Source organism: Parvibaculum sp. (assembly GCF_039680535.1).
GTDB lineage: Bacteria > Pseudomonadota > Alphaproteobacteria > Parvibaculales > Parvibaculaceae > Parvibaculum.
The window spans coordinates 1-57448 of record NZ_JBDKSS010000022.1; the positions used below are offsets into that span (position 1 = coordinate 1).

The window sequence follows — 57448 nt, forward strand, 5'->3', positions numbered from 1 at the left end:
CGCGCAGCCGTCCCATGGTCGCCTTCCTGCTGGCCATGCTGATGTTCTCGTTGGCAGGCATTCCGCCGCTCGCCGGTTTCTTCGCGAAGTTCTATGTCTTCATGGCGGCGATCAAGGCGAACCTCAACCTGCTCTCGGTCATCGGCGTTCTGTCGAGCGTGGTCGGCGCGTACTACTACCTGCGCATCGTCAAGGTGATGTATTTCGACGAGCCTGCGCCGGCTCTCGAAGCGCCCCTGTCGCGCGAACTGAGCGTCGTGCTCGGCTTTTCGGGACTTTTCACGCTGCTGTTCTTCGTCTATCCCGCGCCGCTGATCGCAGGTGCGGAGGCCGCAGCCGCCGCGCTTTTGCCCTGATCCATGGCTCCCTCGCTTCCAGCCGGCGTCTCGCACCGCGCCTTCGCGGAAATCGACAGCACAAACGAGGAAGCGAAGCGGCTCGGCGAAGCCGGGGAGGCGGGGCCAATCTGGATAACCGCCGAACGGCAGACCGCGGGCCGCGGACGGCGCGGCCGTGAATGGGTGTCGCCCAGCGGCAATTTCATGGGGACGCTGCTTTTGCGGCCGCAGGCAAGCCCGCGCAAGGCGGCGGAGCTTTCCTTCGTTGCGGCGCTTGCCGTGCATGATGCCGTCGATGGGCTCTTGCCGCCGGCGCTGCGCGGCGGGCTCAAGCTCAAATGGCCGAACGATCTGCTCCATGACGGCAGGAAGCTCGCGGGCATCCTGCTCGAGTCCTCAGGCATTGCAGGCGGCGAACTCAGCTGGCTGGCCATAGGCATCGGCATCAATCTCGCCCGGTTCCCAGAGGGCGTCGAATATCCGGCCACGTCGCTTGCGGCACTGGGCGTTCCCGGCGTTACACTTGGCGATGCGCTGGAGCGGCTGGCAGGCGCCTTCGACCGGCGCATCCGGCAATGGCGCGACGTGCAGGGTTTCGCCGCCATTCGTGAGGCCTGGCTTGCCCGTGCAGCGGGGCTCGGCGGACCCATTACGGTGCGGCTGGCCGACGAGACTTTCGATGGTACTTTCGTCGGGCTTGCGCCGGACGGGGCATTGGAAGTGCGGACCGCTTCCGGCGAGATGCGGCAGATTTCCGCCGGGGATGTGTTCTTTCGTCCCGGCCCGCGCTAGTTTGCTGGCATGACTCCAAAATCGAGCGCGAACGCAACCGACGAACTCGTCTTCCTGCCGCTTGGCGGCTCGGGCGAGATCGGCATGAACCTCAATGTCTATGGCTATGGGCCGGAGGATGACCGTCAGTGGATCGTTGTCGATCTCGGCGTGACCTTCGGTGACGAACGCACACCGGGCATCGACCTCATCATGCCGGATCCGGCGTTTCTTGAGGACCGGCGCGACGAGATCATCGCCATCGTGCTCACACATGCGCATGAGGATCATATCGGTGCGGTGGCTCATCTCTGGCCGCGCCTGCGCTGCCCCGTCTATGCGACGCCCTTCACGGCTAACTTGGTCAAGGCGAAGCTGATCGAAGCGGGGCTGGAGCATGAGGTTCCGCTCAACATCGTGGCGCTTGGCAGCCGGTTTTCGCTGGGGCCCTTCGACATAGAGCTTGTCACGCTCACACATTCGATCCCGGAGCCGAACGCGCTCGCCATCCGCACGCCGCTCGGTCTCGTGCTGCATACGGGCGACTGGAAGATCGACCCGGAGCCGCTGGTCGGCGACGACATGGATGTGACGCGGCTCAAGGAGATCGGCGACGAGGGCGTGCGCGCCATCGTCTGCGACTCCACCAATGTCTTTTCGCCCGGCACCTCGGGGTCGGAAGCCGATGTCGCGAAGAGTCTCGTCGAGGTGATCCGCCAATGCGAGCAGCGTGTGGCCGTGACGACCTTTGCGTCGAACGTCGCGCGGCTCGAAAGCGTCGCCAAGGCGGCTGCGGCTTGCGACCGGCATGTGGTGCTGGTCGGCCGCGCCATGTACCGCATCGTCGGCGCGGCGCGGGATGCGGGCTATCTGGAAGGGTTGCCGCCTTTCCTGACCGAACACGACATCGGCTATCTGCCGCGCGACAAGGTTCTTCTGCTTTGCACGGGCAGTCAGGGCGAGCCGCGCGCGGCGCTGGCACGCATCGTCGAGGATACGCATCCGAACATCGCCATGTCGGAAGGCGATACGGTGATCTTTTCCTCGCGTATCATTCCGGGCAACGAGTCCTCGATCTTCGATCTGCAGAACCGTCTCGCGGAGCGCGGCATTCGCGTCATCACCGAGAAGGATCATTTCGTCCACGTCTCCGGTCATCCGTGCAGGGACGAACTCGCGCGCATGTACCAGTGGATCAGGCCGGAAGTGGCGGTGCCGGTGCATGGCGAGGCGCGGCATCTAGCAGAGCATGCGGTGCTCGCACGTGAACTGCAGGTGCCGGAGACCATCGTCGTCCGCAACGGGTTGATGGTGCGCCTCGCCCCGGGGCCTGCACAGATCATCGATGAAGCGCCTTCGGGCCGTCTTTATCTCGATGGCGATGTGCTGATCGAGGCCGACGAGGGTGCCGTGCAGGAGCGCCGCAAGCTCTCCTTCTCAGGCTCGGTGTTCGTCAGCATCGTGCTCGATAAGGATGGCAGGGTGCGCGGCGATCCTCGGGTCGTGCTCATGGGCCTGCCGGAAGAGGATTCGCGGGGCGTGAGCTTCGAGGACCGCGCGCTCGACGCCATCGACGAGGCGCTGGAGCGCCTGCCGCCAAAGCGCCGGGGCGACGACGATTCCGTAGCGGAACTCTTGCGCCGTGCCGTGCGCTCGGCGCTCCGGCGCGACTGGGGCAAGAAGGCCCAGGTCGCGGTGGTCGTGACAAGGGTTTGAGGCGGCTTGCCCGCCCGGATGAAGCCCATTAAACATGGGCAACCGAAATTGAAAGGCAGCGAGGCACAGATGCTCGGACAGCTCAATCACGTTGCGATCGCGGTTCCCAATGTGCGGGAAGCGGGCGAGATGTACCGGAAGAAGTTCGGCGCCAAGGTGTCGGACGCGGTGCCGCAGCCGGACCACGGCGTGACGACGGTTTTCGTCGATCTCGGCAATACCAAGCTCGAACTGCTGGAGCCGCTCGGTGAGAACTCGCCGATTGCCGGCTTTCTCGCCAAGAATCCCAAGGGCGGTATCCACCACGTCTGCATCGAGGTGGATGACATCAATGCCGCCTGCGAACAGGTGACCGCCGAGGGCATCACCATCACCGGAACGGGCAAGCCCCGCATCGGCGCCCATGGCAAGCCGGTGGTCTTCCTGCATCCGAAGGACCTCTACGGCACTCTCGTCGAACTCGAGCAGGCCTGAGCCTCTCCGGAAGGAACAGACGGATGACCTGGACAGCGGGCATAGCTATCTATCTCGTCGTGTGGTGGACCGTCCTGTTTATGACGCTGCCGTTCGGCGTACGCTCTCAGCATGAAGTGGAGGGGCCGGCCGATGGCACCGATCCCGGTGCGCCGGTGGCGCCCATGCTGGTGCGCAAGGCGCTGGTGACGACGGTGATTGCGGCTTTCGTCTGGCTGCTCATTGCCTATTTCTACATCTACCAGCCGATCAGTTTCGACAGCATTCCCTTCCTGCCGAAGCTGCATGACTGGTACGGCACCGGCCAGTCCCAACCCGCGAACTGATCGAGCTGCCTTGAAAACAGGCAGAGTCCTTTGCGCCGGGCCGAGATGCGGGCCGGGGCAGGCTCGCCATTTTCTCCCGTTCAGGATGCTGGGCTGGGCTTGGGCCGGGAAACGGCAAGCGGAAATTCGGGCAAAAAAAAGCAAGGTCCACTTTCGTGGCCTTGCTCAATAGTGTTCCCTCTTTTTATCGCGCCATCGAAGGACACATGGTCCCCGACGTCAGCGTTCCCTCCCTAAACTCGGGCCGCGCTTTCCGCGCTGTCCCTCTTTTGTGTCTAAAGATATAACGACACTGCGGTTGCCTGTCACGCAATTTTATCCTCTCCCGGCGCTAAAATGCGCAACTTCCAGAACAGCAAACGGCGTTGCGGGCAACGAATGCGTAGCGCCGATTCATTGCAGCGCGAGCTTGAGGGCGAAGGCTCCGGCTATCGCCAGGACGGCGCCATTGGCCTCGCGCCAGCGCCCGGACACCAGCTTGATCGCCACGTAGGAGATAAGGCCGAGGCCGATTCCGCTGGCGATCGAGAAGGTCAAGGGAATGGCAAGGGCCGTGACAACGGCGGGCACCGATTCCGTCAGGTCGTCCCAGGCGATTTCGGCGAGGCTCCGCGCCATCAGGCAGGCGACAAAAAGAAGGGCAGGGGCCGTCGCATAAAGAGGCACTGCATGGGCAAGCGGTGAAAGGAAAAGGCTGAGCAGAAAGAGGGTGGCAACCGCGACAGCGGTGAGGCCGGTTCGGCCGCCCGCGTCCACGCCCGCCGCGCTTTCGATATAGGCCGTGGTCGTCGAGGTTCCGAGCATGGCGCCGATGATGCCTGCCGCCGAGTCTGCGAGCATGGCCTTGCGCAGGCGCGGCAGATGTCCGCGCGCATCGAGCATGTTGGCGCGCGCCGCGACGCTGACGAGCGTGCCGGCGGTGTCGAGAAGATCGACCAGCAGAAAGACGAAGACGATGGTGACCAGCCCCACATTAAGCGCATTGCTCAGGTTCATCTGGAGGAATGTGGGCGCGAGCGAGGGCGGCGCGGATGCTATGCCCTCAAAGGGCTGGTAGCCGAGCAGCATCGCGGCCGCCGTGACGCCGAGGACTGAGATGATGATTGCGCCGGGCACGCGCCGGGCGGCAAGGCCGGTGAGGACGGCAAGGCCCGCCATGGCCATCAGCGCAGGCGCGGTGATCTTTCCGAGGGTGACGAAGGTGGCGGCGTCGGCCACGACGATGCCTGAATTCTTGAGGCCGATCAGCGCGAGGAAAAAGCCGATCCCTGCCGCAATGGCGCTCTTCTGCGAGCGGGGAATTGAATGAATGAGCCACTCGCGCAGCGGCGACAGGGATATGGCGACGAAGAGCACGCCCGAAATGAAGACGCAGCCGAGCGCAGTGCGCCAATCGCCGCCGAAGGCGGGCACGGCGACAAAGGCAAAATAGGCGTTGAGCCCCATGCCCGGCGCGAGCGCCACGGGGTAATTCGCGTAGAGGCCCATGATCAGTGTGCTGATCGAGGCGGCGAGGCAGGTCGCGGTGAAGACCGCGCCGAAATCCATCCCGGTGCCCGACAGGATCGCCGGATTGACGAAGATGATGTAGGCCATGGTGAGCCAGGTCGTCGCGCCGGCAATCAGTTCGGTGCGGATGTTGGTGCCTTTGTCCGACAGCCGGAAAAAGCGGTCGAGAAAGCCGCTCAGTCCGGCCTCTTCCTGTTCCTTGTGCATTTCGCGCCTCGCTCTTCGAAACTGGCGGCATTCTGGCCAAACCCGGGCAGCTGCGAAAGACATCTTTAAGGCGGATCGTCGACGATTGGCCGCATGAGCGCAGGGAAACATATCGCCGGGTGGCTGGTCCTCGCATTGGTCGGGGCGCCTGGCGCCGCTGAGGCCGAGGGCGGGTCGGTAGGCTTCACACCGGTCGAGGTCAGCGCCGAACTTTGCGCGCGGCTCGCGACTTATGTCCCGAACGGCGAGGCGGACTATAAGCCGGGTGTCGCGGCGGATGGGCGGGCGGTGGCGCCCGCCGATATCGATGTGCCGGTCGAGACACGCGAGCTATACAGTTTTCCCGTCAAGATCGCGCCCTTCGGGAACGGCGGAAAATATGCGGCCGACTCCACGCTTGAGGTTGCAACTGTCACATTCGATCCGAAGACCGGCATCGTCCTCGTCGATGGACAGCAGGTAACGGGCGCAGATCGCGCGCTTGCTGATGCATGCGCGCATCGCCTGGAAAAATCCGGCGACTGAACACTTCATTAACCATGTTTTTGCACTCCGCTTTCTTGACAGGTGCGGGGCCCCTCGCGACGTTTGGGTTGGGCATTGCGGGGGTCTCATGCGTTCGAAGTCGGTCAGGGCGGCCTTCGCTGCCGCCTGCCTGTTTGTATTCTGTATCGGGACGGCACCTGCGTCGGCGGGCGCCTCGACCTTGTGGCGGATCACCAAGGATCATTGGGACGCATCCGACGAAAAGGGCTATGAGGATTTCGTCGCCGCGCTCGGCGCGGAGGACTGCTGGACGGTTGATGCCTGCCTGAAGAGTCCGGCTAACCCCTATCGGCATACGGACCCCAAGGTCACATTCTTCGTCGATTGTGCCGACGTGCCCTATCTCCTGCGCGGCTATTACGCATGGAAGAACGGGCTTCCCTTCGCGTGGCAGAGCGCCATGCAATCTTCGGACGGGCCGCGCGGCGATATTCGATATTCCTCCGGCGGCAACAGGGTTGTGGGGCGTTCCGCCGTGCCCGCCACGGCCTCGGGCGTTCCCGCCATTCCGCTGCTTTTCGAGATCGCCAACACCGTATCGACGGCGATGTTCCGTCACGATGCGAGGTCGGACAGCCCGACGCTTTTCACCGATATGTATTCGCCGCGTCTCGACCGCGAGGCGATCAGGCCCGGCACCGTCGCCTATGACGTCAACGGCCATGTGGCGATGGTGTGGAAGGTGGAGCCGAGCGGGCGGATCATGATCTTCTCGTCCCATCCCGACAACACGCTCGACCGTACGTTCGTGGGGCGCGAGTTCCTGCGCACAGGGCCGGAGCTTGGTTCCATCTTTCAGAACTGGCGGCCGATCCGCCTTGACGGTGCGAAGCAGCTTGCAAGCGGAACCTATGTCGGCGGACACATCGTCGGTACGCCGAACGAAGAGATTCCGGAATTTTCACTTGAGCAATATGTCGGCAATCCGCCCGTCGATCCGAGCCTCTGGGCCGTCGCGAAATTCGTGAAGGACAATGAGGGCATGGATTTCTACACCTATCTCCGCGCCCGGCTCTCCATCGGCGACCTCGAATACAGGCCGGTGGAGGAAATGCATGTGATGATGCAGACGCTTTGCCAGGATCTTCGCGCGCGCGATCGGGCCATCGACATTTCCCGCACGGAGGGGCGGACGCAGGACATGCCGCAGCCCGACAGGCTGCCGCGCAACATTTACGGCACGGACGGCGTCTGGGAGCTTTATTCCACGCCCTCACGCGACGCACGCCTGAAGACGGCCTTCAAGGAGATGTACGACCAGACGCGCGAGTTCATCCAGATGAAGGAGATCGACGCGCCGCGTCTCCAATACAGGGGCGACGATCTCCCGAGGGATCTGCTGCGCGCCTTCGACGAGGAGAATGCGGCCTGTCCCATTACCTATCGCAAGACGGATGGGAGGTCGGTGCGGCTGACCATCGACGATGTGATCCACCGGCTCTTCAAGCTTTCCTTCGATCCCTATCATTGTGTCGAACGGCGCTGGGGGGCGACGGATCAGGCGGAACTTGCGTCCTGCCCGGACGGGGCCAAAAAGGCCCGCTGGTACGAGGCCGAACAGCGGCTGCGGAACCAGATCGACCGGACCTATGACGTCGAGATGGACGCGACCGTGGAGGAACTGGAGCAGGGGCCGTTCGGGCTCGAATCGGGCCGTGGGGTGGCGCAGGCGCCGGAGGTTGACGTCCGGGCCTTCCTCGCCGCGCATATGGAAAGCCGTTCCGCGCAGAGATAGCGGAAATGGGCGGCAAATGGCCTGCTTTTAAGGCTTTGCCGCGTTGCCAATCCGGCGCCTAGCCCCTAATACTGGTGCCCGTATCAGCCCCCAAGACGGCCCTTTGCGGCCACGGTCCCCCATGCGCCTTTCCCGATATTTTCTGCCCACGCTCAAGGAAAACCCCGCCGAGGCTCAAATCGTCTCGCATCGCCTCATGCTGCGCTCCGGCATGATCCGGCAGGAGGCCGCCGGCATCTATGCCTGGCTGCCGCTCGGCTTCCGCGTGCTGCAGAACATCGAGCAGATCGTGCGCGAGGAAATGGACCGCGCGGGCGCCATCGAGCTTCTGATGCCGACGCTTCAGCTCGCCGATCTCTGGCGCGAAAGCGGCCGCTACGATGCCTACGGACCCGAGATGCTGCGCATCAAGGACCGGCATGAGCGCGAGATGCTCTACGGCCCGACCAACGAGGAAATGATCACGGAAATCTTCCGTGCCTATGTGAAGTCCTATCGCAACCTGCCGGTGAACCTCTACCACACGCAGTGGAAGTTCCGCGACGAGCAGCGCCCCCGTTTCGGCGTCATGCGCGGGCGCGAATTCCTGATGAAGGACGCCTACTCGTTCGACATCGACGAGGTGGGCGCGCGGCTTTCCTACAACCGCATGTTCGTCGCCTATCTGCGCATCTTCGCGCGGCTCGGCCTCAAGGCAATCCCGATGCGCGCCGAGACGGGCCCCATCGGCGGCGATCTGAGCCATGAGTTCATCATCCTTGCGGAGACGGGCGAGTCCGGCGTCTTCATCGACAAGAATGTGCTCGATCTTCCGGTGCCTGCCGAGGATGTGGATTACAACGGCGATCTCACGCCGATCATCAAGCAGTGGACGGACCTCTACGCGGCGACCGAAGACGTCCACGATCAGGCGCGTTTCGAACGCGAAGTGCCCGAAGCGCGTCGCGTCAACACGCGCGGCATCGAAGTGGGGCAGATCTTCTACTTCGGCACGAAATATTCGCAGGCGATGAAAGCCGTGGTTTCCGGCCCCGACGGCGTCGAGCGTCCGGTGCATGGCGGTTCCTACGGCGTCGGCGTGTCGCGCCTTGTCGGCGGCATCATCGAGGCGAGCCATGACGACAATGGCATCATCTGGCCGGAGGGCGTTGCGCCTTTCAAGGTGGGCCTCGTCAACCTGAAGGTCGGCGATGCGGAAGCGGATGCTGCCTGCGAAGACCTTTATGCGAAGCTTGGCAAGGCCGGTGTCACGGTTCTCTATGACGACACGGACGAGCGTGCGGGCGCCAAGTTCTCGAACATGGACCTCATCGGTCTGCCCTGGCAGCTCGTGGTCGGTCCGCGCGGGCTCAAATCCGGCGTCGTCGAATTGAAGAACCGCGCGACTGGCGAGCGCGTCGAGCTATCGCCGGAAGCGGCGCTCAACAAGCTCACGAGCTGAAATCGGGGCCGGGGCGCGACAGGAAGCAAACATGACTGATGCCGCAAGCGCCGACGATGTGAAAGCGCAAGGGAAGCGAAAGAGCCTGCCTTTCGGCGCCTTCGAATGGCTGCTTGCCATGCGCTATCTCCGCGCGCGGCGGCGCGAGGGGTTCATCTCGGTCATCGCGGGATTTTCCTTTGTCGGCATTCTGCTTGGCGTGGCGACGCTCATCATCGTCATGTCGGTGATGAACGGCTTCCGGACCGAACTGCTCTCGCGCATCCTCGGCCTTAACGGTCACATGTTCGTGCGGGGCGTCACGACCTACGTTCCCGATTACGACTATCTTTCCGAGACGATCGTGAAGATTCCCGGTGTGGTCAGCGCGGCCCCCATCGTCGAAGGGCAGGTCATGGCGTCTGGGCGTTCCAATGCACAAGGCGCGCTCGTGCGCGGCATGCATGAGAGGGATCTGAACCGGCTGAAGGTCGTCTCCGATCATCTGCTCATGGGAACGCTCGGCGGTTTCGATGGCGGCGATGGCGTCGCCGTCGGCTCGCGGCTCGCGCGCAGTCTCGGCTTGACGCTTGGCGACAACATCACGCTTCTCTCTCCGCGCGGGGCGATCACGCCTTTCGGCACGGCGCCGCGCGTAAAGGCCTATCGCATCGCCGCGATCTTCGAGATCGGCATGTCGGAATATGATTCCAGTTTCGTCTTCATGCCGCTCGACGAGGCGAGGGAATATTTCCGCACCGGCGATGGCGTGACCGCGCTCGAAGTGAAGATCGACAATCCGGACCGCATCAACGAGTTCGTGGGGCCGGTGGGGCAGAAGGCAGGTTCCTGCTGCGACGTGATGACGTGGCAGCAGACGAACCAGAGTTTCTTCAGCGCACTTCAGGTCGAGCGGAACGTCATGTTCCTCATTCTGACGCTGATCCTTATCGTCGCGGCACTCAACATCGTGTCCGGCCTCATCATGCTGGTGAAGGACAAGGGGCGCGATATCGCCGTGCTGCGCACCATGGGCGCGACGCGCGGTTCGGTCATGCGCATCTTCTTCATATCCGGCGCCTCGATCGGCGTCGTCGGCACGCTGGCGGGCTTCGCGCTGGGGACGCTGTTCTGCCTCAACATCGAGACATTGCGCGTCTGGCTTTCGGAGCTTTCGGGCACGGAACTCTTCTCGCCTGAAATCTATTTCCTCAGCCACATGCCGGCGGAAATCGACACTGGCGAGGTCGTCTCGGTCGTGGTCATGGCTCTGTTCCTTTCCTTCGCTGCGACGCTTTACCCGGCATGGCGGGCGGCCTCGCTCGATCCCGTCGAAGCGCTGAGGTACGAGTGATGGAAAATCCCGTTCTCAGCCTGCGGGGCATTCGCCGCGTCTACCGCCAGGGCGAAGAAGAGCTGCGCATCTTCGAGGATGCCTCGCTCGACATTCGCGCGGGCGAGATGGTTGCGCTGGTCGGGCCTTCGGGTTCCGGCAAATCGTCGCTCCTCCATATCGCGGGGCTGCTCGAAGCGCCGCAGGCGGGCGAGGTCATTTTTTCGGGCCGCGAATGCGTGAGCCTCAGCGATGGCGAGCGCACGGAGGTCCGGCGCAGCGAGGTCGGCTTCGTCTATCAGTTCCACAATCTCCTGCCTGAATTCTCCGCGGTGGAAAACGTGGTCCTGCCGCAGATGATTGCGGGCGTGCCGCGCCGAAAGGCGGAGGAGTTCGCGCTCCATCTGCTCGGCAGGCTGGGGCTCGCGGCGCGCGCGACGCATCGTCCGGCGGAGCTTTCCGGCGGCGAGCAGCAGCGCGTGGCCATTGCGCGCGCACTGGCCAACAGGCCGCGCGTTCTCCTGGCGGACGAGCCCACGGGCAATCTCGATCCGAAGACCTCGCACATGGTCTTCAACGAATTGCTTGAGGTCTGCCGCACACAGGGCGTTGCCGCGCTGGTCGCGACGCACAATCTCGACCTCGCGAGCCATATGGATCGCGTCGTGCTGCTGCACGAGGGGAAGCTTCTGGAAGGTGCGGACGTCGCCTCGGCCTATCAGAGCCTCTGACTTTCAGAACCAATCGATTTTATCGAACGAAACGTCCAGAGCTATGCGTTGGACCCCCGCCGGGGCATCCAGCGATCCTTGCCGCAGTCATTGATCCCCGGAGATCGGCATGTCTGCGAGCGAAATCCAAACCGCTACCGTTCAACACCATGAGCGCTACGCCGCGCATGGCTGGCTGGCGCGGACGCTGCCGGGTGTTCTGCTGACTGCTATCATCGCCGTCCTGGCGACCGCACTTCATCATGTTCCCGGCCTTGGCAGTTTCAGCTCGCTCATCCTTTCAATCCTGCTCGGAATGGCCTTTCACAATGTCGTCGGTACGCCCCGATGGGCAAAGGCTGGCGTCACCTTTTCGCTCCGCCGCATTCTTCGGGGTGCCATCATTCTGCTGGGGTTGCAATTGACCGTGACGCAGATCGCAACGGTTGGCATGGCCGGTGTGGCGGGCACCGGTCTCACACTTGGTGCGACCTTTTTCTTTACGCTCTGGGCGGGCCGGCGGCTGGGCGTCGACCGCGCGCTTTCGACCTTGATTGCGACGGGCACCTCGATCTGCGGGGCGTCAGCGGTGGTTGCTGCCAATGCCGTTGTCGATGGCGGCGATGAGGATGTTGCCTATGCGATTGCGACCGTGACGGTTTTCGGATCGCTTTCCATGGTGCTTTTTCCATCGCTCGACGCGGCGCTGCATCTCGCGCCGCATGTTTATGGCTTGTGGAGTGGCGCATCCATTCACGAGATCGCGCAGGTGGTGGCGGCGGCTTTTCAGGAGGGGCAAGACGCCGGGCATTTCGGCACCATCGTCAAGCTCACCCGCGTGCTGATGCTCGCGCCGGTCGTGTTGCTGCTTGCATGGTTCTGGGACCGCAACGCAGGGAACAGCGGCGCGCGGCGCAAGGGCACAACCCCCTGGTTCGCTTTCGGCTTTCTTCTGATGGTTGGGGTGAACAGCGTCCTCCCGATCTCCGCCGGTTTTCATCAAGGCGCGTCCGAGGTCACGACCTTCCTGCTTGCCATGGCGCTAGCGGCGATGGGCCTCGAGACCGATATCGCCCGGCTCAGGGCGAAGGGCCTGCGCCCGCTCGCACTAGGAGCCTCCGCCTGGATATTCATTACGGCTTTCGGTCTGGCGATGGCGGTGCTCGCCATGTAATGCTTGGAACGATCGTTTCGTTCAATGGAAAGCATGGCCCCCATTCGTGACCCTCGAACAGCTGCGCATATTCGTTGCCGTCGCCGAGCGAGAGCACGTGACGCGAGCCGCCGCAGCGCTGGGGCTCACGCAGTCGGCGGTCAGCGCCGCCATTGCAGCGCTTGAGGCGCGCCATGACACGCGGCTTTTCGACCGCGTCGGCCGGCACATCGAACTGACCAATGCGGGCCGTGATTTTCTGGTCGAGGCGCGGGCGGTGTTGGCGCGTGCGCATGCCGCCGAGCTGGTTCTGAGCGAACTCGGTACCCTCGGGCGCGGCACGCTCAACGTGCAGGCGAGCCAGACCATTGCGAGTTACTGGCTGCCGTCGCGCCTTGTCCGCTTTCGCGAAGCTCACCCGAAAATCGAAGTGAGGCTGTCCGCCGGCAATACCGAAACCGTGGCTCGCGCCGTTCTCGAAGGCGATGCCGATCTCGGCTTCGTCGAAGGGGCCGTACGCGTTCCGGCGCTCGCATCGAGCGAGGTCGGGAGTGACCGGCTGGTGCTTGCCGTGGGCACCAACCATCCGCTGGCCAGGCGGCGCAACTTGAGCCTTGACGATCTCGCCGGCGTTCCTTGGGTCGTACGTGAAGCGGGCTCGGGAACGCGCTCCGAAATGGAAGCGGCGCTCATCGCCATGAAGATGCAGATTCATGAGCGCGATATCGCGCTCGAACTGCCGTCGAACGAAGCCGTGCGGGCTGCGTTGGAGGCCGGTGCCGGCGTGGGCGGCATGTCGGAACTGGTCGCGGCGCCGGGCATTCAATCGGGCAGGCTCAAACGGCTCGACATCGATCTGCCGCAGCGGCCGTTCCTTGCGCTTCGCCATCGCGAGCGTCGTCTCAGCAAAGCCGGCGAGGCGTTGCTCGCCATGTGTGTGAAGAAGCCGGTTCGGCGCAAATAGGCCAGAGCCTGCATTCGCAGGGCTAGCGCGCTGGACTGGCAGTCGACGGGGAGGGCGATATGAAATCGTGGCTGTTTCTTGCCGCCATCGCGGCTGCATTCCTTCTCGCGGCGCTTGCAGTCCGTACACCTGCGCCACGGCATGCGGATATTCCGGCACGTGAATTTTCCGCCGCACGCGCGATGGAGGACATCCGCGTCATCGCCGCGAGGCCGCATCCCATCGGGTCAGCCGATGCGTCCCGCGTTCGCGCTTATCTCGTTTCGCGCATGGCGGCGCTTGGCCTTTCGCCGCGTCTTGGTTTGGGGCAGGGCACGTTCTCGCTGCCCGCGCGGCGGATATTCGTTGCGGGGCGCGTCGTCAATATCGTCGGCCTGTTGCCCGGAACGCAGCGGGATCTGCCCGCGATCCTCATCATGGCGCATTACGACACGGTGCCGAATTCGCCGGGCGCAGCCGATGACACGGCGGGCGGCGCCTCGGCGCTCGAGATCGTCGCCAATCTGAAAGCGGCGGGCCCACGCCTTCGCGACGTGGTCATTCTCTTCACAGACGGCGAGGAAGCGGGGCTCCTTGGTTCCGATGCTTTCTTTGCTAACGATCCGCTGGCGCGCCGCGTCGGCCTCGTCATCAATCTCGAGGCGCGCGGCGGCGGCGGCCGCGCGATGATGTTCGAGACCAATGGGAAGGTCGGAGGCGTCGTGTCGGCCTACGGCCACGCGGCGGCGCTTCCCAGCGCCAATTCGCTGGCGGCCTTCGTCTATCGGCACATGCCGAACGGCACCGACTTTACCAACGCCGCACGGCACGGAAAGGCAGGGCTCAACTTCGCCTATGTCGGCGATGAACTTGCCTATCACACGGCCCATGCGACGCCGGAGAACATAGATCCCGCCAGCGTGCAGCATATGGGTGCGAGTGTGCTGGGGCTCGTGGCGCGCCTTTCCAACGCGCGGGAATATCCCGATGGCGGCGGCGAGCGGGTCTATGCAGATGTTCTGGGGCAGGGCTTCATCGCCTATCCGGTCTGGGGCGGCTGGTTGATCGTTGCAACGTCGGCGGCGCTCCTGGCCTTCGCCGCCATCCGATGGCGACAGCGGGGCGCGCTTCGCGCTGGTGATATGCTGCGTGGCGTCTGCCTCTTTCTCGGCATGACGCTCGGCGTCGGTCTCGTACTCGGCCTTGTCGGCTGGCTGATGCTCGGCTTCACGGACATGCAGCTGAAATATGCGCTGCTTTCGAGATATGGCTTCGTGCTTGGCGGCTATGTCGCGCTTGCGGCGGGGCTTGCGCTCAGCCTCGCCGGTGTGCTTCTCCGCAGGTCGTTTGCGGGGCGCGATGCCCAGACGGAGGGGCTCTGGTTCGGCGGGCTCGCGCTGCTGCTCGCCGCCTCGGTCGGCCTCCAGATAGCTGCGCCTGTCACGGCCTTCATTGCGGCATGGCCGCTCCTCGTTGCGTCTCTGGCGGCGGCTCTGCCGCCCGCGCTCCTTGCCGGCCGCGACAGGCTGGTGCTCGTGGCGGCGACCGCCATCGGAACGATCGGCGCGGCGCAGGCTGCCGAATGGGGTGTGCAGATTTTCGGGGCCCTCGGCGTCAACGTGCCCGCACTGCTGACCGTGCAGGTGGCGACGGTTTCAGTGCTGCTGTGGCCATCCATGCTCGCATTGTTGCGGTCGGCGCGGGCCTGGGCGACGCCTCTGGCATTGATCGTTCTTGGCGGCGCTTCCGTTCTCTATGCGCGGTTCGCGCCTGCCGATGCGGCGCATCCGCGCCTGACGGAGGCCTTTTATGCGGCTGGTCCGGGCGCGCAGGATTTCCAGCGGATCGCGGATTTCCCCCGCCTCGATGACTGGTCGCTCGCCGCGCTCCGGTCGGATGGCGGCGAGGTCGAGAGAGAGGAGTTCCAGCCCTTCCTGCCGTCGAAAGTCTGGTCTGCACCGGCAAAACCCGTCCCGGTTGCGAAGCCTTCGATCTCGGTGGTGAAAAATGAGGCGAGGGGCGACCGGCGGCTTCTCACGCTGCGGCTCGCCCCGGCGCGTGGCGGGCGCGAATTGCGTCTCTTCGTGGAGCCAAGCGTCGATCTCGCCGATGTCGCCATCAACGGCCAGCCCGTTTCCGCTTCGATGGCGGCGGGTGTCTGGACAGGTTTCGGCTATGCCGCTCCGCCGGCCGAAGGCGTACTGCTGTCCTTCTCCGCCGGTGCGAGCGGGAGGGTCGAGGCAAAGCTGGCGGAGGTTGCCGATGGCTGGCCCGAAGGCGCAGCGGTGCCGCCCAAGCCTGAAGGGCTCATGCCCTGGCGCTATTCCGACGTGACGGTTGGCCTGACGGATTTTTCCACAGCCTGGTAGGAAGGCGCTTGACAGGCGAGAACAGAAAGGGAACACTTCGAACAAGAACATTCCATGAACGGAGTATCGATATGAGCAGGCTCATTGCTACGGCTTCGAAATCGACGGCTCGCTACTGGCTCAAGGATGTGGCGGCGCTGGCTTCCATCGGCGGTTTCGTCTGGGTGGCGGGAACCTGGGCGCAGATCGCCCACGGATTTATGGCCGGCTGATTCTGTCCACAGCTTTGGGAGCCTGCAGGGCTCCCGGCAGGTGACATGACGGAAGCAGGGGCGGAAAATGTCTCGCATGGCCGACTCGCTCCCCCGCTTCATTCATCTGCGCCTCCATTCCGCTTTCTCGCTTCTCGAAGGCGCGATCCGGGTCAAGGACATCGTCAAGCTCTGCAAGGCGGATGACATGCCCGCCGTCGCGCTGACGGACACGACCAATCTCTTCGGCGCGCTCGAATTTTCGGAGACCATGGCCGGGGCGGGCATCCAGCCCATTATCGGCTGTACGCTTCCGATCATGCTGGACGAAGGCGACGAGCCGGGGCGCGGGCCTCGGCGCGAGGTCGCGGGGGTGCTGGCGTTCCTCGTCAAGGACGAGACCGGCTATCTCAACCTGATGAAGCTTTCGAGCCGCGCCTTTCTCGGGCCGGACACAGGCGAGGCGCCGCATGTCACGCTCGACCTCGTCGAGGCTCATGGCGAGGGATTGATCTGCCTGACCGGCGGGCCGGGGGGCGTTATCAATCACCTGCTGGCTGCCGGTCAGCGGCCCGCCGCCGAGGAGCTTCTGCTGCGGCTGAAGGCGACCTTTGGCGATCGCCTATATGTCGAGCTTCAGCGTCACGACCTTGCCATTGAGCGCCAGACGGAGCCGGCGCTGATCGACCTCGCCTATGAGCACCAACTGCCGCTAGTTGCGACGAACGAGCCTTACTTCGCCAAGGAAGAAGAATACGAGGCGCATGACGCGATGATCTGCATTGCGGAAGGCGCCTATGTCGTGCAGGGCGACAGGCGGCGGCTGACGCCCGAACATCGCTTCAAGTCGCAAAACGAGATGGTCGCGCTGTTCGACGATTTGCCGGAAGCCATCGAGAACACGATCGAGATCGCACGGCGCTGTTCCTATCGTCCGCGTACCCGCAAACCCATCCTGCCGAAATTCAGCCTCGACATCGCGGAAGCGGACGAGCTTCGCCGTCAGGCGGAGGAGGGGCTTACCGCGCGGCTCGCACAGGTCGAAGCCGTCACCTCCGAAGAGGATTATCGCGCGCGCCTGCGCTTCGAGCTCGACGTCATCATCAAGATGGACTTTCCGGGCTACTTCCTCATCGTTTCCGACTTCATCAAATGGGCGAAGGCGCATGGCATTCCGGTGGGGCCGGGCCGTGGTTCGGGCGCGGGCTCGGTGGTCGCCTGGGCGCTTACCATTACCGACCTCGATCCGCTTCGTTTCGGGCTGCTCTTCGAGCGCTTCCTCAATCCCGAACGCGTTTCGATGCCTGACTTCGATATCGACTTCTGTCAGGACCGGCGCGACGAGGTGATCCGGTACGTGCAGGATCGCTACGGCTACGATCAGGTCGCGCAGATCATCACCTTCGGAAAGCTGCAGGCGCGGGCCGTGCTGCGCGACGTGGGCCGCGTGCTGCAATTGCCTTACGGGCAGGTGGATCGGCTCTGCAAGCTGGTGCCGAACAATCCCGCCAATCCGGTAACGCTCGCCGAAGCCATTCAGGGCGAACCGCGTTTGCAGGAGGCGCGCGACTCCGAAGAGGCCGTGGCGAAGCTCCTCGAAATCGGGCAGCGTCTCGAAGGACTCTACCGCCACGCATCGACCCATGCGGCTGGCGTCGTGATCGGCGACCGCCCGCTTGACGAGCTGGTGCCGCTCTACCGCGATCCGCGTTCCGACATGCCGGTGACGCAGTTCAACATGAAGTGGGTCGAGCCTGCCGGTCTCGTGAAGTTCGACTTTCTCGGCCTCAAGACGCTCACCGTGCTCGATCAGGCGGTGAAGCTCATCGCGCGGCGCGGCATCGAGGTCGATCTGCTGCACCTGCCGCTCGGTGACGAGAAGACCTATGCCATGCTCGGTCGCGGCGAAACGGTCGGCGTGTTCCAGCTTGAAAGTTCGGGCATGCGCGACGTGCTCCGCAAGCTCAATGCGGACCGTTTCGAGGATATCATCGCTCTCGTGGCGCTTTATCGCCCCGGCCCGATGGACAACATCCCGAAATACATCAATTGCAAGCAGGGCCGCGAAAAGCCGGACTATCTGCATCCTCTGCTCGAACCGGTCCTGAAGGAGACGAACGGCGTCATCATCTACCAGGAGCAGGTGATGCAGATCGCGCAGATCCTCTCCGGCTATTCGCTCGGTGAAGCCGACCTTCTGCGCCGCGCCATGGGCAAGAAGATCAAGGCGGAAATGGAGGCGCAGAAAGAGCGCTTCGTCACCGGCGCCGTCGCGAAGAATATCGACAAGGGGCAAGCCTCGACGATCTTCGAACTCGTCGACAAGTTCGCGGGCTACGGCTTCAACAAGTCGCATGCCGCCGCCTATGCGCTCGTCGCCTATCAGACGGCATGGCTGAAGGCGAACCATCCGGTCGAGTTTCTCGCGGCGTCCATGAGCCTCGATCTCGGCAATACCGACAAGCTCAACATCTTCAAGCAGGATGCGCAGCGCCTCGGCATCAGGATCAGGCCGCCGAGCGTCAACGAGTCCGAAGCCGTCTTTGCGGTGAAGGACGGTGAGGTGCTCTATGCGCTGTCGGCGATCAAGAATGTCGGCCGGCAGGCGATGGAGCATCTGGTCGAAGTGCGCGAGGCGGGCGGGCCCTTCCGCGATCTTTTCGATTTCGCGCGGCGCATCAATCCGCGCTTCGTCAACAAGCGCGCCTTTGAAAACCTCGCCCGTGCGGGCGCCTTCGATTGCCTCAATCCGCACCGCGCGCAGGTGCTGGCCTCGGTCGATCTGGTGCTCGGCACGGCGAATGCCTCGGTGCAGGAGCGCGAGTCGAACCAGGTGAGCCTTTTCGGCGAAGCGACCGGCGCCAAGGTCGCCAACCCCGCGCTGCCGAATGTCGAGCCATGGACGGCGATCGAGCGCCTCAACGAGGAGTTCAACGCCATCGGCTTCTATCTCTCCGGCCACCCGCTCGACGACTATCAGACGGCGTTGCGCCGGGCGAATGTCGTCACCTGGGCGGAGGTCGGCCCGCGCGGTAATCAGGCGGAAATGGTCGCGGGCACCGTGACGGCCAAGCAGGAGCGTAAGTCGAAGAAGGGGAACCCCTTCGCTTTCCTCAGCCTTTCGGACCCGAGCGGCCAGTTCGAGATCGTCGTCTTCTCGGAAGTGCTCAACCGCTCGCGGGAATTGATGGAGGCCGGCAAGTCGATCGTCGTCTCGGTCGAGATCGACCGCACAGGCGACGAGGTGAAGCTCCGCGCTCAGTCCGTCCGCTCCGTGGACGAGGTGGTGGCGAATGCGGCCGCCGGCATGAAGATATTCCTCGAAACGCCGGAGCCGCTTGCCGTCCTCAAGTCGCGGCTCGGCGAAAAGGGCCGGGGCCTCGTCTCGCTGGTGCTGATGGGCGAGGGCGGCCGCGAGGTCGAATTGAAGCTCCCCGGCGGCTACCGGGTGACCCCGCAGATCCGCGGCGCGATCAAATCCGTGCCAGGCGTCGTCGAGGTTCAGGAGATTTAGGCTGGAAAGGGCGCTTTTTTGGCGCTGTTTTCTCTCTAAAACCCCATGAGACTTGCCTTTTTGACTTTTTCCTCCTATACCCGCGCCATTCCACACGCGGGGTTCGGCAATCCCACGCCTGTTGGCGCGTCCTTCAAGGGGCCGTCATAAAGGCAACATAGGGTTTGTCGGTCCGGTGCGGCCTTTAAAAGCCGTTCTTTCCCCCGCGGAGGTCCAACCGGAAAAGGAGTATGGGTGTCATGGCACTCCCCGATTTCTCTATGCGTTCTCTGCTGGAAGCCGGCGTTCATTTCGGCCACCAGACCCACCGCTGGAACCCGAAGATGGCCCCGTTCCTCTTCGGCGACCGCAACAACATCCACATCATCGATCTGGCGCAGACCGTTCCGCTGCTCCACCAGGCGCTCGTCGCGGTTCGTGACGTCATTGCCGGCGGTGGCCGCGTTCTCTTTGTCGGCACGAAGCGTCAGGCCTCCGAGCCCGTCGCCGCTGCCGCGAAGCAGTGCGCCCAGTACTACATCAACCATCGTTGGCTCGGCGGCACGCTGACCAACTGGAAGACCATTTCGAACTCGATCCGCCGTCTCCGTCAGCTCGACGAGATGCTCGCGGGCGAGGCGCGCGGTCTGACGAAGAAGGAAGTCCTGAACCTGAGCCGCGAGCGCGACAAGCTCGAGCGCGCCATCGGCGGCATCAAGGACATGGGCGGTCTGCCGGACATCATCTTCGTGATCGACACCAACAAGGAAACGATCGCGATCGAGGAAGCCCGCAAGCTCGGCATTCCGGTCGTCGCCATCCTCGACTCGAACTCGAACCCGGACGGCATCGCCTATCCGATTCCGGGCAATGACGACGCCGCCCGCGCGATTGCCATGTATTGCGATCTCGTCTCGCGCGCCGTCATCGATGGCATCTCGCAGAGCCACATCGCGTCCGGCGTCGATGTGGGTGCGGAAGTCGAACCCACGGCCGATATCCCGGCCGACGAGGCTGTGGCGGGCTGATTGCCAGCTACCGCCTGGAGAAAATTGCCCCGGCAGCCCAATGGCTTGCCGGGGCCTGCTCATTTTTAGCTTGAGAGGATATGGCAATGGCTGAAGTCACCGCCGGCATGGTCAAGGAACTCCGCGAAAAGACCGGCGCGGGCATGATGGATTGCAAGTCGGCCCTGAACGAGACGAAGGGCGACATGGAAGCGGCCATCGACTGGCTGCGCACGAAGGGCCTTGCCAAGGCCGCGAAGAAGTCCGGCCGCGTCGCGGCTGAAGGCCTGGTCGGCGTCGTCGCCGAGGGTACGCGCGGCGCGCTGGTCGAGGTGAACTCCGAGACCGACTTCGTCGCCCGCAACGAACAGTTCCAGAAGATGGTGACGGAGATCGCCAAGGTGGCGCTCGCCGCCGAGGGCGATCTCGACAAGCTGCTCGCCTCGACCTATCCGGGCGCCGGCAAGTCGGTGCAGGACTATGTCACCGAGCAGGTCGGCACGATCGGCGAGAACATGAATGTCCGCCGCGCGGCCTCCATCGTCGTGTCGGATGGCGTCGTCGCCGCCTATACGCATAACCAGGTCGTTCCGGGCCTCGGCAAGATCGGCGTTCTCGTCGGTCTCGAGTCGACGGGCGACAAGGCGAAGCTCGCCGAGCTCGGCAAGCAGATTGCCATGCACATTGCGGCCACCGGCCCGCTGGCCACGCGCCGCGAAGATCTGGACCCCTCCGTCGTCGAGCGTGAGCGCGCCGTGCTCATCGCCGAGGCGAAGGAATCGGGCCGTCCCGAGAACATTATCGAGAAGATGGTCGAAGGCCGTATCCGCAAGTTCTACGAGGAGGTCGTTCTCCTGTCGCAGGCCTTCGTGATCGATCCGGACAACACGGTCGAAAAGGCCGTCAAGAACGCGGAAGCCGGCGTCGGCGCCCCGATCAACGTCATCGGCTTCGTCCGCTTCGCCCTTGGCGAAGGCATCGAGAAGACCGAGACGGACTTCGCCGCTGAAGTGGCCGCTGCCGCCCGCGGCTAAGCCTTTCGCGCTGCAATCAAACGCCCCCTTCGCCAACCGGCGTTGGGGGCGTTATTGTGACTGCCACAGGGAAGGGATTCGGCCGTTCGGCCGCCTTGCGATCCCGCCCGCACTCGCTGCCCGCCGAACCTGCCCGCCGAACCTGAAAGAGCAAGCATGACAAAAAAGCCCCTCTATAAACGCGTCCTGCTGAAGGTCTCCGGCGAAGCCCTGATGGGCGATCAGCAATACGGCATCAATGTCGAGACGGTCGACCGCATCGCGCAGGAGATCAAGCAGGCGACCGATATCGGCGTCGAGGTCTGCCTCGTCATCGGCGGCGGCAACATCTTCCGCGGCCTCTCCGGCGCGGCCAAGGGCATGGAAAGGGCGAGCGCCGATTATATGGGCATGCTCGCCACGGTGATGAACGCGCTGGCGATGCAGAACGCGCTGGAACGCTTCGGCGTGCCGACGCGGGTGCTCTCCGCCATTCCCATGATGACCATCTGCGAGCCCTATGTGCGCCGCCGCGCGGTCAGGCACATGGAAAAGGGCCGGGTGGTGATCTTCGCCGCCGGCACGGGCAATCCCTTCTTCACCACGGACACGGCGGCAGCGCTGCGCGCGACCGAAATGGGATGCGATGCGCTGCTCAAGGGAACGCAGGTCGATGGCGTTTATTCCGCCGATCCGCACAAGGTGAAAGATGCGGAGCGCTACGACCATCTCACTTACATGGATGTGCTCGCCAAGGATCTGAAGGTGATGGATACCTCCGCCATCGCGCTGGCGCGAGAGAACGGCATCCCGATCATCGTCTTCTCGATCCATAATGACGGCGGCTTCGTCAATGTTCTGACAGGCGAGGGCCGCTGCACTATCATCAGCGACGCCAGCTGAGCCGGAGGCCTTTTGACAGGCGTTGCGGCCTTCAAATAGCGTCGTAGAATCAATATCTAAGCGTAACCAGCTCACTTGAACTCTGATGACTTGCCGGTCGCGCTCTATAGGACGGAAGGAAGAAAATGGCTGACCAAAAGACCCTCGATATCGCTGATGTCGAGCGCCGCATGCGCGGCGCGCTCCAGGCGCTGAAGCAGGAATTCTCCGGGCTCCGCACGGGACGCGCGTCGGCCGGTCTTCTCGATCCGATCATGGTCGAGGCCTATGGCCAGACCATGCCGCTCAATCAGGTGGGAACCGTGGGTGTTCCCGAGCCGCGCATGATCACGGTGCAGGTGTGGGACAAGGGCATGGTCTCGGCTGTCGACAAGGCCATCCGCACCTCCGGTCTCGGCCTCAACCCCAATGTCGACGGCACGCTCATCCGTCTGCCGATCCCGGAGCTGAACCAGGAGCGCCGTACCGAGCTCACCAAGATCGCCGCGAAGTATACCGAGCAGGCCCGCGTGGCCATCCGTAACGTCCGCCGCGACGCCATGGACGAGCTGAAGCGCCTCGAAAAAGATGGCCATATGAGCCAGGACGACCATAAGGTTGTTGCGGACAAGGTGCAGAAGCTCACCGACAAGGTGATCGGCGAGGTCGACGCCGCGCTGGCGCACAAGGAGGGCGAGATCATGCAGGTATGAGGCGCGGCCTCGTGTCCTGCATAAGGATTTCCACCCAAGAGTTTGTTTTTTAACGGAATATTCCATCCATGTTGACGCCCGGGACATCGGCGAGCAGCGAGCAGGCACTCGATGTTCCGCGGCACATTGCCATCATCATGGATGGCAATGGGCGCTGGGCGGCCAAGCGGTATCTGCCGCGCAAGATCGGCCATCAGCAGGGGGTCGAGGCGGTGCGGACCATCGTCCGGGCTGCCGGCGACATGGGCATCCGCTATCTGACGCTTTACGGCTTCAGCTCCGAGAACTGGAAGCGCCCTGCGGAAGAGGTCAGCGACCTGATGGGGCTCCTGCGTCTCTTTATTCGCAGGGACTTGGCGGAGCTTCATCGCAACGGGGTTCAGGTTCGGATCATCGGCGATCGCGAGCACCTCGCGCCCGATATCGTGGCACTCATCGACGAAGCGGAGACGCTGACCCGCGCCAATGATCGGCTGAAGCTCATGATTGCCTTTAACTATGGCGGTCAAAACGAGATAACGGCAGCCGTTCAGCGCATTGCGCGAGAGGTTAAGGCTGGTGCCCTCGACCCCGAGTCGATCACGCCCGAGACCGTGGCCGCACACCTCGATACGGCGGGCGTGCCCGATCCGGATCTCATCATCCGGACAAGCGGCGAGAAGCGGCTTTCGAACTTCCTGATCTGGCAAAGCGCCTATGCGGAGCTTGTGTTTACAGACGTTTACTGGCCGGACTTCACCCCGGATCGCCTGAAAGAGGCCATCGTCGAGTTCAATCTCCGCGACCGGCGGTTCGGCGGCGTCGAGTCTGCGAAGTCATGACATGAGCCCGACCACGGAAGCGCCTGCGCCGAGCAGCAATCTCAGGACGCGAATACTCTCGGCCATCGTCCTCGCGCCGATTGCGCTCGGGCTGGCCTGGGCAGGCAGTTGGCCCTTTGCGGGCCTTATCGCTGCCGCGTCTGTTGCCATGGCGGTTGAACTTGCAGCGCTGCTTCCAGGGCATGGTCCTGCCGAGCGGCTTTTGCTCGGCGGCTTCGCGCTCGTGGCGGTCGCTGTGGCCGCAGCCGGATTGCCCGCCGTGGCGCTGATCGCCGGCGTCGCCGGGCTTTGCTTCTCGCTGGCCATTCGCATGTGGCGAGGCGAGCCTCTGTGGGTTCCGGTTTTCGCCTTTCCCTACCTCGTTCTGCCGCTGGTGGCGATCCTCTGGCTGAGGCTCGATCCTCTGCTCGGCCGGGCGGCCATCTTCTGGCTGCTGGGTGTCGTCTGGGCGACGGATACTTGCGCCTATTTCGCCGGGCGGACGATCGGTGGCCCGAGGATCGCCCCGAGCCTTTCACCCAAGAAGACCTGGGCGGGCCTTGTCGGTGGCATGCTGGGGGCCGGCGCAGTCGGCTTCGGCACGTCGCTCTGGCTCGGCATGGGATCGCCGGCCATGCTCGGCGGGATCAGCATGCTTCTGGCCGTTGTGGCCCAGGCTGGCGATTTCCTCGAATCCGGGCTCAAGCGGCATGCGGGCGTCAAGGATTCAGGTAAGCTGATCCCCGGTCACGGAGGCATACTCGACCGCGTCGACGGCCTCGTTGCCGCCGCGCTGGGCGCCGGTCTTTTGGCGCTGTTTCACGGGGCGGCGAGCCCCGGCGCAGGAGTTTTGATTTGGCCCTGACGGCAGAACTGAAGCATCTCGAGCGCGACGGGGCGGAGGCGTTCCGGGCCGGACGCCCGCGCAGTGTGACCGTGCTCGGCTCCACGGGCTCGATCGGCTGCTCGACGCTCGACTTGATCGAGCGGGAGCGGGACCGCTTCGAACTCATAGCGCTCACCGCCCACAAGAATGTCGATGCGCTGATCGAACAGGCCCGGCGCCTCAAGCCGCAACTCGCCGTCATTGCCGATGCGCTGCTCTATGACGAGCTCAAGGCCGGGCTGGAAGGCACCGGCATAGAGGTGGCAGCCGGACGCGATGCCGTGGTCGAGGCCGCCTTGCGTCCGGCCGAATGGGTGATGGCCGGTATCGTCGGCGCAGCGGGCCTCGCGCCGACGCTTGCCGCAGTACGGCGCGGCGCCTGCGTGGCTCTGGCAAACAAGGAGTGCCTTGTTTCTGCGGGGCCTCTCTTTCTCGCCGAGGTCGCGCGATCGGGTACCGTGCTTCTGCCGGTCGATTCCGAACACAACGCCATCTTTCAGGTGCTTGACCAGACGCGCCTCCACGCCGTCGACAAGATCATCCTGACCGCCTCGGGCGGTCCGTTTCGCACATGGTCGCTTGCCGAGATGGCCAAGGCGACGCCGGAGCAGGCCGTTGCCCATCCGCGCTGGAGCATGGGCGCGAAAATCTCGGTCGACTCCGCCACGCTGATGAACAAGGGACTTGAGCTCATCGAGGCGCATTACCTCTTTCCGGTCGGAGAAGAGCGGCTCGATATCGTCATCCATCCGGAATCGATCATTCACAGCATGGTCGGCTATGTGGATGGCTCGGTGCTCGCCCAGTTGGGGTCTCCTGATATGCGGACGCCCATCTCCTACGCCCTGGCTTGGCCGGACCGCATGGCGACCCCCTGCGAAAGGCTCAATCTCGCGGAAATCGGCCGGCTGACCTTCGAGGCTCCCGATCCGGTGCGCTTTCCCGCCATCAGCCTCGCGCGGGCCGCGGTGAAGGCCGGTGGCGCCGTTCCGACCATCCTTAACGCGGCCAATGAGGTCGCGGTGGCCGCCTTCCTCGACCGGCGGATCGGATTCCTGGACATCGCCGGTACGGTGGAATCGGTATTGTCCGCGATGGCCCCGGATAGCGGCCAGCCGGATAATCTCGAACATATTTACGAAATTGACGGATTGGCACGGATTCGCGCCGAGGAATTGGTGCAATTGGTTGGCCGCTGACGTAGTCTCTCTGCGGCTCGTCGCCGGCAGGCGATGCCGGGTGGGGGCTTATATGCGAACCGGAACTTTCAGGGCGTGTGGAACGGCCCGGCAGACGCATGGGACGAGAACGGGATTTTGAGCGTGGTGAACCTACTGGCTGGCATTGGGGGCTTCGGAGAATCGCTCTGGGGTTATTTGTTGCCTTTCCTGTTCGTGCTGACCGTCGTCGTATTCTTTCATGAACTCGGGCACTTCCTGGTAGCGCGGCTTTGCGGCGTGAAGGTCGAGACGTTTTCGATCGGCTTCGGCAAGGAGATATTCGGCTGGAACGACCGGCGCGGCACGCGCTGGAAGGTGAGCTGGATCCCGCTCGGCGGCTATGTGAAGTTTCTCGGCGATGAATCGGCGGCGAGCACGCCAGACCGCCGCCGTCTCGCCGAAATCCCGCCCGAGCAGCGCGGCGGCCTTTTCTATTTCAAGCCTGTGGCGCAGCGCGCGGCTGTTGTCGTGGCCGGACCGGTTGCCAACTTTCTGCTGGCGATTGCCATTTTTGCGGGCCTCTACACCGTTGTCGGCCAGGTGATTGTCCAGCCGGTGATCAAGACCGTGGTGGAAAACAGCGCTGCGGCAGAAGCGGGCTTTCAACCTGGCGATCACGTCCTGTCGATCGACGGCAAGGCGATCGACAGCTTCGAGGACATGAAGCGCATCGTGAGCCTCAGCAGCGATGTGAAGCTTACCTTCGTGGTCAAGCGTGGCGGCGCCGATGTGACGCTTCTTGCGACTCCGCGCCGGCAGGAGGTGAAAGATCCCTTCGGCAATGTGCAGCGGATCGGCATTCTGGGGCTGGCGCCGGATACGGGCGAGGCGAACTGGCGCGTGACGCGCACCGATCCCGTGACCAGCCTTTGGCTCGGGGCCAAGGAGACCTGGTTCATCGTTTCCCAGACCTTCACCTATCTGGGGCGCGTGGTTTCCGGTGCCGAGGATGCGAGCCAGATCGGTGGTCCGTTGACCATCGCACGGGTTTCAGGGCAGGTTGCGTCCGTCGGATTCTCGGCGCTGCTGAACCTGACGGCTATCCTTTCCGTAAGTATTGGCCTGCTTAACCTTTTTCCGGTGCCGATGCTTGATGGGGGACACCTTCTGTACTATGCGGTCGAGGCTCTGCGCGGCCGTCCGCTGGGCGACCAGGCGCAGGAATTCGGCTTCAGAATCGGGCTCGCGCTCGTCATGATGCTCATGGTTTTTGCGACCTGGAACGATTTGGTCCATCTGTTCAGCTGATCGTCTCGATGCCTGCGGGCAGAGGCAACCTGGCGATAAACAAACGGGGTCCTGCGGGACCCGAGCGATTGAGGTAGGTAGGGGATGGGGCGACTGGTGAGTTCGATGGGCCAAGTGGCGCGTTTCGGCGGCGTCGGCGCGCTGCTTCTCGCTGTGTGCAGCCTTACGGCATCCCTGCCGGGCATTGCGACCTTTGGCGGTACCGTTTTGGGTGTGACGGCAGTTCAGGCTGCCGAAGCCGAGGGCCCGGTCATCAGGAAGATCGACGTCGAGGGCAATCAGCGCATCGAGCGCGATACGGTCGTCTCCTACATGGCCATTCAGGAAGGCGACGCCTATAGCGCCTCCAAGGTCGATACTTCGCTGAAGCACCTGTTCGATACCGGCCTCTTTGCCGACGTCAACATCCGTCGCGATGGCGACATGCTCGTCGTCTCGGTCGTCGAGAACCCGATCATCAATCGCGTTGCCTATGAAGGCAACAGCGCGATCAAGGAAGAGGACCTCAACAACGAAGTCCAGTTGAAGCCGCGGACGATCTACACGCGCGCCAAGGTTCAAGCCGACGTCACTCGCATCATCGAACTCTATCGCCGCGGCGGCCGCTTTGCGGCGACCGTCGAGCCGAAGGTGATCCGCCTGCCACAGAACCGCGTTGACCTCGTCTTCGAGATCAATGAGGGCCAGAAGACGAAGATCGCGGCCATCAATTTCCTCGGCAACAAGAACTTCAGCGACGGCGATCTGCGCGAAGTGGTTTCGACGAGCGAATCCGCCTGGTGGAAGTTCTTCTCGTCGTCGGACAGCTACGACCCCGATCGCCTGACCTATGACCGCGAGCTTCTGCGCCGCTTCTATCTGTCGAAGGGTTATGCGGACTTCCGCGTCGTGTCGGCCGTGGCCGATCTCAGCCGCGACGATGCCTCCTTCCACATCACCTTCACGGTCGAGGAAGGCGATGTCTACAACTTCGGCAAGGTCGACATCAAGACGAACCTCGAGAAGCTCAACAAGGATGAGCTTCTGGAACTCGTTCAGACAAAGAGCGGCGAGACGTATAACGCCAATCTCATCGACAAGACGGTCGACGCGCTGACCTTTGCGGCTGGTTCGAAGGGCTATGCCTTTGCCGAAGTGCGCCCCCGCGTGCATCGCGACCGCAAGGGCCACGTCGTCGATATCTCCTACAATATTGCCGAGGGACCGCGCGTTTACGTTGAGCGGATCGATATCGTCGGCAACCAGCGCACGCTCGACCGCGTCATTCGCCGTCAGATGAAGCTCGCCGAAGGCGATGCCTTCAACAAGGTGCTGCTCGACAAGTCGGAAAAGAACATTCGCGGTCTGCAATATTTCGCCAAGGTCGATGTGAAGCAGCAGCCCGGTTCGGCGCCCGACAAGACCGTCATCAATGTGGCTGTGCAGGAGCAGTCGACCGGTTCGCTGTCGCTGAGCTTCGGCTTCTCGTCGCTCGACAATGTCGTCGCCGGCGCAGGCCTCAGCGAGCGCAACTTCCTCGGTCGTGGCCTGCAGGTCGGCACGAACGTGTCGCTTGCGAAGCGTCAGCAGTTGATCGAGTTCCATTACACCGATCCCTATTTCCTGGATCGTGACCTCGTCGGCGGTGTCGACATCTTCGGCAGCGAAACGAACTATCAGAGCGAAGCGTCGTTTGACTCGCGCACGCAGGGTGCCGGTCTCCGCTTCGGCTTCCCGCTGTCGGACAACAGCAGGCTGCTGACGCGCTACCAGCTGCGCTTCGAGAGCCTCTTCAACGTCACGAGTACGTCTCCGCTCATCCAGGCGGCAGCCGGATCGCAGACGCGTTCGATCATCGGTTACGACTATTATCTCGATCAACGCAACGATCCGGTCATTCCGACGGGCGGTTGGGACTTCCTGCTCAGCCAGGACTTTGCCGGTGTCGGTGGTTCCGTGAGCTACCTGTCGAGCCAGGTCCTTGTGCACAACTATTACAAGCTGGCCGAGGACTACACGCTGACTCTGCGCGCAGACGTCGGTTACATCCAGGGCATCGGGCAGAACGTGAAGCTCAATGACCGCTTCTTCAAGGGCGGTCAGGATTTCCGTGGTTTCAAGTCGGCCGGCATGGGTCCGCGCGATCTGACCACGGATGACGCCATTGGCGCCAACGGCTATGCGTTCGGCACTGCGGAAGTCAGCTTCCCCAACGGCCTGCCCGAGGCGCTGGGCATCTCGACCAGCCTGTTCACGGATTTCGGCATCGTCGGTGGTGCGAGCATCGACAGCGGACTTGCCGGTTCGGACGTGTACAAGACCAACTATGCGCCGCGCGTTTCGGCCGGTCTCAGCGTCAACTGGAAGTCGCCGTTCGGCCCCGTTCGCCTCGACTTCGGTCAGCCCTTCGTGAAGGAAGACTACGACAAGACCGAAATCTTCCGCTTCAGCGCAGGCACACAGTTCTAGTACGAGTCAGGAGCGCGATCTCGATGGGGTGTCGGGATCGCGCTTTTTCCAGAGAAAAGCCGGGGGTAACCCGGTATCAGCAACCGTCTTCGTTCCAGGATTTCAAAAGGGTATCCCTGATCATGAAGTTCCATCGTTTTGCCAAGCGTGTGCTTGCTGCCTTGGCGTTTGTTTCCATCGCGACCGCCGCCACCGTGCCTGCCGCTTCCGCCGCTGGCCCGGCGGTTATCCTGATCGTCAATACGCAGCAGATTTTCAACGAATCGAAGGTCGGCCAGAGCATCCGCACCCAGCTTCAGGATCAGGCGAAGAAGCTTCAGGCGGAAGACAAGAAGGGTTCGGAAGCGCTCCAGGCGGAAGCCAAGAAGCTTTCCGAGCAGCGGTCGCTCCTCAGCGCCGATGACTTCAAGAAGAAGGTCGCGGCCCTCGAGAAGAAAGAGGCCGATCGTCAGGAGAAGATGCGTGCAAGGGGCGACGCACTTCAGCTCGGCGTCAACAAGGCGCGCGCAGAGGTTGAGGCCGCCATTCGTCCGATCTTTGCCGATATCATGAAGAAGAACGGCGCGACGCTGCTTCTCGACCAGTCGGTCGTGCTGGCAGGTGGCGTGGATCTCGACGTAACGGCAGAGGCCCTGAAGGCCCTCGACGCCAAGGTTACGAAGATCGACGTCAAGCCGATCTCGCCGGCCGAAGCCAAGAAGGCCGCGCAATAATCCAGTGAAGAAAGGTCCCGCGCAAAGCGCGGGGCATGTGGTGACAATGGCGGATTCTCGTTTCTTTGCGAATAAAGGACCGTTCGCACTTGGCGAGATCGCCACGCGCGTGGGAGCGGAGCTGGGACCCAATGCCGATGCAGCGCGTCGGATCGGGGACATAGCTTCGCTCGACGCCGCGGGCCCCACCGATCTCAGCTTCCTCGACAATCCGAAATATGTGGACGCCTTTGCCGCTACCTCGGCGGGCGCCTGCCTCGTTCATCCCCGCTTCGTCGGCCGTGCTCCCGCCGGGCTTGCGCTGCTCGTGACCAAGGAGCCCTACCGGGCTTACGCGTTGGCGAGCCAGCTCTTCTATCCAGACGAGGTACGCGGCGCGGATACCTTTGGCGAACCCGCTACGGTTCATCCGCGAGCGGTCGTTCACCCCAGTGCGAGCATCGGCGCTGGCGCGACAATCGAGCCGGGCGCGGTGATCGGCGCCGGTGCCGAGATCGGCAGCGGCACGGTCGTCGGTGCCAACGCGGTGGTATCGAAGGGCTGCACCGTCGGACGCAATTGTTTCATCGGCCCCAATGTCACGATCAGCCATGCCCATATCGGTGATCGCGTGATGCTGCATCCTGGCGTCGCGATCGGTCAGGATGGCTTCGGCTTTGCCATGGGATTCCCTCGGCATGAAAAGGTGCCGCAGCTCGGGCGCGTCATCATTCAGGACGATGTGGAAATTGGCGCCAATACCACCGTGGACCGCGGAGCCGGGCCGGACACGGTCATTGGCGAGGGAACCAAGATTGATAATCTCGTACAGATCGGACACAACGTAACGACCGGGCGGGGCTGTGTGATCGTCTCGCAGACGGGCGTTTCCGGCAGCGCGAAGCTTGGCGATTTCGTGGTGCTTGCGGCGCAGGTCGGTGTGACCGGGCATCTGACCATCAATTCGGGCGTTCAGATCGCCGCGCGCAGCGCCGTTATTCACGACGTGCCGGCGGGGCAGAAATATGGCGGCGTACCCGCGAGGCCGGTTCGCGAATGGCAGCGGGAACTCGTCGCCATCAAGAATCTCGGCAAGCGCCGGAAGACGGACGAACCCGCGGGCGATGCGAGTTAGTGAGGAAGAACAAGCGGCGCAAGCCGTGCGAGAGGGAATGAGATAATGAGCGATGCGGAAACGGTAACCGAAGTTCTCGGCAGCGCGGACATCAAGCGGGTGATGGAGCTTCTTCCTCACCGCTATCCCATGCTGATGATCGACCGGATTATCGACATGAAGGGCAGCGAGTCGGCCACGGGCATCAAGAATGTGTCGGCCAATGAACCCTTCTTTCAGGGGCACTTTCCCGGTCATCCCGTGATGCCCGGCGTACTCATTGTCGAGGCCATGGCGCAGACCGCTGGCGCGCTGGTACTGAGCGGGCTTGGCGCCGATGCCGAAGGCAAGATCGTCTATTTCATGACGATCGAACGCGCCCGATTCCGCAAGCCTGTGCAGCCGGGCGATGTGCTGAAGATTCACGTTACCAAGATTCACAGCCGCGGCCCCGTCTGGAAGTTCAGCGGCGAAGCGAAGGTCGACGGCGCGCTCGTTGCGGAAGCCGAATACAGCGCCATGATCGTCGATCAGGCATCGAAAGCATGACGAATATCCATCCGACAGCCATCGTTGATCCCAAGGCGGAGCTCGACCCGAGCGTGAAGGTCGGGCCCTACAGCATCATCGGGCCCGATGTGAAGCTTGGGCCTGACGTCGTGCTGCATTCGCATGTCGTTCTTGCCGGACGGACGACCATCGGCGCCCGGACGCAGATTTACCCTTTCGCCTCGATCGGCCAGCCGCCGCAGGATCTCAAATATCATGGCGAGCCGAGCACACTTGAGGTGGGTACGGACAATCTCATCCGCGAATATGTGACGATGAATGCCGGCACCGAGGGCGGCGGCATGGTGACCCGCATCGGCAGTAATAATACGTTCCTTGCCAGCGCCCATGTCGGTCATGATTGCATCATCGGCGATCACGTCATCCTGTCGAATACGACGCTGCTTGCCGGCCACTGCCGCGTGGCCGATTACGTCATTTTCGGTGGCGGTTCCGCCGTGCATCAGTTCGTGCGTATCGGCAAGCATGCCTTCATCGGCGGTGCGAGCGCGGTCGAGAGCGATATCATTCCCTTCGGTCTCGTTGTCGGAAACCGAGCCCATCTGATGGGGCTCAATCTCGTGGGTCTGAAGCGGCGTGGCTTTTCGCGCGAGCAGATCAATGCGATGCGCGATGCCTTCGGCCAGATATTCGGGCAGGAAGGGGCGCTGCGCGATCGTGTTGCTGCGGTGGCCGAGCGCTTCGCCGACAATGCGGATGTAATGGACATTGTGAACTTCATTCAGGCCGATGCCGATCGTCCGCTCTGCCTGCCACGCCACTGACGAGACTTCGTTGAGGCACGCGGCATGAGTTCGTCTGCCAACAGACCGCGAAAGCTTGGAGTTGCTGCCGGCGGCGGTCCGCTGCCTCTGGCGGTGGCCGATGCCGCCCGGGCCGCGGGGCGAGAGGTCTTCATCGTGGGCGTAAAGGGCGCGGCAGGGCCGGACATCGAACGCTATCCGCATGGATGGGTGCGGGTTGGCGCGATGGGGCGCTTCCTCAAGCTCTTCAAACAGAATGGCTGCGAAGACGTGGTCATCATCGGGCCGATGACGCGGCCGACGCTGCGCGACATTGTGCCGGATTTTCGCGGGCTGCTTCTTCTGCCTCGCTTCATCAAGCGAATGAAGACGGGTGACGACGCGCTCTTGCGCGGCGTCGTGGAGTTCCTGGAGGAAAACGGCATTCGCGTCGTCGGCGCGGAAACCATTTTGCCGAGCCTGCTTGCTTCCACGGGTCTGTTGAGCAAGGCTGTTCCAACCCCGTCGCAGGAAGCCGATATAGACGCTGCAATTGCCGCTGCTCGCAAAATCGGGGCGCTCGATATCGGGCAAGGCGCCGTCGTCTGTCGCGGCCATGTGCTCGCGCTCGAAGACATAAAAGGAACGGATGCGATGCTTGGCCGTGTTGCCGCCATGCCGCCGGAAGGCCGGGGCTCGGAGATCGCGCGCGACGGTGTGCTGGTCAAGCTGCCAAAACCGGCACAGGAGCGCCGCGTCGATCTGCCGACCATCGGTGTACGGACGGTTGAGCGCGCCGCTGCCGCCGGGCTTGCGGGCATCGCCGTCGAATCGGGCGGGGCCATTGTAGCGGATGCGGAGGGCGTGGCGCGCAAGGCCGATGAACTCGGCCTCTTCGTGCTGGGTTTCCCGCATGCGCGCACATTGGGCGTGAAGCCATGAAGGACGACGCAACCATCCCGCACATCATGCTCGTCGCGGGCGAGCCTTCGGGCGACGCCCTTGGCGGCGAGCTGATGGAGGCTCTGAAGGAGTTGCGGCATGGCGCGGTGCGGATCACCGGCGCAGGCGGGCCGAAGATGATCGCTCAGGGCCTCACCTCCATTTTCCCCATGTCGGACACTTCCGTGATGGGGCCGCGCGAGGTCATTCCGCGCCTGCCGCTGATCCTGCGGCGCATGCGCGAGACGGCGGACTTTGCCGTGCGCGAGCAGCCCGATGTGCTGGTCATCATCGACAGCCCGGATTTTACGCATATGGTGGCGAAGCGCGTTGCGAAGCGTGCGCCGGATATTCCGATTGCGAATTATGTCTCGCCGAGCGTCTGGGCGTGGCGGCGCGGCCGCGCGCGGGCCATGGCCAAATATGTGAAGCGCGTGCTGGCCCTGCTTCCGTTCGAGCCGGATTTCTTTCGTGCCGAGGCCAATCTCGACTGCGTCTATGTCGGCCATCCGGCCATCGAACGCCTGCCTGTGGAGGGCAGCGGCGAGGCGTTCCGAAAGGCGCGCGGAATGACGCCGGACCAGCCGATGCTGCTCGTCCTTCCCGGCAGCCGCACCAACGAAGTAAAGCGCCTGATTGCCGATTTCGGCGCGACGGCGGCGCTGTTGGCGCGCGACTATCCCGGCATCAGATTCGTCCTGCCGACCGTGCCGCATGTCCGGCATCTGGTGGAGGAGGGCGTGAAGAGCTGGTCCGTTCCCGTCGAGCTGATCGATAGCGAGGATGAGAAGCGCGCAGCCTTCGATGCGGCGACGGCGGCGCTCGCGGCGTCCGGTACGGTTTCGCTCGAACTCGGCCTTGCCCGTGTGCCGATGGTGATTGCCTACAAGATCGATCCGATCGCGGCCTGGTTCGTCTCCGGTCTGCTCAAGGTGCCGTCGGTCGTCGTGGTCAATCTTATTCTCGACCGGCCGTCGGTGCGCGAGTTTCTGCAATATGCGGCGAAGCCCGCCGCTCTTGCCGCGGCGTTGAAGCCGCTTCTGCGTGACACGCCCGAACGCAGGCGCGCGCTTGCCGATCTCGATGAGCTTCGCGACATCATGGGCGTGGGCGGCGACCGGCCAAGCCTCCGCGCGGCGCGGGCGGTGCTCGAGATGCTGCCGCCAAGGCTCAGATAGACTCAAAAGAAAAGAGGCGCCCCAAGGGGCGCCTCTGGCATTTCCGGTCGGTTCGACTGCTTACTTGCGCTTGTCGAACGAAACGTAATCGCGACGCGGGGCGCCGGTGTAGAGCTGGCGCGGACGGCCGATGCGCTGGTCCGGATCCTCGATCATCTCGTTCCACTGCGCGACCCAGCCGACGGTGCGGGCGAGCGCGAAGAGAACCGTGAACATCGTGGTCGGGAAGCCCATCGCCTTCAGCGTGATGCCCGAATAGAAGTCGATATTCGGATAGAGCTTCTTCTCGATGAAGTAGCTGTCGCTGAGAGCGATCTTTTCGAGTTCGATGGCAACGTCGAGCAGCGGATCGTCCTTGATGCCCAGGACCTGGAGCACTTCGTGGCAGGTCTTCTGCATCACGCGGGCGCGCGGGTCGTAGTTCTTGTAGACGCGGTGGCCGAAGCCCATCAGGCGGAAGGGATCGTTCTTGTCCTTCGCCTTGTTGATGTACTCCGGGATGCGGTCGACGGTGCCGATTTCGCGCAGCATTTCGAGCGCGGCCTCGTTCGCGCCGCCATGCGCCGGGCCCCAGAGGCAGGCGATGCCGGCCGCGATGCAGGCGAAGGGATTGGCGCCCGACGAACCGGCGAGACGCACGGTCGAGGTCGAAGCGTTCTGCTCATGGTCGGCATGGAGGATGAAGATGCGATCCATCGCGCGGGCGAGGATCGGATCGACCTTGTACTCTTCGGCGGGAACCGAGAAGCACATGTGCAGGAAGTTTTCGGCATAGCCGAGGCTGTTCTTCGGATAGACGACCGGCTGGCCGACCGAATACTTGTAGGCCATGGCGGCAATGGTCGGGATCTTGGCGATGAGGCGACGGCTCGCGATCATGCGCTGCACGGGGTCATTGATGTCCGTGGAGTCGTGATAGAAGGCCGAGAGCGCGCCGACCATGCCGCACATGATCGCCATGGGATGGGCGTCGCGGCGGAAGCCACGCAGGAAGAACTGCATCTGCTCATGAACCATGGTGTGGTTCGTGATCGCGCGATCGAATTCCTTGAATTCGGCCGAGGTCGGCAGTTCGCCGTTCAGCAGCAGGTAGCAGGTTTCGAGGAAGTTGCCCTTTTCGGCCAGCTGCTCGATCGGATAGCCGCGATAGAGCAGCACGCCTTCTTCGCCGTCGATATAGGTGATCTTCGACTCGCAGCTCGCCGTCGAGGTGAAGCCGGGGTCATAGGTGAAGTGGCCCGTCTGACCGTAGAGCTTGGAGATGTCGATGACGCTCGGGCCGATCGAGCCGGGGACGACAGGATATTCGTAATTTTTATTGTCGACGGCGAGAGTCGCGAGCTGCTTCGCGCCACCTTCTTTTCCGTTTTTCGTCATACTGTCCTGCCTGTCCTTTGCTGGTTTGCCGAACCGGGCGGAGAGCCACGATCCAGCCATTGTTGAACATCTTATTTGGCTGCTTGCGCTTGCGCGAGCGTCAGGCAGCCTGATCCTTGATCCTTCCAAGCGCTTCCTCGCGGCCGAGGGTCGCCAGGACATCGAAAATGGGCGGTGAGACGGAGCTGCCCGTAGCGGCGGCGCGAAGCGGCTGCGCGACCTTGCCGAGCTTGAGGCTTTCCGTTTCGGCAAAGCTGCGCACGGCGGCCTCGATATCGCCGGCAGCCCAGCCCTGAAGCCCTTCGAGCGCGGGGGCGAGGCGCGCGAGCAATGCGCGCGCATCTGCATCCAGCAGCTTCGCCGCGTTGGCGTCGAGCGCAAGCGGCCGTTTGGCGCGCAGGAACTCGGCGCCTCTCCCGATATCGAGCAGCGTCTTTGCGCGCTCCTTGATGCCCGGCATGGCGGCGATGAGCCTGGCGCGGAAGTCCGCCCCGAAATTGCCGCCGTCGGCCCAATGGCCGAGGCGCTGCATCAGGGCGATCGTGTCGTCGGCAAGACGCGTGTCGTCGCCTTCGCGGATATAGTGGCCGTTCAGATTTTCGAGCTTGGCGAAATCGAAGCGCGAGGGCGAGCGGCCGATATGGTCGAGGTCGAACCACTCGATTGCCTGCTCGGTTGAGAAAATCTCGTCGTCGCCATGGCTCCAGCCGAGGCGGGCGAGATAGTTCCGCATCGCTTCGGGCAGATAGCCCATGTCGCGATAGGCATCGACGCCGAGCGCGCCGTGACGCTTGGAGAGCTTTGCGCCGTCCGGTCCGTGGATCAGCGGCACATGGGCGAATTCGGGGATCTCCCATCCCATCGCCGCGTAGATCTGGCTCTGGCGGCCGGCATTGGTGAGGTGGTCGTCGCCGCGGATGATGTGGGTGACGCCCATGTCGTGATCGTCGACGACAACGGAAAGATTGTAGGTCGGCGTGCCGTCGCTGCGGACGATGATGAGATCGTCGAGCTGTTCATTGGCGAAGCGCACGTCGCCCATGACATGGTCGCGGACAATCGTCTCGCCTTCATTCGGCGATTTGAAGCGGATGACCGGCTTCACGCCTTCGGGCGCCTCGGAGGGATCGCGGTCGCGCCAGCGGCCGTCATAGCGAATGGGGAGGCCTTCGGCCTTTGCCTTTTCCCGCATTTCTTCGAGTTCCTGCGGGCTGGCGTAGCAGTAATAGGCCTTGCCCTGTCGCAGCAATTCCTCGGCGACCTCGCGGTGGCGCGCCTGACGCGCGAACTGATAGGTGACTTCGCCGTCCCATTCGAGACCGAGCCAGCGCAGGCCTTCAAAGATTGCGTCGATGGCGGCGTCGGTCGAGCGCTCGCGGTCCGTGTCTTCGATGCGCAGCAGAAACTTTCCGTTGTTCCGGCGCGCATAGAGCCAGCTGAACAGGGCCGTGCGTCCGCCGCCGATATGCAGATAGCCGGTCGGCGAAGGGGCAAAGCGCGTTACGACTTGCTTCGGTTCCGTCATGATCTCCCGTGGTCCCACCTTTCGGGCCACACCCGTGAGGGGTGAACCCAGGCAGGTAGGCAAGGCGATTTATTGTTGGCATGCTGCGATCCGGAGGCGCGACTTTCGGGCATTCGGATCTGCTGCGGGGCAGGGGTTTTCTAGCACATTGCGGCGATGCAACGTAAGCCCGAAGGGGCCGCTTGCCCAAGGGTTTTTGGGTTTTGTTCACGGGCTGTTCGGGGCGTTTTTCGAGTAGGGGGCGGAGTGACGGCCGCGACGGATGCGGAATTGGAAGAGGCCGTGGAAGGGCCTCCGGCGGACGAGGCTTTTTCGCCCCTCCGGCGGGCGTCCGACTATGTCGCCGCATCCTTTTTCGGCGAGACGGACCGGTGGTTTCTGTGGTCCCCGGTGTTGCTCGGCCTCGGAATCGCGCTCTATTTCAGCCTTTCCTTTGAGCCGCCGCTCTGGGCGGCGTTGCTCGCCCTTTCGGCGGCGGGCGGCGGGCTTGCCGTCGCGCTGAGACGGGGAGCGACCGGTGTTCTCGCGGTGGCCATTTTCTGCGTCGTGCTCGGTTTCGCGCTGGCCTGCATCCGCGCGGCGGTCGTTGCGGCGCCTGTCATCCAGAAACCGTGGAATGGCGTGATCGAGGGGCGCGTCGTTGAGGTCGAGCGAACGGAAAAGGGCGCTCTCGCCGTCACGCTTGAGCCGCTTTCGATGGACCGCGTTGCGCCTGCCGACATGCCGGCGAAGGTGCGATTGCAGGTCCGCTTCCCCGACGCGGTGATCGAGCCGGGCGAGACGATCCGGGTGCGGGGAAGGCTCATGCCGCCGCCGGAACCGGTGGAGCCCGGCGGATTCGACTATGCGCGGCAGGTCTGGTTCGATGGGTTGGGCGGCGTCGGCTTCGCATTTGCGGCGCCGGAGCGCGTCGCGCCGCCGCCGGAGGACTGGACGACTTCGCTTGCGCGGTTGCGGCAGGCCATCACGGCTCGCGTACAGAGCGGCATCGGCGGCGCTTCGGGCGCGATTGCGGCGGCGCTCATCACGGGCGAGCAGCGCGCCATTCCGGACTGGGCGGCGGAGGATTTGCGCAAGGCGGGCCTTGCTCACGTGCTGTCGATTTCCGGCCTTCATATGGTGCTATTCGGCGGGTCGCTGTTCTGGCTGTTGCGCGCGGGCCTGGCCCTCGTGCCTGCCATCGCGCTGCGCTATCCGATCAAGAAATGGGGCGCGGCGGCGGCGCTCGTCGGGTCCACGGGCTATCTCCTCATCTCGGGCGCGGAGGTCGCCACGCAGCGCTCATGGATCATGATCGCGCTGATGTTCGTTGCGATCATCTTCGATCGGCCTGCGCTCAGTATGCGGAATGTCGCCTTGGCCGCGCTGCTCGTGCTCGCCTGGCAACCCGAGAGCCTGCTGGGAGCCAGCTTTCAGATGTCGTTTGCCGCGGTCGTCGGTCTTATCGCCTGTTACGAGAGCCCGCTGGTGCAGCGTTTCACGGCCATGAATGAAGGCAGCGATGGGTTCCTCTTTGGTAGCCTGCGCTTTGCCTTCAACTATGTCGCGGGGGTTCTCGTCACGACCACGATTGCGGGCTTCGCGACGGGCGCCTATGCCGCCTTTCATTTCGATCGCATCGCGCTTTACGGCATGGCGGGAAATCTCGGCGCGCTGCCGATTGTCAGCGTTCTGGTCATGCCCGCCGCGCTGGCGACGATGGTTCTGATGCCGTTCGGTGCGGAGGCGCCGGCGCTTTGGGTGATGGGCAAGGGCGTCGAGGGCATGCTTTGGGTCGCGCATGAGGTGGCCGGATGGCGGGGTGCCGATCGCCTCGTCGCATCCGCGCCGATGGCGTCGCTGGCATTGCTGACTCTGGGCGGATTGTGGCTGTCGCTGTGGCGCGGGAGCTGGCGCTTCGCCGGCATCGCGCCGATGGCACTGGCCCTCGCGCTCTGGGGCTCGCCTGCCCGGCCCGATCTTCTGATCGCTCCCGATGGAAGGCTTGCGGCGCTGCGCGGTAAGGATGGCCTGCTTCATCTGACCGCGAAGCGTTCATCCTATGCAGCCTCGCAATGGCTGCGGCACGATGGCGATACACGGGAGCCGTCGGATGCCGTCGGATCGCCGTATCAGGGGTGCGACTCAGCGGGATGTATCTGGCATGAGCCGGGACGACCGCTGGTCGCTTTTTCGGAAGGACCGGAGGCGCTTGGCGATGATTGCGTAAGGGCAGACGTCGTGATCTCGATGGTACCCGTGGCGCGGCAGATACGCGCGACTTGTCATGCACGGCTGGTCGTCGATCGCTTCGATCTCTGGCGGGGCGGCGCGATAGCGATCTACTACGGCTCGGATGGAACGATGAGAATGGAGACCTCGCGCGAGGCGCGCGGCCGCCGTCCCTGGGTGCAGCGCCAGTTCACCGCAAAGTCACGGGATGAAGGTGCCGCCGATCAGTAGCGGCGCAGCAGCCCGACGAGCTTGCCCTGAACCTTCACACGATCCGGCCCGAAGATGCGCGTTTCATAGGCGGGATTTGCCGCCTCAAGCGCGATGGAATCGCCCTTGCGGCGCAGGCGTTTCAGCGTTGCTTCCATGCCGTCGACAAGCGCCACGACGATCTCGCCGCTATTGGCTGTATCGCAGCGCTGAATGAGCACCGTGTCGCCATCGAGAATGCCGGCCTCGATCATCGAGTCGCCCTTGACCTCGAGGGCGTAATGCTCGCCCGAGCCAAGCAGCGTCAGCGGCACAGCGACCTGATGGCTTTCCTCCTGCAGCGCCTCGATGGGCGTGCCGGCGGCGATGCGGCCCATGACGGAGAGCGTGATCGTGTTTTCCGGCTGGTGGGCGGGCTGAAGGTCGCGGCTGAGCGCCTTTCCGCGGCTGCCTTCGATGACGCTTGGCGAGAAGCCCTTGTTGCGCGAGATCGAGAGACTCGGCGAGGCGGACTCGGGCAGTTTCACGATCTCGAGCGCACGGGCGCGATGCGCAAGGCGGCGGATGAAGCCTCGTTCTTCCAGCGCGGTAATGAGGCGATGGATGCCCGATTTGGACCGCAGATCCAGCGCGTCCTTCATTTCATCGAAGCTCGGAGACACGCCCCCCTCCTTGATGCGCTCATGAATGAACATCAGGAGTTCGTGCTGTTTGCGTGTGAGCATGCTTTCGGGCCCCAAATATGGAACAAACCATAAACCTTGCTACACGTTCTAGTTTGGTTCCCATCGGGCGTCAAGAGCTTCTGTGGATAAATCAGAACCGAAGCGGCAGGACCTCGACGAGCGCTCCGGCTTCCGCGGCGGGTGCGTGAGGCGGGCGCACGATCAGGCAATCGGCGGCCGAGAGCAGCGAGAGCATGGAGCTGTCCTGCTTCGGAAAGGGCGTCGCGACGGGAAGTTCGCCCGGCACATGGTCGATGCTGGCGCGCAGATAGTCCTCTCGCTGGTCGTTCGCTGCGAGCGGCGTAGCGAGGCGAGCCGGGACGGTTCGAGGTGCGTGCCCCTCGCCGCCGGCAAGCCTGGTCAGCGCGGGCACCAGGAAAAGCAGGGCGCAGACCTGCGCCGAAACGGGATTACCCGGCAGGCCCAGCATGGGAATGTTGCGGTAGCGCCCGAACATCAGCGGCTTTCCGGGGCGCATGGCGATACGCCAGAAATCGATGTCGAGCCCATCTTCCGCGAGCGCCGACTGGACGAGATCGTGGTCGCCGACGGAGGCGCCGCCGAGAGTCACGAGCATGTCGGCGCCGATGGCCTTGCGCGCGGCCGCGCGGATCGCCTCGCGCCGGTCGGGCGCAATGCCAAGATCGAGAGGAACGCCGCCCGCTTCCACGATGAGCGCCGCGAGCCCGTCATTATTGGACGAGACGATCTGGTTGGGGCCGATGGGCATGCCCGGCCGCACCAGTTCGTCGCCTGTCGAGAAAAAGGCGACGCGTGGGCGTCGATGCAGAAAGAGGCTCGGCTGGTTCATCGCAGCGGCAAAGGCAATGTCGGCAGGCGAGAGTTTTCGCCCGGAAACGAGCCCGGTCGCGCCTTCCTTGAAGTCGAGGCCTGCGCGGCGGATATTCCGTCCGGGTACGGCGCTTTCACGCGCGATGACGATATCGCCATAGCGCTCGGTATCTTCCTGAATGACGATGGCGTCGGCGCCCTGCGGCACGGGGGCGCCGGTGAAGATGCGCACCGCTTCGCCTTCGCCGAGGGTGCCGTCATAAGCGCCGCCCGCAGGCGCTTCGCCGACGACGCGGAGCCGCGCCGGCACGCTCGCCACATCGGCGGCGCGGACCGCATAGCCGTCCATGGCCGAGAGATCGGCAGGCGGCTGGGTTCGCCGCGCGACGACATCTTCCGCGAGAACACGGCCAGCCGCGTTGGCAAGCATCACCGGCTCCGCCGCCGTGGGCGTCAGCATGGCCAGAATGCGTGCGCGGGCTTCCGCGACGGGGATCAGGGCTTGCGCCATTTACTTCGCCTTATAGATGCCGGACTTGCCACCCGCCTTGTGCGTGAGGCGGATGTCCTCGATCCGCATCGAGCGGTCCACGGCCTTCGCCATGTCGTAAATCGTGAGGCAGGCGACGCTTACCGCTGTCAGCGCTTCCATTTCGACGCCCGTCTGGCCGGAAAGTTTCACCGTCGCTTCGACTTCGATGCAGTTCCTTTTTGCGTCGGGTTTGAAATCGACCGAAACCTTCGATATGGCGAGCGGATGGCAGAGCGGAATGAGGTCGGCGGTTTTCTTCGCGGCCATGATGCCGGCGAGCCGTGCGACCTCGAGCGCATTGCCTTTGGCGAGACCGCCACCGGTGATAAGGGCAAGCGTCTCCGGCTCCATCAAGATGCGGCCCCTGGCTGTCGCCGTGCGCGCCGTCACCTTCTTGGCCGACACGTCGACCATGCTGGCGCGGCCTTTGGCGTCGAGATGGGTGAGTTTCTTCTTGCCCGTCAATTTCCAAGCCTCCGGTCGTTGCGCCCGCGCGCAGGGCGCTTCTATCAGGCGGCGGCCGCCTTGATCGCCTTCAGAGTGGCCAGCAGCTTCGCAGCACCGTCGAGCGGCAGGCAGCTCGGGCCATCGCAGAGAGCCTTGTCGGGCTCGGGGTGAAATTCGAGGAATACGCCATCCGCGCCTGCCGCGACGGCAGACTTGGCGATGATCGACACGCCTTCGCGACGACCGCCCGTTGACGCGCCGCCCGTGCGCGGATCGGCGCCCGGTAGCTGCACGGCATGCGTTGCGTCAATGGTGACGGGAACGCCGAGCTTCTTCATTTCGCTGAGGGCCAGCATGTCGACGACGAGATTGTTGTAGCCGAACGAAGAACCGCGCTCGCAAAGCATGGTGAAGTCCGCGCCGTCTGTCGCTTCCTTGATCTTGGAGACGATGTTCTTGCAGTCCCAGGGGGCGAGGAACTGCGCCTTCTTCACATGGAGAAGGCCGCCCGCCTTGTGCGTCGCGCGCGCGGCGGCTACCACGAGGTCCGTCTGGCGGCAGAGAAAGGCCGGGATCTGCACGATGTCGGCCACCGCCGCGACGGGCTCGGCCTGATAGACTTCGTGAAGATCGGTCGCGATCGGCACGTTGAATTCGGCCTTCACGGTGGCGAGCATTTCGAGGCCCTTTTCGAGGCCGGGCCCGCGATAGCTCTTGATCGAGGAGCGGTTCGCCTTGTCGAAGCTCGCCTTGAAGATGTAGGGCAGGCCGAGTTCGGCGGTCACGGCTTTCAGATGCCGCGCGACATCGAAGGCGAGCTTCTGATCCTCAAGCACGTTCAACCCGGCGATGACGACCAGCGGCTGTCCGTCGCCGATCGCGATATTCCATTTGTTCAGCTTGAGCACGGTCATGGCGGATACCTTTGGGGCCGTTGCGGCGGAGAGTGATGACGTAACGCGAACGCTACCGGGCAAACATTATTTCTGCAGCAGGGCGCGCGTCGCAGCCTCGACGTCGTCCTGCCGCATCAGGCTCTCGCCGACGAGATAGGCATAGACGTCCGATCGGGCGAGGCGGGCGAGATCGGCAGGTGTGAAGATGCCGCTTTCGCCGATGACGAGGCGATCCTTCGGAACGCGGGGCGCGAGCTTTTCGGTCGTCGCCAGCGTCACTTCGAAGGTGCGCAGATTGCGGTTGTTGATACCGACGAGCGGGCTCTTCAGCATGAGCGCGCGGTCGAGTTCCGCCTCGTCATGGACCTCGATGATCGCGTCCATGCCCCATGCGAGCGCCGCGTCTTCGAGGTCGCGCGCCTGCGCATCGGAGACCGATGCCATGATGATGAGGATGCAGTCGGCACCCATCGCGCGGGCTTCGGCCACCTGATAGGTGTCGTAGAGGAAGTCCTTGCGGATGACAGGCAGCGAAACAGCCGCGCGGGCGGCAGTCAGAAATTCCGGGCTTCCCTGAAAGGAGGGTCCGTCGGTGAGCACGGAGAGGCAGGCCGCGCCGCCGCGTTCATAAGCGCGGGCCAGCGCAGGCGGATCGAAATGCGCGCGGATGAGCCCCTTGGATGGGCTTGCCTTCTTGATTTCGGCGATCAGCGCATATTCCCTTGCCGCGACCTTGCGCGACAGCGCCGCCGCGAAACCTCGCACCGGGCTCGCCGCGCGGGCCGCTGCCTCGACATCGCCGATAGGGCGGGACTTCTTCGCCGCCGCGATCTCTTCGAGCTTGTATGCGCCGATCTTTTCGAGAATGTCAGCCATTCGCCGGTTTCCCATTGGAGACGGCGACGAGACGCGCCAACACTTTCTTTGCCGCGCCGCTGTCGATGGCGTTTGCCGCAAGCTTCGCGCCTTCAGCGAGCGTCGCGGCCTTGCCCGCGATGATGAGCGCAGCGGCGGCATTGAGAAGAACGATGTCGCGATAGGCGCCGGGCGCGCCGTCCAGCAGCGCGACAATGGCCGCAGCGTTATGGGCCGGATCGCCGCCGCGCAAGTCTTCGAGCGTCGCGCGCGAAAGTCCCGCTTCCTCCGGCGTCACCTCGAAGGTGCGGATCTTTCCGTCGTTGACCTCGGCGACATAGGAAACGCCCGTGGTCGTGAGCTCGTCGAGACCATCAGAACCATGCACGACCCAGGCGCGGTGCGAGCCGAGGTTACGAAGCGTTTCCGCGAAGGGCTCGACCCAGCGCGGCGCGAAGACGCCGATGCTGTGATGCTTCACGCTTGCCGGATTGGCGAGCGGCCCGAGCAGGTTGAAGATCGTGCGCGTACCGAGTTCGGCGCGCACCGGCGCGACATGGCGCATGGCGGAATGATGCACCGGGGCGAACATGAAGCCGATGCCTGCTTCTGCGATGCAGCGAGCGATGGCGTCGGGCTCGATGTCGAGATTGACGCCAAGCGCCATCAGCGCGTCCGCAGTGCCGGATTTCGACGACGCGGCGCGGTTGCCGTGTTTCGCCACCGGCACGCCAGCCGAGGCGACGACGAGCGACGTCGCGGTAGAGATGTTGTAGGTCTGCGCGCCGTCGCCGCCCGTGCCGACAATGTCGATGGCATCGGCGGGCGCTTTTACGGCGAGCGCCTTCTGGCGCATGACGCGGGCGCCGGCGGTCAGCTCGTCCACCGTCTCGCCACGCACACGCAGCGCCATGAGGAAGCCAGCCATCTGGGCCGGCGTCGCCTCGCCCGACATGATGATCGAGAACGCCGCTTCGGCCTCGTCGGAGGCAAGCGGCAGGCCGCTGGCAACCTTGCCAATGAGTGACTTGAAATCGCCCATGCGAATTCCCTCAGGCGAGCGCGCGCGTTTTCACGCCCGTGATCTCGAGGAAGTTGCGCAGAATGTCGTGGCCATGTTCGGTCGCGATGCTCTCCGGATGGAACTGTACGCCGTGAATGGGAAGCTCCTTGTGACGAAGCCCCATGATGACGTCATCGGACGAAGTGGCCGTCACTTCGAGAACCGAGGGGAAGGTCGTCGGATCGATGGTCAGCGAGTGGTAGCGCGTCGCCTGAAGCGGGCTCGGCAGGTTGCGGAAGACGCCCTTGCCGGTATGCGCGATCGCGTCGACCTTGCCATGCATGAGCTTGGGCGCGCGGATGATCCTGCCGCCGAAGGCCTGGCCGATCGCCTGATGGCCGAGGCAGACGCCGAAAAGTGGAATGCGCTCGTCCGCAGCCGCCTTGATGAGATCGAGGCAGATGCCGGCCCGGTCCGGATCGCAGGGGCCCGGCGAGATGACGATGGCTTCAGGCCGCATGGCGACGGCTTGCGCGACCGACAGCTTGTCGTTCCGGTGAACCTCCGTCTCCGCGCCGAGATCGCCGAGAAACTGGACGAGGTTGTAGGTGAAGCTGTCGTAATTATCGATGAGGAGCAGCATGATTAACCCACTGGGCGGTAAAAATACCGCACTTTGTAGTCTTATAGGCCGTGGGAGCGGAGCGGGGCAAGGCGTGCCGCTTTACGGCCCGCGTCGAGCCATGCTCGTATCCCTCCAATATAGGGTCTGAGTCGCAGGGTTGCATGCCGTATCGGAAAGTTTTCAAGCGTATCAAGAAGCTATGGGCGGATCCTGAAATCCGGCGTGATGCGCTTGTTGGCGTGCTTTCCGTCGTTCTGGCGACAGGCCTTGCGCTTTACTGGCGTTCGGGCGCGAGGCCGGAGCGCCCGGCCGCTGGGTCGAAGGCGCCCGTGGTGCTCCGGGAGGCGCCGCCGCCGGCCGTCGCCGTACCTCCGCAGGCCGTGCTTGTGCCGAAGCCGCCCGCCGCGCCACCGGCGCCGCCCAGACATGTGGTCACCGAGCCGCCGGCCTGGAAGCGCAATGCGGTCGTGCCCTCCGCCGAGCCCAAGGGGCCAATGATCGCCATCGTCATCGACGACATGGGCGCGAACCGCAAGGGCACCGAGCGGGCGATGGGCCTGCCGGCCCCGATCACCTTCGCCTTTCTGCCTTACACCCGGAACGTGGCGTCTTCGGTGAAGCTTTCGCGAGAGCGAGGGCATGAAATCCTCGTCCATGTGCCGATGGAGCCCGTGGGCAAGGACGATCCCGGGCCGCATGCCCTGCGCGTCGGCGAGACGGACGATCAGCTCAAGGCCGATCTCGCCTGGTGCCTCGATCAGTTCGGCGGCTATGTCGGCATAAACAATCACATGGGCAGCCGCTTCACTTCCGATGCGAAGGGCATGGCCCTCGTCATGGCGACGCTGAAGGATCGCGGTCTCATGTTCCTCGACTCGCGCACCTCTGCCCAGACGCAGGCCGCCAATGCCGCGCGCGCCGCAGGCTTGCCGACCGTTTCGCGTGACGTCTTTCTCGACAATGACGAGGAGGGAGGCGAGGTCAAGGCGGAGCTGAGCCGCCTCGAGCAGATCGCGCTCAAGCATGGCGTCGCAATCGCCATCGGGCATCCGCATCCCATCACGCTCGACATGCTCGAAAAATGGATTCCGGACGCGCAGGCGCGCGGCTTCACGCTGGTGCCGCTGACGGCGGCGCTGAAGCACCGCGAAGCGAGTTGAGCCGCACGGGTTAGCTGCCCGGATTCAGGCCGTCGCTTTCGAGAAGCGCGGCAAGGCGCGGTGGAACGGGCCTGCCGCTGGTGAAGAGCGCGACGCTCTCGCCATCGGGGCCGGGAATCTTTCCGTCGAGCACGGCGACGAGCCGCCGCGCAATCGCGGGGGCGGGGTCGAGCCACGTCACGGGCCATGGTGCGACCGCATTCATTTCGTCGATGAGGAACGGATAATGCGTGCAGCCGAGCACGACGATGTCCGTGCGCTTGCCGTCGATCTCCACGAAACAGGGCGCGATTTCCTCGCGGATGACTTCGCGGTCGATGGCCTGTCCGCGCAGAAGATCCTCTGCGATGCTGGCAAGGCGCGGCGCGGCGACGAGCTGCACCTTTGCCGACTGCGCGAAGCTCTCGATCAGCTTGCGCGTATAATCGCGGGCGATGGTCGCAGGCGTCGCGAGAACCGCGATGACGCCCGTTTTCGTCTGCTCGGCGGCGGGCTTCACGGCGGGAACTGTGCCGACGAAGGGAATGCTGAACCTTTCGCGCAGCGGCGGCAGGACGAGCGTTGACGCGGTGTTGCAGGCGATGACCACGGCGGCGGGATCGTGTGTTGCAATCAGCTCGCCCATCAGCCGCACGATATGCGCGCTGAGTTCGTCTTCCTTCCAGTTACCATAAGGGAAGGCCGCGTCGTCGGCGACATAGACGAGGCGTTGCGTCGGCATGAGTTTGCGGATTGCGGCAAGCACGGAAAGTCCGCCAATGCCTGAGTCGAAGACGAGGACAGGCTTGCCCCCGCTGCCGCCGCTCACTGCCGTCTCCCGCCTCTCGACGCGTAGCGCACCGCCTCTTCAGCGGCCCGGAAGAGCGCCTTGGCCTTGTTGACCGTCTCCTGATACTCGCCTTCGGGCGTCGAGTCCGCGACGACGCCGCCGCCCGCCTGAACATACATCTTGCCATCCTTCACGATGGCGGTGCGGAGCACGATGCAGGTATCCATGTCGCCTGCGGCCGAAAAATAGCCGACGCAGCCTGCATAGGCGCCGCGCTTGTCGAGTTCGAGCTCGTCGATGATTTCCATCGCGCGAACCTTCGGCGCCCCGGACACGGTGCCGGCCGGGAAGCCCGCGATCAGCGCCGCGATGGCGTCGTAATGCGGGTCGAGATCGCCTTCGACATTGGAGACGATGTGGATCAGGTGCGAGGTGTACTGGAGGGCGAATTTCTCCGTTGCCTGCACGGAGCCGATCTTCGAGACGCGGCCGACATCGTTGCGGCCGAGATCGAGCAGCATCAGATGCTCGGCGCGCTCCTTCGGATCGGCAAGCAGTTCCTCGCCGATGGCGGCGTCTTCGCTAGCGCTCTTGCCGCGATGGCGTGTGCCGGCAATCGGACGGATGGTGACCTTGTTGTCGCGCACGCGCACCAGGATTTCCGGGCTCGACCCGACGATCGAGAAATTCTCGAAGTTGAGGAAATAGAGATAGGGCGACGGGTTGATGCGGCGGAGTGCCCGGTAGAGCGAGAAGGCGGGCAGGGTGAACGGCGCTTCGAAGCGCTGGGACAGCACGACCTGGAAGATGTCGCCGGCGGCGATGTATTCCTTCGCCTTGCGCACCATGTCGAAATAAGTTTCTTGCGGCGTGTTCGACTGCGGCGCGGGCATGTCGGCGGCGGTGTCCGCCTGATCGACATGGGGCAGCGAACGATCGAAATCGGCGACGACATCGGTGAGCCGTTCGCCCGCACGGGCATAGGCGGCGCGCGCATTGAGGCCGGGTTCCGGACGCACCGGCGTCACGATCGTCACTTCGTCCTTCACCGAGTCGAAGACCGCAATGATCGTCGGGCGGAGGAAAAGACCATCGGGCAGGCCGAGGCGGTCCGGGTTCTGGTTCGGAAGATTCTCGATCAGGCGGATCGTGTCATAACCCATATAGCCGAAGACGCCCGCCGCCATGGGCGGAAGATCTTCGGGCAGGTCGATGCGGGATTCGGCGATCAGCGCGCGCAGCGAGGCGAGCGCGCCCGTGCCGCAGGGCTCGAAGCTCTGCGTGTCGATGAGGGCGCGGCGGTTGATCTCCGGCTTGTCGCCCTGCGTCCGCCAGATCACATCGGGCTTCAGCCCGATGATCGAGTAACGGCCGCGCGTGTCGCCGCCCTCGACCGACTCGAGCAGAAAGCTGTTCGGGCGGCTGTCCGCGATCTTGAGCATCGCAGAGACGGGCGTTTCGAGATCGGCGACGAGCCGCGTCCAGACGACCTGCGCCGCGCCGGAATTGTAGATGCGCTCGAAGTCCGCGAAGGCAGGTAGAATCATGACGGCACCGGCAGGTTTAGTAAAGGACAGGCACTATTGCGCGCTGTCCGACGCGAGTGTGCGCTCCAGGAGCGTTGTGTTGACGTCGACGCCGAGCTTCTTTTCCAGCGCAGCGATATAGGTCGTGATCATATCGGTCTGGAGAGCATCGCGAACGTCGTCGCTGATCTTCTTGTAATCCGCCGACTGACGATCGGGCTTGGGATCGGAAACCGATTTGACCTGCATGACGAGCAGGCTGTCGCCGAGGCCGACCGGGCCATAGGCGAGCCCGCCCTGCGGCGCGGCAAAGATGCGCGTCACGGCAATGCGCGAGAAGGTATCGCTCTCGGAGAAGCGCTTGATCTCGGGCGAGGTGAGGGGCGTGCGGCCGACCGAGGCCGCGAGCTTGTCGAAGCTCTCGCCCTTGTTGCCGCGCTCGACCAGCGACTGGGCCAGCGCGTCGAGATCGGCTTTGCGCTTCTCGGCTTTCCAGAGCTTGATGACGTCGGCGCGGACCTTGTCGAGAGGCTTCACCTCCGCCGCCTTCACGCCATCGACGCGCAGCCAGTAGTAGCCGCCATTGCCCGTGTCGCCGGGCGGAATCTGATCGCCTTGCTCACTCCTGAAGACAGTCGTCAGCATGTCCTTGTATTCGGGGAGGCCGGCGATCTTGCCGCCGTCCGCGGTGAGACCCTTTTCGGTGACGCCTGTGAACTTGACGGTCTTCAGGCCGTTCTTCGCCGCAATGTCCTCGATGCTCGCGCCACCGGCGCGGGCGTCCTCGATGCCGTTCTGAACGTCGTAGACTTGGCTGCTCGCCTTTTCATTGGCGAGTTCGGTGCGAAGCTTGCTCTTCACGTCTTCGAACCTGCTCGCCTTGCCGGGCTCGATGGCGGTGACGTGCAGAATGACCGTGCCGAGCGGGCCCTGAACCGGGGCGCTGTATTCGCCAGCCTTGAGAGCGAAGGCCGCGTCGGCCACGGCGGGCGAAACCATCTGGTCGCGGGTGACCACGCCGAGAGCCACGTCGGCGGGCGTCAGGCCGATTTCGGAAATGATCTTGTCCAGCGCTTCGCCCTTCTTGAGGCGGGCGTCGGCGGCCTCGGCGGCCGCCTTGGTCGCAAAGGGAATCTGATCGACGGTGCGCTTCTCGGGAATATCGAATTCGCTGCGGCGCTGCTCATAGGCCTTGGCGAGCTCGTCGTCGCTGATCGAGATCGACGCTGCCAGATCGGCTGGCGTCAGCGTCATGATCGTGAAGTCGCGCGTCTCGGGCTGGGTGAAGTGGATCGCGGCCTTCTTGTGATATGCCTCGAGCGTCTTCTCGTCCGGGTCCTTGATATCGCCGACGACGCTCGGGGGCAGGATGATGTAGGAGGCGACGCGCGTTTCCTGCTGGAAGGTAGAAATCGCGTCGAGCAGGGTCGAGGGGGCGTCGATGCCGCTCATCAGAACATCGCTGAGCTGCGCGCGCTCGATAAAGGCGCGGCGGTCGGCAATGAAGGTCTTTTCGGTCAGCCCGATGCGCTGCAGCGCCATTTCGAACGCCGCGCGGTCGAATTTGCCAAAGCTGCCCTGGAGATTCGGGTCGGCGGCAATGTCCTTCGCCACGGCTTCGTCGCTGGCGGCGAGGCCCAGGCCCTTCGCGCCGGCGTCCAGCGCCGCGAGCGCGATGAGACGCGTCAGCGAAGCCTGCGCGACGCCATAGGTCCGCGCCTGCTCGCGCGTCAGCGGCTGGCCGAGGCGCTGCGCCATGGCCTTGGTCTGGTTCTCGAATTCGCGCTCGAATTGCTTGAGCTTGATGTCGGTGTCGCCAACCCGGGCGACGGAGTCCGACGAATAGCCGCGGAAAATATCCGCAATGCCCCAGATGCCGAAGCTGAAGACCAGAAGGCCCATCAATAGCTTCGCAACCCAGCTGCCGGCGCCTCTCCTCAGGGTATCAAGCATTGGTCGGTTTTCCGTTTTTTTGAAGGATGGGCCGGTTCTGGAGGACCGGCCGGGGCCGGCCGTTCCTGGGAGCGCGGCATGATAGGTGCGGGTCCTTTATCCCGCAAGCGGGCAGGGGGCGCTTTCCGTTTGATTTTCCTTGTGAAAACGCGTTGGCGAGGCGGCGTCACTCTGGTAAATCCGCGGGCGGCCCATTTACGAGTTCGGTGGGACGTCCAAAGGCGGGAATCAAGTCATGGCAGCAAAGAATAAAGCACCGCGCGTAAAGGCGCTGGTGGCAGGCAACTGGAAGATGAATGGCCTCAAAGCCTCTAAGAAAGAGGTTTCGGGCCTTGCGCGGCTGCTGGCCAAGGCAAAGCGCATCCGCTGCGACGTCCTCGTCTGCCCGCCGGCCACGCTGATTCCCCTCCTGAAGGATGAAGCCAGGGGCTCGAAGATCGCCATCGGCGCTCAGGATTGCCACGCCAAGGTGTCGGGCGCCCATACGGGCGACATCAGCGCGGAAATGCTGAAGGAGGCCGGCGCCTCCTATGTCATCGTCGGCCATTCCGAGCGCCGCGCCGACCACGGCGAGACGGATGCCGTGGTCCGGGCCAAGGCCGAAGCCGCGCATCGGGCGGGCCTCGTCGCCATTGTCTGCGTCGGTGAAACGGAAGCGCAGCGCGATGCCAGGGAGACACTGAAGGTCATCCGCGGCCAGCTCAAGGGCTCGCTGCCGGCCGATGCGACGGCGAAAACCACGGTCGTCGCCTATGAGCCCGTCTGGGCCATCGGCACCGGCCGGACGCCCACCGCGCAGGACGTGGCCAAGGTCCATGCCGCCATCCGCGACGCCCTGGTGAAGCGCTTCGGCGACGAGGGCGCCGCCATGCGAATCCTCTATGGCGGCTCGGTGAAGCCCTCCAATGCCGCGGAACTCATGGGCGTCGAAAACGTCAATGGCGCCCTGGTCGGCGGCGCGAGCCTCAAGGCCGAGGACTTTTTCGGCATTATTTCGGCATATATCTGACCGGGCGCCGCGGGACTGGAAACCCGGGCCCGCATGCGCTACAAACCGCCCCGTCGGCTGGCCCAGACAGGGGCAGGCCCGTTATGAACAGATTGGATTCCGACCCGTCATGACCACCGTCCTCCTCATTATCCATCTGATGGTTGCGGTGGCGCTCGTCGCCCTGGTGCTGCTTCAGCGCTCGGAAGGCGGCGCGCTGGGCATTGGCGGCGGTGGCGGCGGCCTGATGACGGGCCGGGGCGCGGGCAACGTGCTCACCCGGGCAACCGCAATTGCCGCGGCGATCTTCTTCGCGACCAGCCTGTCGCTGGTGGTGATCGCTTCGCGTGGCGGTTCGAGCAACTCGGTTCTCGACAAGATTTCGAACGTGCCCGTGACCAATCAGGGCCCGGTCGTTCCGGCGCCGCTGGGCTCCGATCTCGACAAGGCGACGAAGCCGGTCCAAAACGGCACAGTTCCGGCGGCACCGGCTCAGCCGAGCGTTCCACGCGCACAGTAAAAGAACCGTCCGGAACCTCGCCGGACATCGACCCACAGTAATTTTCGCCGAACGGGCCTTGCGGTTCACGTTTGGCGATCCGAATCGTTTTTTGTTGGTGTACGTTTAGGGCCCATGACGCGGTACATATTCATCACCGGCGGCGTGGTCTCCTCTCTTGGCAAGGGTCTCGCATCCGCAGCTCTCGGCGCGCTTCTCCAGGCGCGTGGCTTCTCCGTGCGGCTTCGCAAGCTCGATCCTTACCTGAACGTCGATCCCGGCACGATGTCGCCTTACCAGCATGGTGAGGTCTATGTGACGGATGACGGAGCGGAGACTGACCTCGACCTCGGTCACTATGAGCGTTTCACGGGCGTGCCCGCGACGCGTGGCGACAACATCACCACTGGCCGGATCTATCAGGACATCATCGCGCGCGAACGGCGCGGCGATTACCTGGGTGGCACGGTGCAGGTCATTCCGCATGTCACAGACGCGATCAAGGATTTCGTCCTGTCCGGCAATGACGGCGTCGATTTCGTGCTTTGCGAGATCGGCGGCACGGTCGGCGACATCGAGGGGCTTCCGTTCTTCGAAGCGATCCGCCAGCTCGGCAACGAGCTGGAGCGCGGCCAGACCTGCTTCATCCATCTGACGCTGCTTCCCTACATTCCGAGCGCCGGCGAGATGAAGACCAAGCCGACGCAGCATTCGGTGAAGGAACTGCGTTCCATTGGCATTCAGCCCGACATTCTGATGTGCCGCGCCGACCGCCCGATCCCGAAGGACGAGCGGCGCAAGATCGCGCTCTTCTGCAACGTGCGCGAGAGCGCCGTCATACAGGCGATGGATGTCGACACGATATATGACGTGCCGCATGCCTATCATACCGAAGGCCTCGACCGCGAAGTGCTCTCCGTCTTCGGCATCAAGGGCTCGGTCGAGCCGGACCTGACGAAGTGGAAGACCATCACTCACAATATCCGTGAGCCCGAAGGCGACGTGACCATTGCGATCGTCGGCAAGTACACGGGCCTCAAGGACGCGTACAAGTCGCTGAACGAGTCGCTCGTTCACGGCGGCATCGCCAACAAGGTGCGGGTCAACATCAAGTGGCTCGAGTCCGAAATCTTCGAAACGGAAGACGCGGCCTATTACCTTGAAGACGTGAACGGCATTCTGGTGCCGGGCGGCTTCGGCGAGCGCGGCAGCGAAGGCAAGATCGCGGCGGCCGAGTTCGCGCGCACGCGCGCGGTGCCCTATTTCGGCATCTGCTTCGGCATGCAGATGGCCGTTATCGAGTCGCTGCGCAATGTCGGCGGTCTCACAGGCGCGAGCTCGACCGAGTTCGGCCCGACCAATGAGCCAGTCGTCGGCATCATGACCGAGTGGATGCAGCAGAACGAGCTGGTGACGCGCGCCGCCAATGGCGATCTCGGCGGCACGATGCGCCTCGGCGCTTATGACGCCACGCTGAAAGAAGGCAGCCGCATCGCCGAAATCTACGGTTCGACGCGCATCAGCGAGCGGCATCGCCATCGCTACGAGGTGAACACCGCCTATCGCCAGCAGATCGAAGCGACGGGCATGATCATTTCGGGCATGTCGCCGGACGGGCTCCTGCCGGAGACGGTCGAGATTCCGAACCATCCCTGGTTCATCGGCGTCCAGTATCATCCCGAGCTGAAGTCGAAGCCCTTCGCTCCGCACCCGCTGTTCCGCTCTTTCATCGAAGCGGCGGTCGCCCAGAGCAGGCTCGTCTGACGAAGATCAGGCTCGGTTAGAGAAAAGGCCGCCCTTTTGGGCGGCCTTTGCATTTAGTCAGCGCCCTGTATCGAGGCGCGAACTTCCTCGAGAAGCTCCACCGAGCCGAACTGGCTGCCGCCGCTGTCACGCCTGCCGAGCGCATATTCCGGTGGCACGACTTCAGGGCCTTCGCCGGCGGGCAGCGGCGGCGTGTAATAGCCGAGCGCGTAGCTTCCCATCGAATAGCCGATCATGGCCTGAAGGTCTTCGGGCAGCGTGCGCGCGATCTCGGGCGGGCAGGAGAGATACTGGTTTTCCTCCTGACGCAGCCAGCCGAGCGTATAGGTGATGTTGAGCCCGTAGCGGTCGCCGTTCGAGGCGTTTTCGCCGCCGCCGTGAAAGACGCCGCCGGTATAGAGAAGGACCGAGCCCGCGGACATTTCGGCGTAACCGATCTCTTCATCCTTGGGCTGATAATTGTCCGGCCAGCCGAGGCTGCCAGGGCAGACCTGCGTCGCGCCGTTTTCCTTCGTGAAATCCGTGATCGCCCAGATCGTGTTGAACTGCGGCTCGACGTCCTTCAGATAGGTTCCCCAGGCCCAGCGGTCGCGGTGGATCGGTTGCTTCGTTTGGCCGGGGCGAATGCGGATGAGCTGAGTGAGGTGAAGCTGTATGCGCTCGCAGAAGGGCTTCAGGAATGTTTCGGCGGCGGCCACCACCGTCTTGTTCATGACGAGATTGCGGCAGGCGGGCGAGCGGGCGATGAGGGCGCCGGTGCGCGTCGTCTTTCTGCCTGTGAAATCGTCGCGCCCATATTCGGTCGCTTCGACATAGGGTTTGATTTCGTTCATGACCTGCGCGACTTCGGCCGGCGTGAGCACATCCTTCAGGATGAGCGCGCCGTCGCGCTTCAGGACGGCAAGGATGTCATCGGCGGAACTGTTCGCGGGCAGCGTTTGAAGCTTCGGCATCGTTTCCTCCCCAAAAAACCGAATGCATTTTGTTCTCTGGGGAGGAGATTACGACGCTCAGCCGCGTCCGCGATAGGGGGCGACGCCCTGGTCCGGCACCCAGACGTCGGTGGGGAGCTTGCCCGTCTGCCAGAAGACATCGATGGGGATGCCGCCGCGTGGATACCAGTAGCCGCCGATGCGGAGCCAGCGGGGGCTGAGAAGCTTCGCCAGCCGCTTGCCGATCGCGACGGTGCAGTCCTCGTGGAAGGCGCCGTGATTGCGGAAGGACTGCATATAGAGCTTCAGCGACTTCGACTCGACGAGCCATTTGCCCGGCACATAGTCGATGACGAGATGCGCGAAATCCGGCTGGCCGGTCACGGGGCAGAGCGAGGTGAACTCGGGCACGGTGAAGCGGGCGACATAATTCGTGTCGGCCTGCGGGTTCGGAACGCGTTCGAGCACGGCCTCTTCGGGCGAGGCGGGCGCCGCGACCTGCTGTCCGAGTTGCGCGAGCTTGGTCGTCTTTGGTGTTTTGGCCATCAGACTTTCTCCGGTCCGTCGTAAACGCAGCCCTCGCGGCATGAGGCGCGGTGAATTTCAACGCGGGCGATTTCCGGCAGTGCCGGTTCGAGGTCGTGCCAGATCCAGGCGGCGATGCGTTCGAGGGTGGGCTGTTCAAGCCCTTCGATCTCGTTCAGCAGGCGATGGTCGAGCTTTTCGCGGACCCGCAAAAGTTCGCGCTCCACATCCTCGAAATGCCGCAGCAGGCCGGTTTCGGGCGCAGGCTTGCCTTCCAGCCAGACGACGACGCGGAAGGAATGTCCGTGCATGCGGCGGTTCGGATGGTCATCTGCCGCATACGGAAGAAAATGTGCCGCGTCGAAGAAGAATTCTTTATAGATACGCATCAGGGAATACCGATCATCTTGTGTGTCTGGAGCGACAGGCGCCATTTGGGATGCGTCAAGCAATAGGCTGTCGCGGTTTCAGTGTTCTTCGCAGCGTCGGGCCCGTCCATGGGCTGAAGCAGGAAGTAGCGGAAGGCGAGGTTTTCGAAGCGTTCGGGCTTCGCCTTTTCCTGGGGGTAGACGAGTTTCAGCTCGTCTCCGGCAAGCTGTTTCAGTTCGGCGTCGGCCTTGGGGCTGACGCATATCCAGTCGATGCCTTCGGGTGCCGCAATGGTGCCGTTGGTTTCGACTGCGATCTCGAAGCCGCGCGCGTGGAACGCGTCGATGAGGGCGGCGTCGAGCTGCAGCAAGGGCTCGCCGCCGGTGCAGACGACGAAGCGGTTCTCGCGCGTAGCTGCCTTCCATGTGCGCTCAACCGCATCGGCGAGCGCATCGGCGGTAGCGAACTTGCCGCCGCCTTCGCCATTCGTGCCGACGAAGTCCGTGTCACAGAATGTGCAGACGGCATCGGCGCGATCCTGCTCGCGGCCCGACCAGAGGTTGCAGCCCGCAAAGCGGCAGAACACGGCAGGCCGTCCGGCGTTCGCGCCTTCGCCCTGCAGCGTGTAGAAAATTTCCTTCACCGCATACATCTGCGTCAGGCCTTCCCGGCGCGCCAGGCCGCGTAGCCCTTGGCGCGAAGATCGCAAGCAGGGCATGTGCCGCAGCCATAGCCCCAGTCGTGGCGATGTGTGCGGTCGCCGCGATAGCAGCTATGCGTGTGTTCGAGGACGAGTTCGAGCAGCGCCTTGCCGCCAAGCTCTTCGGCCAGCGTCCATGTGGCGGCCTTGTCGATCCACATCAAGGGCGTCTCGATGGTGAATTCACGGTCCATGCCGAGGCTGATGGCGCGCCCAAGCGTTTGCAGAGTGTCGTTGCGGCAGTCGGGATAGCCGGAATAATCCGTCTCGCACATACCGCCGACGATATGGGTTGCGCCGCGCCGATAGCCAAGCGCAGCGGCATAGGTGAGGAAGAGGAGATTGCGGCCCGGCACAAATGTGCTCGGCAGGCCGTTTTCCATCATTTCGATTTCG

The 57448-nt window shown here is 63.7% G+C and carries 53 protein-coding genes (1 of these 53 cut by a window edge); 35 read left to right on the forward strand and 18 right to left on the reverse strand.

The features are described 5' to 3' along the window. The 5 genes from ABFC66_RS14055 to ABFC66_RS14075 form a co-directional block, all read left to right on the forward strand. On the forward strand, positions 1-356 hold a 356-nt coding region (locus ABFC66_RS14055), incomplete at its 5' end, for a proton-conducting transporter membrane subunit (protein ID WP_346741591.1). Positions 357-359: 3 nt separating this feature from the next. Next, a complete protein-coding gene (locus ABFC66_RS14060; protein ID WP_346741592.1) occupies positions 360-1130 on the forward strand; it encodes a biotin--[acetyl-CoA-carboxylase] ligase in 771 nt (256 codons plus the stop codon). Positions 1131-1139: 9 nt separating this feature from the next. Then, on the forward strand, positions 1140-2825 hold the full coding sequence (locus tag ABFC66_RS14065; RefSeq protein WP_346741593.1) for a ribonuclease J: 1686 nt from the start codon (positions 1140-1142) through the stop codon (positions 2823-2825). A gap of 69 nt (positions 2826-2894) precedes the next feature. Continuing rightward, positions 2895-3299, forward strand: a complete 405-nt coding sequence (gene mce / locus ABFC66_RS14070; RefSeq protein WP_346741594.1) for a methylmalonyl-CoA epimerase — start codon at positions 2895-2897, stop codon at positions 3297-3299. A gap of 23 nt (positions 3300-3322) precedes the next feature. Then, a complete protein-coding gene (locus tag ABFC66_RS14075; protein ID WP_346741595.1) occupies positions 3323-3625 on the forward strand; it encodes a DUF1467 family protein in 303 nt (100 codons plus the stop codon). 393 nt (positions 3626-4018) lie between these two features. Here the strand turns inward: ABFC66_RS14075 and ABFC66_RS14080 are convergent, their stop codons facing one another. Further along, positions 4019-5341 carry an NCS2 family permease gene (locus ABFC66_RS14080; protein ID WP_346741596.1) on the reverse strand — a complete coding sequence of 441 codons (1323 nt, stop codon included), beginning with the start codon at positions 5339-5341 and terminating at the stop codon, positions 4019-4021. Positions 5342-5434: 93 nt separating this feature from the next. On the opposite strand from ABFC66_RS14080, the gene ABFC66_RS14085 reads away from it, so the two are divergent. The 25 genes from ABFC66_RS14085 to lpxB all read left to right on the forward strand — a co-directional run bounded on the left by ABFC66_RS14085 (position 5435) and on the right by lpxB (position 34669). Then, positions 5435-5866 carry a hypothetical protein gene (locus ABFC66_RS14085; RefSeq protein ID WP_346741597.1) on the forward strand — a complete coding sequence of 144 codons (432 nt, stop codon included), beginning with the start codon at positions 5435-5437 and terminating at the stop codon, positions 5864-5866. 88 nt (positions 5867-5954) lie between these two features. Then, positions 5955-7622: a hypothetical protein gene (locus ABFC66_RS14090; RefSeq protein ID WP_346741598.1), complete on the forward strand. Its 1668-nt coding sequence runs from the start codon at positions 5955-5957 to the stop codon at positions 7620-7622. A 121-nt stretch (positions 7623-7743) separates the two neighbouring features. Then, positions 7744-9063, forward strand: coding sequence for a proline--tRNA ligase (proS, locus tag ABFC66_RS14095; protein ID WP_346741599.1), 1320 nt, complete (start codon positions 7744-7746; stop codon positions 9061-9063). Between the two features lie 31 nt (positions 9064-9094). Beyond that, positions 9095-10396 (forward strand): lipoprotein-releasing ABC transporter permease subunit, encoded by a 1302-nt coding sequence (locus ABFC66_RS14100; RefSeq protein WP_346741600.1) that lies wholly within the window; start codon positions 9095-9097, stop codon positions 10394-10396. Beyond that, complete coding sequence (locus tag ABFC66_RS14105; protein WP_346741601.1) at positions 10396-11106, forward strand: ABC transporter ATP-binding protein; 711 nt, start codon at positions 10396-10398, stop codon at positions 11104-11106. Before ABFC66_RS14100 ends, ABFC66_RS14105 begins: the two co-directional genes overlap by 1 nt. A 109-nt stretch (positions 11107-11215) precedes the next feature. Continuing rightward, positions 11216-12259: a YeiH family protein gene (locus tag ABFC66_RS14110; RefSeq protein ID WP_346741602.1), complete on the forward strand. Its 1044-nt coding sequence runs from the start codon at positions 11216-11218 to the stop codon at positions 12257-12259. A 46-nt stretch (positions 12260-12305) separates the two neighbouring features. Then, positions 12306-13202, forward strand: a complete 897-nt coding sequence (locus ABFC66_RS14115; protein WP_346741603.1) for a LysR substrate-binding domain-containing protein — start codon at positions 12306-12308, stop codon at positions 13200-13202. A 59-nt stretch (positions 13203-13261) separates the two neighbouring features. Then, positions 13262-15550, forward strand: coding sequence for a M20/M25/M40 family metallo-hydrolase (locus ABFC66_RS14120; protein WP_346741604.1), 2289 nt, complete (start codon positions 13262-13264; stop codon positions 15548-15550). Between the two features lie 71 nt (positions 15551-15621). Continuing rightward, entirely contained in the window at positions 15622-15762 is a 141-nt protein-coding gene (locus ABFC66_RS14125; RefSeq protein WP_346741605.1) for a hypothetical protein, read from the forward strand. A 76-nt stretch (positions 15763-15838) separates the two neighbouring features. Next, positions 15839-19255, forward strand: a complete 3417-nt coding sequence (dnaE, locus tag ABFC66_RS14130) for a DNA polymerase III subunit alpha (RefSeq protein WP_346741606.1) — start codon at positions 15839-15841, stop codon at positions 19253-19255. A 239-nt stretch (positions 19256-19494) separates the two neighbouring features. Continuing rightward, positions 19495-20262, forward strand: coding sequence for a 30S ribosomal protein S2 (gene rpsB / locus ABFC66_RS14135; protein WP_346741607.1), 768 nt, complete (start codon positions 19495-19497; stop codon positions 20260-20262). Positions 20263-20348: 86 nt separating this feature from the next. Then, entirely contained in the window at positions 20349-21275 is a 927-nt protein-coding gene (gene tsf / locus ABFC66_RS14140; protein WP_346741608.1) for a translation elongation factor Ts, read from the forward strand. Between the two features lie 156 nt (positions 21276-21431). After that, positions 21432-22157: a UMP kinase gene (gene pyrH / locus ABFC66_RS14145; RefSeq protein ID WP_346741609.1), complete on the forward strand. Its 726-nt coding sequence runs from the start codon at positions 21432-21434 to the stop codon at positions 22155-22157. A 125-nt stretch (positions 22158-22282) separates the two neighbouring features. After that, positions 22283-22849: a ribosome recycling factor gene (frr, locus tag ABFC66_RS14150; RefSeq protein WP_346741610.1), complete on the forward strand. Its 567-nt coding sequence runs from the start codon at positions 22283-22285 to the stop codon at positions 22847-22849. A gap of 68 nt (positions 22850-22917) precedes the next feature. Further along, the gene (locus ABFC66_RS14155) at positions 22918-23670 is read left to right on the forward strand and encodes an isoprenyl transferase (RefSeq protein WP_346741611.1); all 753 of its coding nucleotides are present in this window, start codon (positions 22918-22920) and stop codon (positions 23668-23670) included. A 1-nt stretch (position 23671) separates the two neighbouring features. Then, entirely contained in the window at positions 23672-24514 is an 843-nt protein-coding gene (locus ABFC66_RS14160) for a phosphatidate cytidylyltransferase (protein WP_346741612.1), read from the forward strand. Positions 24515-24522: 8 nt separating this feature from the next. Next, entirely contained in the window at positions 24523-25734 is a 1212-nt protein-coding gene (locus tag ABFC66_RS14165) for a 1-deoxy-D-xylulose-5-phosphate reductoisomerase (protein WP_346741719.1), read from the forward strand. A gap of 126 nt (positions 25735-25860) precedes the next feature. Continuing rightward, a complete protein-coding gene (gene rseP / locus ABFC66_RS14170) occupies positions 25861-27003 on the forward strand; it encodes an RIP metalloprotease RseP (RefSeq protein ID WP_346741720.1) in 1143 nt (380 codons plus the stop codon). Positions 27004-27108: 105 nt separating this feature from the next. After that, entirely contained in the window at positions 27109-29451 is a 2343-nt protein-coding gene (bamA, locus tag ABFC66_RS14175) for an outer membrane protein assembly factor BamA (protein ID WP_346741613.1), read from the forward strand. A gap of 122 nt (positions 29452-29573) precedes the next feature. Continuing rightward, entirely contained in the window at positions 29574-30164 is a 591-nt protein-coding gene (locus ABFC66_RS14180) for an OmpH family outer membrane protein (protein WP_346741614.1), read from the forward strand. A gap of 46 nt (positions 30165-30210) precedes the next feature. Next, entirely contained in the window at positions 30211-31278 is a 1068-nt protein-coding gene (lpxD, locus tag ABFC66_RS14185) for a UDP-3-O-(3-hydroxymyristoyl)glucosamine N-acyltransferase (protein ID WP_346741615.1), read from the forward strand. Positions 31279-31323: 45 nt separating this feature from the next. Continuing rightward, positions 31324-31806 (forward strand): 3-hydroxyacyl-ACP dehydratase FabZ, encoded by a 483-nt coding sequence (gene fabZ, locus ABFC66_RS14190; protein WP_346741616.1) that lies wholly within the window; start codon positions 31324-31326, stop codon positions 31804-31806. Further along, entirely contained in the window at positions 31803-32591 is a 789-nt protein-coding gene (gene lpxA, locus ABFC66_RS14195; protein WP_346741617.1) for an acyl-ACP--UDP-N-acetylglucosamine O-acyltransferase, read from the forward strand. The genes fabZ and lpxA overlap by 4 nt, the downstream gene beginning before the upstream one ends. 24 nt (positions 32592-32615) lie before the next feature. Next, positions 32616-33491, forward strand: a complete 876-nt coding sequence (gene lpxI / locus ABFC66_RS14200; RefSeq protein WP_346741618.1) for a UDP-2,3-diacylglucosamine diphosphatase LpxI — start codon at positions 32616-32618, stop codon at positions 33489-33491. After that, a complete protein-coding gene (gene lpxB, locus ABFC66_RS14205; RefSeq protein ID WP_346741619.1) occupies positions 33488-34669 on the forward strand; it encodes a lipid-A-disaccharide synthase in 1182 nt (393 codons plus the stop codon). The genes lpxI and lpxB overlap by 4 nt, the downstream gene beginning before the upstream one ends. A 60-nt stretch (positions 34670-34729) precedes the next feature. Here the strand turns inward: lpxB and gltA are convergent, their stop codons facing one another. Together gltA and gltX are read right to left on the reverse strand one after the other, a co-directional pair. Further along, positions 34730-36046, reverse strand: coding sequence for a citrate synthase (gltA, locus tag ABFC66_RS14210; RefSeq protein WP_346741620.1), 1317 nt, complete (start codon positions 36044-36046; stop codon positions 34730-34732). Positions 36047-36146: 100 nt separating this feature from the next. Continuing rightward, on the reverse strand, positions 36147-37571 hold the full coding sequence (gene gltX / locus ABFC66_RS14215; RefSeq protein WP_346741621.1) for a glutamate--tRNA ligase: 1425 nt from the start codon (positions 37569-37571) through the stop codon (positions 36147-36149). Positions 37572-37817: 246 nt separating this feature from the next. Between gltX and ABFC66_RS14220 the strand changes: the two genes are divergently transcribed. Next, positions 37818-40013 carry a ComEC/Rec2 family competence protein gene (locus ABFC66_RS14220; protein WP_346741622.1) on the forward strand — a complete coding sequence of 732 codons (2196 nt, stop codon included), beginning with the start codon at positions 37818-37820 and terminating at the stop codon, positions 40011-40013. On the opposite strand, the gene lexA is transcribed toward ABFC66_RS14220, so the two are convergent. From lexA to ABFC66_RS14255, 7 genes are all read right to left on the reverse strand, one after another. Further along, positions 40007-40717: a transcriptional repressor LexA gene (gene lexA / locus ABFC66_RS14225; protein WP_346741623.1), complete on the reverse strand. Its 711-nt coding sequence runs from the start codon at positions 40715-40717 to the stop codon at positions 40007-40009. The two genes, ABFC66_RS14220 and lexA, sit on opposite strands and share 7 nt — an antisense overlap. A gap of 91 nt (positions 40718-40808) precedes the next feature. Further along, positions 40809-42020 (reverse strand): gephyrin-like molybdotransferase Glp, encoded by a 1212-nt coding sequence (gene glp, locus ABFC66_RS14230; protein ID WP_346741624.1) that lies wholly within the window; start codon positions 42018-42020, stop codon positions 40809-40811. Further along, positions 42021-42506: a cyclic pyranopterin monophosphate synthase MoaC gene (gene moaC, locus ABFC66_RS14235; RefSeq protein ID WP_346741625.1), complete on the reverse strand. Its 486-nt coding sequence runs from the start codon at positions 42504-42506 to the stop codon at positions 42021-42023. A gap of 44 nt (positions 42507-42550) precedes the next feature. Beyond that, on the reverse strand, positions 42551-43402 hold the full coding sequence (kdsA, locus tag ABFC66_RS14240; RefSeq protein ID WP_346741626.1) for a 3-deoxy-8-phosphooctulonate synthase: 852 nt from the start codon (positions 43400-43402) through the stop codon (positions 42551-42553). Positions 43403-43468: 66 nt separating this feature from the next. Then, positions 43469-44260 (reverse strand): indole-3-glycerol phosphate synthase TrpC, encoded by a 792-nt coding sequence (gene trpC / locus ABFC66_RS14245; RefSeq protein ID WP_346741627.1) that lies wholly within the window; start codon positions 44258-44260, stop codon positions 43469-43471. After that, positions 44253-45281, reverse strand: coding sequence for an anthranilate phosphoribosyltransferase (gene trpD / locus ABFC66_RS14250; protein ID WP_346741628.1), 1029 nt, complete (start codon positions 45279-45281; stop codon positions 44253-44255). Before trpD ends, trpC begins: the two co-directional genes overlap by 8 nt. A gap of 10 nt (positions 45282-45291) precedes the next feature. After that, the gene (locus ABFC66_RS14255) at positions 45292-45885 is read right to left on the reverse strand and encodes an aminodeoxychorismate/anthranilate synthase component II (RefSeq protein WP_346741629.1); all 594 of its coding nucleotides are present in this window, start codon (positions 45883-45885) and stop codon (positions 45292-45294) included. Positions 45886-46028: 143 nt separating this feature from the next. On the opposite strand from ABFC66_RS14255, the gene ABFC66_RS14260 reads away from it, so the two are divergent. Beyond that, complete coding sequence (locus ABFC66_RS14260) at positions 46029-47027, forward strand: divergent polysaccharide deacetylase family protein (protein ID WP_346741630.1); 999 nt, start codon at positions 46029-46031, stop codon at positions 47025-47027. 10 nt (positions 47028-47037) lie between these two features. Here the strand turns inward: ABFC66_RS14260 and murI are convergent, their stop codons facing one another. Genes murI through ABFC66_RS14275 form a run of 3 tightly spaced genes read right to left on the reverse strand, consistent with a single transcriptional unit; the run spans position 47038 to position 51275 of the window. After that, positions 47038-47835 carry a glutamate racemase gene (gene murI / locus ABFC66_RS14265; RefSeq protein WP_346741631.1) on the reverse strand — a complete coding sequence of 266 codons (798 nt, stop codon included), beginning with the start codon at positions 47833-47835 and terminating at the stop codon, positions 47038-47040. Beyond that, positions 47832-49343 (reverse strand): anthranilate synthase component I, encoded by a 1512-nt coding sequence (gene trpE, locus ABFC66_RS14270; RefSeq protein WP_346741632.1) that lies wholly within the window; start codon positions 49341-49343, stop codon positions 47832-47834. Before trpE ends, murI begins: the two co-directional genes overlap by 4 nt. A gap of 33 nt (positions 49344-49376) precedes the next feature. Continuing rightward, positions 49377-51275: a SurA N-terminal domain-containing protein gene (locus ABFC66_RS14275; protein ID WP_346741633.1), complete on the reverse strand. Its 1899-nt coding sequence runs from the start codon at positions 51273-51275 to the stop codon at positions 49377-49379. Between the two features lie 235 nt (positions 51276-51510). Here ABFC66_RS14275 and tpiA point away from each other — a divergent pair, with 235 nt between their 5' ends. From tpiA to ABFC66_RS14290, 3 genes are all read left to right on the forward strand, one after another. Then, on the forward strand, positions 51511-52284 hold the full coding sequence (gene tpiA / locus ABFC66_RS14280; RefSeq protein WP_346741634.1) for a triose-phosphate isomerase: 774 nt from the start codon (positions 51511-51513) through the stop codon (positions 52282-52284). 109 nt (positions 52285-52393) lie between these two features. Next, complete coding sequence (secG, locus tag ABFC66_RS14285) at positions 52394-52783, forward strand: preprotein translocase subunit SecG (protein WP_346741635.1); 390 nt, start codon at positions 52394-52396, stop codon at positions 52781-52783. A 114-nt stretch (positions 52784-52897) separates the two neighbouring features. Beyond that, positions 52898-54526, forward strand: coding sequence for a CTP synthase (locus tag ABFC66_RS14290; RefSeq protein WP_346741636.1), 1629 nt, complete (start codon positions 52898-52900; stop codon positions 54524-54526). A 53-nt stretch (positions 54527-54579) separates the two neighbouring features. Here the strand turns inward: ABFC66_RS14290 and ABFC66_RS14295 are convergent, their stop codons facing one another. The 5 genes in view from ABFC66_RS14295 to queC are tightly spaced (at most 57 nt apart) and all read right to left on the reverse strand, a layout consistent with a single transcriptional unit that may run on beyond the window. Continuing rightward, on the reverse strand, positions 54580-55479 hold the full coding sequence (locus ABFC66_RS14295) for a phytanoyl-CoA dioxygenase family protein (protein WP_346741637.1): 900 nt from the start codon (positions 55477-55479) through the stop codon (positions 54580-54582). Positions 55480-55536: 57 nt separating this feature from the next. Next, positions 55537-56004, reverse strand: a complete 468-nt coding sequence (queF, locus tag ABFC66_RS14300) for a preQ(1) synthase (protein WP_346741638.1) — start codon at positions 56002-56004, stop codon at positions 55537-55539. After that, complete coding sequence (locus ABFC66_RS14305) at positions 56004-56372, reverse strand: 6-carboxytetrahydropterin synthase (protein WP_346741639.1); 369 nt, start codon at positions 56370-56372, stop codon at positions 56004-56006. Before ABFC66_RS14305 ends, queF begins: the two co-directional genes overlap by 1 nt. Beyond that, complete coding sequence (gene queE / locus ABFC66_RS14310) at positions 56372-57004, reverse strand: 7-carboxy-7-deazaguanine synthase (RefSeq protein WP_346741640.1); 633 nt, start codon at positions 57002-57004, stop codon at positions 56372-56374. The genes ABFC66_RS14305 and queE overlap by 1 nt, the downstream gene beginning before the upstream one ends. Before the next feature lie 5 nt (positions 57005-57009). Next, positions 57010-57448, reverse strand: the 3' portion of a protein-coding gene (gene queC / locus ABFC66_RS14315; protein ID WP_346741641.1) for a 7-cyano-7-deazaguanine synthase QueC. The gene runs 272 nt beyond the window's last position; 439 of the gene's 711 nt are visible here — the last part of the coding sequence; its start codon lies beyond the right edge, outside the window — the gene reads right to left on this strand; it ends in the stop codon at positions 57010-57012.

Excerpts from the sequence above, each read along its gene's own strand:
- lpxB (WP_346741619.1), top strand. The coding sequence starts at position 33,488 with ATGAAGGACGACGCAACCATCCCGCACATCATGCTCGTCGCGGGCGAG.
- tpiA (WP_346741634.1), top strand. The coding sequence starts at position 51,511 with ATGGCAGCAAAGAATAAAGCACCGCGCGTAAAGGCGCTGGTGGCAGGC.
- proS (WP_346741599.1), top strand. The coding sequence starts at position 7,744 with ATGCGCCTTTCCCGATATTTTCTGCCCACGCTCAAGGAAAACCCCGCC.
- pyrH (WP_346741609.1), top strand. The coding sequence starts at position 21,432 with ATGACAAAAAAGCCCCTCTATAAACGCGTCCTGCTGAAGGTCTCCGGC.
- ABFC66_RS14295 (WP_346741637.1), bottom strand. The coding sequence starts at position 55,479 with ATGCCGAAGCTTCAAACGCTGCCCGCGAACAGTTCCGCCGATGACATC.
- ABFC66_RS14305 (WP_346741639.1), bottom strand. The coding sequence starts at position 56,372 with ATGCGTATCTATAAAGAATTCTTCTTCGACGCGGCACATTTTCTTCCG.
- trpC (WP_346741627.1), bottom strand. The coding sequence starts at position 44,260 with ATGGCTGACATTCTCGAAAAGATCGGCGCATACAAGCTCGAAGAGATC.
- ABFC66_RS14060 (WP_346741592.1), top strand. The coding sequence starts at position 360 with ATGGCTCCCTCGCTTCCAGCCGGCGTCTCGCACCGCGCCTTCGCGGAA.
- ABFC66_RS14100 (WP_346741600.1), top strand. The coding sequence starts at position 9,095 with ATGACTGATGCCGCAAGCGCCGACGATGTGAAAGCGCAAGGGAAGCGA.
- ABFC66_RS14105 (WP_346741601.1), top strand. The coding sequence starts at position 10,396 with ATGGAAAATCCCGTTCTCAGCCTGCGGGGCATTCGCCGCGTCTACCGC.
- ABFC66_RS14080 (WP_346741596.1), bottom strand. The coding sequence starts at position 5,341 with ATGCACAAGGAACAGGAAGAGGCCGGACTGAGCGGCTTTCTCGACCGC.
- mce (WP_346741594.1), top strand. The coding sequence starts at position 2,895 with ATGCTCGGACAGCTCAATCACGTTGCGATCGCGGTTCCCAATGTGCGG.
- tsf (WP_346741608.1), top strand. The coding sequence starts at position 20,349 with ATGGCTGAAGTCACCGCCGGCATGGTCAAGGAACTCCGCGAAAAGACC.
- frr (WP_346741610.1), top strand. The coding sequence starts at position 22,283 with ATGGCTGACCAAAAGACCCTCGATATCGCTGATGTCGAGCGCCGCATG.
- bamA (WP_346741613.1), top strand. The coding sequence starts at position 27,109 with ATGGGCCAAGTGGCGCGTTTCGGCGGCGTCGGCGCGCTGCTTCTCGCT.
- ABFC66_RS14075 (WP_346741595.1), top strand. The coding sequence starts at position 3,323 with ATGACCTGGACAGCGGGCATAGCTATCTATCTCGTCGTGTGGTGGACC.
- dnaE (WP_346741606.1), top strand. The coding sequence starts at position 15,839 with ATGGCCGACTCGCTCCCCCGCTTCATTCATCTGCGCCTCCATTCCGCT.
- lpxI (WP_346741618.1), top strand. The coding sequence starts at position 32,616 with ATGAGTTCGTCTGCCAACAGACCGCGAAAGCTTGGAGTTGCTGCCGGC.
- ABFC66_RS14110 (WP_346741602.1), top strand. The coding sequence starts at position 11,216 with ATGTCTGCGAGCGAAATCCAAACCGCTACCGTTCAACACCATGAGCGC.
- gltA (WP_346741620.1), bottom strand. The coding sequence starts at position 36,046 with ATGACGAAAAACGGAAAAGAAGGTGGCGCGAAGCAGCTCGCGACTCTC.
- lexA (WP_346741623.1), bottom strand. The coding sequence starts at position 40,717 with ATGCTCACACGCAAACAGCACGAACTCCTGATGTTCATTCATGAGCGC.
- ABFC66_RS14290 (WP_346741636.1), top strand. The coding sequence starts at position 52,898 with ATGACGCGGTACATATTCATCACCGGCGGCGTGGTCTCCTCTCTTGGC.
- glp (WP_346741624.1), bottom strand. The coding sequence starts at position 42,020 with ATGGCGCAAGCCCTGATCCCCGTCGCGGAAGCCCGCGCACGCATTCTG.
- gltX (WP_346741621.1), bottom strand. The coding sequence starts at position 37,571 with ATGACGGAACCGAAGCAAGTCGTAACGCGCTTTGCCCCTTCGCCGACC.
- ABFC66_RS14260 (WP_346741630.1), top strand. The coding sequence starts at position 46,029 with ATGCCGTATCGGAAAGTTTTCAAGCGTATCAAGAAGCTATGGGCGGAT.
- ABFC66_RS14155 (WP_346741611.1), top strand. The coding sequence starts at position 22,918 with ATGTTGACGCCCGGGACATCGGCGAGCAGCGAGCAGGCACTCGATGTT.
- secG (WP_346741635.1), top strand. The coding sequence starts at position 52,394 with ATGACCACCGTCCTCCTCATTATCCATCTGATGGTTGCGGTGGCGCTC.
- lpxD (WP_346741615.1), top strand. The coding sequence starts at position 30,211 with ATGGCGGATTCTCGTTTCTTTGCGAATAAAGGACCGTTCGCACTTGGC.
- trpE (WP_346741632.1), bottom strand. The coding sequence starts at position 49,343 with ATGATTCTACCTGCCTTCGCGGACTTCGAGCGCATCTACAATTCCGGC.
- fabZ (WP_346741616.1), top strand. The coding sequence starts at position 31,324 with ATGAGCGATGCGGAAACGGTAACCGAAGTTCTCGGCAGCGCGGACATC.
- kdsA (WP_346741626.1), bottom strand. The coding sequence starts at position 43,402 with ATGACCGTGCTCAAGCTGAACAAATGGAATATCGCGATCGGCGACGGA.
- ABFC66_RS14125 (WP_346741605.1), top strand. The coding sequence starts at position 15,622 with ATGAGCAGGCTCATTGCTACGGCTTCGAAATCGACGGCTCGCTACTGG.
- ABFC66_RS14255 (WP_346741629.1), bottom strand. The coding sequence starts at position 45,885 with ATGCTGCTCCTCATCGATAATTACGACAGCTTCACCTACAACCTCGTC.
- lpxA (WP_346741617.1), top strand. The coding sequence starts at position 31,803 with ATGACGAATATCCATCCGACAGCCATCGTTGATCCCAAGGCGGAGCTC.
- queE (WP_346741640.1), bottom strand. The coding sequence starts at position 57,004 with ATGTATGCGGTGAAGGAAATTTTCTACACGCTGCAGGGCGAAGGCGCG.
- ABFC66_RS14120 (WP_346741604.1), top strand. The coding sequence starts at position 13,262 with ATGAAATCGTGGCTGTTTCTTGCCGCCATCGCGGCTGCATTCCTTCTC.
- ABFC66_RS14090 (WP_346741598.1), top strand. The coding sequence starts at position 5,955 with ATGCGTTCGAAGTCGGTCAGGGCGGCCTTCGCTGCCGCCTGCCTGTTT.
- ABFC66_RS14160 (WP_346741612.1), top strand. The coding sequence starts at position 23,672 with ATGAGCCCGACCACGGAAGCGCCTGCGCCGAGCAGCAATCTCAGGACG.
- ABFC66_RS14275 (WP_346741633.1), bottom strand. The coding sequence starts at position 51,275 with ATGCTTGATACCCTGAGGAGAGGCGCCGGCAGCTGGGTTGCGAAGCTA.
- ABFC66_RS14065 (WP_346741593.1), top strand. The coding sequence starts at position 1,140 with ATGACTCCAAAATCGAGCGCGAACGCAACCGACGAACTCGTCTTCCTG.
- trpD (WP_346741628.1), bottom strand. The coding sequence starts at position 45,281 with ATGGGCGATTTCAAGTCACTCATTGGCAAGGTTGCCAGCGGCCTGCCG.
- rpsB (WP_346741607.1), top strand. The coding sequence starts at position 19,495 with ATGGCACTCCCCGATTTCTCTATGCGTTCTCTGCTGGAAGCCGGCGTT.
- queF (WP_346741638.1), bottom strand. The coding sequence starts at position 56,004 with ATGGCCAAAACACCAAAGACGACCAAGCTCGCGCAACTCGGACAGCAG.
- ABFC66_RS14085 (WP_346741597.1), top strand. The coding sequence starts at position 5,435 with ATGAGCGCAGGGAAACATATCGCCGGGTGGCTGGTCCTCGCATTGGTC.
- ABFC66_RS14180 (WP_346741614.1), top strand. The coding sequence starts at position 29,574 with ATGAAGTTCCATCGTTTTGCCAAGCGTGTGCTTGCTGCCTTGGCGTTT.